The sequence below is a fragment of the Streptomyces sp. NPDC002870 genome (assembly GCF_042888505.1).
Taxonomy (GTDB): Bacteria; Actinomycetota; Actinomycetes; order Streptomycetales; family Streptomycetaceae; genus Streptomyces.
The window spans coordinates 1-54,834 of record NZ_JBIAPW010000021.1 but is presented as its reverse complement, the minus strand read 5'-3'; the positions used below and the strand labels follow the sequence as shown (position 1 = coordinate 54,834).

Here is a 54,834-nt window from a genome sequence, read left to right as displayed (position 1 = left end):
TGCTCTACGAGATCGCCAATGAGCCCAGCGGCGTGAGCTGGTCGAAGATCAAGAGCTACGCAGAGCAGCTCATCCCGGTCATCCGGCAGAACGACCCGGACACCCCCGTCCTCGTCGGCACCCGCGCCTGGTCCTCCCTCGGTGTCTCCGAGGGCTCGGACGAGACCGAGATCGTGAACAGCCCGGTCAACGCGTCCAACATCATGTACACGTTCCACTTCTACGCGGCGTCGCACGGCTCCGAGTACCTGGCCACCCTCTCCCGTGCCGCCGACAGACTCCCCATGTTCGTCACCGAGTTCGGCACCCAGACCGCATCCGGCGACGGCGGCAACAACTTCAGCAGAGCCCAGCAGTACATCGATCTGATGGCGAGCAAGAAGATCAGCTGGTCCAACTGGAACTACTCCGACGACAGTCGTTCCGGCGCCGTCTTCAAGGGCGGCACCTGCGACAACAACGGTCCCTGGACCGGCACCGGGCCGCTCAAGCCCGCCGGCGTCTGGGTCCGTGACCGCACCAGGACCCCGGACGACTTCCCGACGAGCTGACCCCGCTCCGAACGTCCCCCGCCCGCCCATGTGATCCCATGGGCGGGCGGGGGCGTACAGAACGGAGCATCAGTGACCAGCTATCGCCAGCCGGGAATCCTTCTCACCGACCGGCGCTTCACCGTCCCGCTCGACCATGCCGACCCGGCGGGGGAGCAGCTCGAGCTGTACGGCCGCGAGGTCGTCGCGAGCGGGCGGTCCGGCGCGGATCTGCCCTGGCTGGTCTATCTGGAGGGCGGCCCCGGCTTCGGCGCCCGACGCTTCGTCGGCAAGCAGGCATGGCTCAGTCGGGCGGTGCAGGAGTACCGGGTACTGCTCCTCGACCAGCGCGGCACCGGCCGCTCCACACCCCAGAACCGGCAGACCCTGCCACTGCGCGGCGGACCACAGGCCCAGGCCGAGTACCTCGCCCACTTCCGCGCCGACAGCATCGTGCGCGACTGCGAAACCATCAGACGGCTGGTCACCGGCGGCGCTCCCTGGACCGTCCTCGGCCAGAGCTTCGGCGGATTCTGCGCCACGCACTATCTCTCCACGGCCCCCGAAGGGCTGCGCACGGTGATCGTCACCGGCGGTCTGCCCGCCCTGGACACCCCTGCCGACGACGTCTACCGGGCCGCGTACCCGCGTATCCAGCGCAAGGTCGAGGCGCACTACGACCGCTATCCGCAAGATGTACGACGGGCTCGCCGCATCGCCGAGCACCTCGCCGAGTACCGGCCCGTGCTGCCCGGCGGCTACACCCTCACGCCCGAGGCATTCCAGTCCCTCGGGATCCTGCTCGGCGGCGGTGACGGCAGCCACCAGCTGCACTATCTGCTCGAAGACGCCTTCGTCCGTACGGGACATGGCCACGAACTCTCCGACGCCTTCCAGCAGGGCGTGCTCGCCGTCCTTTCGCACGCCGCGCATCCTCTGTACGCCGTGCTGCACGAGGCGATCTATGCCCAGGACACACAGCCGACCGCCTGGGCCGCCGAGCGGGTGCGCGCCCGATTCCCGCAGTTCGACGCGGCGAAGACGCTGGCCGGGGACGGGCCGCTGCTGTTCACGGGGGAGAGCGTCCACCCGTGGCACTTCGAGGTGGACCCCGCGCTGCGACCGCTGCGCGAGACCGCCGAAGTGCTGGCCGCCCGCACCGACTGGACCCCGCTGTACGACCCCGCCCGGCTCGCCGCCAACGAGGTTCCGGTCGCCGCGGCCGTGTACCACGACGACATGTACGTCGACACGGAGCACTCGCTGCGCACCGCCCGCACCATCCGCGGACTGCGCACCTGGGTCACCGACGAGTACGAGCACGACGGGGTGCGGGCGAGCGGTCCCCGCGTGTTCGACCGGCTGCTCGCCCTCGCCCGCGGGGATGCCTGACCGGGCCGTCGGCCGCGCGACGCCGGACGCCCTCCACGTCGTACCCGCCGGACGTCCTCCACGTCGTACATCTGTGTCCGCCTCCGACACTCTGTGCCCTCCTCGGACGGCGGCTCCGGACCGGCGGGATTGACAAACCGCATTGCTGGTTCCGCAAATGGTTCCATGGACGACGACGCACGGCTGGACGCCGTACTCGATGAGGTGGGGCCGCGGCTCCGCAGGATCAGGCGGGAGCGCGGTGCCACGCTCGGCGCGCTCTCGGAGGTGACCGGGATCTCCGTGAGCACGCTGTCCCGGCTGGAGTCGGGGCGGCGCAGGCCGAGCCTGGAGCTGCTGCTGCCCATTGCCCGGGCCCACCAGGTGCCGCTCGACGAGCTGGTGGGCGCGCCGCCGGTCGGTGATCCGCGGGTGCGGTCGAAGCCGATTGTCCGGCACGGCAGGACGTTGCTGCCGCTCACCCGTCAGCCGGGCGGCCTCCAGGCGTACAAGGTGGTGCAGCAGCCCGGCAGTGCCGAGCCGGAGCCGCGCACGCACGAGGGGTACGAGTGGCTGTACGTCCTGTCCGGCCGCCTGCGGTTGCTGCTCGGCGACCATGATGTGGTGCTCGGCGCAGGCGAGGCGGCGGAGTTCGACACTCGCGTGCCGCACTGGTTCGGCCCGGCGGACGAAGGGCCGGTGGAGTTCTTGAGCCTGTTCGGCCCGCAGGGCGAGCGCATGCATGTGCGGGCCAGGCCGAAGCGCGGCTGACGAGGGTCTTCCCGAGGAGGCAAGCGACCGCTTAGTATGCATCGGAGCGTGGTACTGCCTACGGTTTGTGGAGGCTCCGAAATGCAGGCATGGCGAGTGCACCGGAACGGCGAGCCGAGCGAGGTGATGCGGCTCGAAGAGGTGGAGCGGCCCACGCCGGGCGAGGGGCAGTTGCTGCTGAGGGTCCGGGCCGCGAACATCAACTTCCCCGATGCGCTGCTCTGCCGCGGCCAGTACCAGGTCCGGCCGCCGCTGCCGTTCACGCCGGGCGTGGAGATCTGCGGCGAGACCGAGGACGGCCGCCGCGTGATCGCCAACCCGGCGCTGCCGAACGGCGGACTCGCCGACTATGTCGTCGCCGACGCCGCGGCCGTGCTGCCCGCGCCCGATGCCCTCGACGACGCAGAGGCGGCCGCCCTGCACATCGGCTACCAGACGGGCTGGTTCGGTCTGCACCGCCGCGCCCGCCTCCAGCGGGGCGAGACCCTGCTGGTGCACGCGGCCGCGGGCGGCGTCGGCAGTGCGGCCGTCCAGCTCGGCAAGGCGGCCGGCGCGCGGGTCATCGGTGTCGTCGGCGGGGCCGACAAGGCACGCGTCGCGCGGGAGCTGGGCTGCGACGTCGTCGTCGACCGCCGCGAGGACGACATCGTCGCCGCGGTCAAGGAGGCCACCGGCGGCCGTGGCGCGGACGTCGTCTACGACCCGGTCGGCGGCGACGCGTACGCCAAGTCCGTGAAGTGCATCGCCTTCGAGGGCCGGATCGTGATCGTCGGCTTCGCCAGCGGCGCGATCCCCACCCCGGGTCTCAACCACGCCCTGGTGAAGAACTACTCGATCGTCGGCCTCCACTGGGGCCTCTACAACCAGATGGACCCGGCCGCCATCCGCGGCTGCCACGAGGAGCTGACCAAGCTCGCGGCCGAGGGCGTGGTCAAGCCGCTGATCAGCGGGCGCGTCGCCATGAAGGACGCCGCCGACGCCGTCCAGCGGGTCGCCGACGGCACGACCACCGGCCGCCTGGTCGTCATCCCGGAAGGTGAGAGCCGATGACGGACGCCGCCGAACTGCGCAGCCGTACAAAGGAGTTGCTCGCCGCGCACCCTCCGGCGAGCACGGACCGCACGGACTTCCTGAAGGCACGCTTCGACGCGGGCCTCGCCTGGGTGCACTACCCGAAGGGGCTGGGCGGACTCGACGCCCCGCGCGCCCTGCAGGCCGTAGTGGACGCCGAGCTGACGGCCGCGGGCGCGCCCGACAACGATCCGCGCCGAATCGGCATCGGCCTCGGCATGGCCGCGCCGACCATCCTCAAGTACGGCTCCGAAGAGCTGAAGCGGCGCTTCCTGCGGCCTCTTTGGGTCGGCGAGGAGGTGTGGTGCCAGCTGTTCAGCGAGCCCGGCGCGGGGTCCGACCTGGCCGCGCTCGGCACCCGCGCGGTACGGGACGATGGGGGCAACTCCCGCTCGGGGGAAGCCGGGAGTGGGGGAGACTGGGTGATCAACGGGCAGAAGGTGTGGACGTCCAGCGCCCATGTGGCCCGCTGGGCGATCCTCATCGCGCGCACCGACCCCGATCTGCCCAAACACCGTGGCATCACATACTTCATCTGCGACATGACCGACCCCGGCGTCGAGGTGCGGCCGCTGCGCCAGATCACGGGTGAGGCGGAGTTCAACGAGGTCTTCCTCACGGATGTGCGGATTCCCGACGCGCACCGGCTCGGCGAGGTCGGCGAGGGCTGGAAGGTCGCCCAGACCACCCTGATGAACGAGCGCGTCTCGATCGGCGGCAGCCGCATCCCGCGCGAGGGCGGCATGATCGGCCCGATCGCGCAGACCTGGCGCGAACGCCCCGAGCTGCGCACGCACGATGTCCACCAGCGGCTGCTGACCCTGTGGGTGGAGGCCGAGGTCGCCCGGCTGGCCGGTGAACGGCTGCGCCAGCAGCTCGCCGCCGGACAGCCGGGCCCAGAGGGCAGCGGAATGAAGCTCGCCTTCGCCCGCCTCAACCAGGAGATCAGCGGTCTGGAGGTGGAACTCCTCGGCGAAGAGGGCCTGTTGTACGACGACTGGACCATGCGGCGCCCCGAACTCGTCGACTTCACCGGGCGCGGCGCCGGCTACCGCTATCTGCGTTCCAAGGGCAACTCCATCGAGGGCGGCACCAGCGAGGTGCTGCTGAACATCGTCGCGGAACGAGTACTCGGGCTGCCCTCCGAGCCGCGCAACGACAAGGACGTCGCCTGGAAGGACCTGACCCGATGAACCCGCAGCCCGATCTGCTGTACTCCGAGGCCGAGGACGATCTGCGCGCCGCCGTACGCTCCCTGCTCACCGACCGTGGCGACACCGCGTCGGCGCTGGTGCGCGCAGAGGCGGGCGCGCCGTACGACCCCGAGCTGTGGAAGGGACTCGCCGCTGACATAGGCGCGGCAGGTCTGCTCGTACCGGACAAGCTCGGCGGACAGGGCGCCTCGCACCGAGAGGCCGCGGTGGTCCTGGAGGAGTTGGGCCGTGGCGTCACGCCCGCGCCGTACCTCACCAGCGCGGTGATCGCGACCGAGACGCTGCTCGCCCTCGACACCGAAACCGCGGAGGTCGCCGAACTGCTGACCGCCCTCGCGACCGGCCGCAAGGCCGCTGTGCTCGCCGTGCCGCTGTCGGCTTCTCCGCACGGGCCGCTTCCCGTCGACGCATCCAGGGTCACCGGGGTCGCGGACGCAGCCGTGGCAGATGTGCTGCTCGTGCTGAAGTCCGACGGGCTGTACGCGGTCGAGAAGGCGGCCGCCACCGTCGAGGCGCAGATCCCGCTCGACCTGACCCGTCCGCTCGCCGCCGTCACCGTCGGCGACACCGCGCAGGCAACCCGCCTTGCGGACGCGGCAGCCGCCGAGCAGGCCGTACGCCGCGGACTGCTGGCCGGGGCCGGGCTGCTCGCCTCAGAACAGCTGGGACTCGCCGAGTGGTGTCTGGAGGAGACGGTCCGTCACACCCGCGAGCGGCACCAGTTCAACCGGCCGATTGGATCCTTCCAGGCGCTCAAGCACCGTATGGCGCAGGTGTGGCTCGAGGTCGTCTCGGCCCGTGCCGCGGCCCGCAACGCCGCCGACGCGCTTGCCACCGGCAGCCCGGAGGCCGCTGTGGCGGTGGCCGTCGCGCAGGCGTACAGCTCCCGGGTCGCCGTGCACGCCGCGGAGGAGTGCGTTCAGCTGCACGCCGGCATCGGCATGACCTGGGAGCACCCCGCGCATCTGTACCTCAAGCGTGCCAAGGCCGACGAGGTCGCCCTCGGCACGCCGGGGCGCCACAAGGAGGCACTGGCGGAACTGGTCGGTCTCCAGGCTCCGTAGGAGGCCGGAGACAGTCCCGTCCTTTCTGGCCGCCGCACCGACCACCGGCGCGGCGGCCTGATCGTGCCCGGGCCGGGGCACGGCGGGGGGGTAGGGACGCGAGGTACTCGGCTGTCGCCTGTACCCGCGTCCCGGCTCGATGTGCGCCCGCACGACGCGCCCGTACGACGCGCCCGTACGACGCACCCGCACGACGCGCCCGCACTGGTCCCCGCGCGGCGGACCCCAGTCCCGGCCCGATGCACGCCCCTCGGCGGACCCGAGTCCCCGGGCGAAGCGCGTATCGCGTCCCCTTGGCGCCCCCGGACCCATGAACCGGCGCAGCCACCGCACCGCCCTCTGACGCCCCGGTGACAGATGGCCGAACTCTTCCCCAGGCGCCGCCCCTTGGCGGCCCCGGCACGCATACTCCACCGTGTCCTGTCCCACGCGTCCCGCCCGGAGTCATGATGCCGCTCACCACCCGACGCAGAGCCGTCACCATCCTCGCCACCGCCCTCGCAGGAACCGTCGCCGCACCCGCGTACGCGCACGCGGCCGAGAGCAGGGGACACGGCCCCCTCCGCCGGGCCCACGCCCACAACGACTATCTCCACCAACGGCCCCTCCACGACGCCCTGTCGCACGGCTTCACCAGCGTCGAGGCCGACATTTTCCTGGTCGGCGGGGACCTGCTCGTCGCCCACGAGCCCGCCGGCCTCGACCCGACCCGCACGCTGCGCTCGCTCTATCTCGACCCGCTGCTCGCGCGCGTGAAGGCCAACCACGGCTCCGTGTACCGCGGTTACCACCGTCCCGTTCAGCTGCTGATCGACATCAAGACGGACGGCGTCGCCGCCTATCTCGAACTCGACCGTCAGCTACGGCACTACCGGCGGATGCTGAGCAGCTACTCCTACGGCCACGTCCGCCTCGGCGCCGTGACCCCCGTCATCTCCGGCGACCGCGCGGCCCGCGTGCCCATGGAGGCCCAGCGTGTCCGGTACGCCTTCTACGACGGCCGGCTCGACGACCTCGGCACCGCCGCCCCCGCCCCCGCCTCCTTCATCCCGCTGATCTCCAGCAACTGGACGCAGAGCTTCAGTTGGCGCGGTGTCGGCCAATTCCCCACCGCCGAGCGGGAGAAGCTGCACGCGATCGTCGCCACCGCCCACGACCGCGGCCAGCGCGTCCGCTTCTGGGCAACCCCGGACGTCGCCGGGCCGGAACGCGACGCTCTGTGGACCGAGCTGCTCGCCGCCCGCGTCGACCACATCAATACGGACGACCTGGCCGGCCTGGAGCGCTTCCTCCGCGCCCGCGGCCAGTAGACGGAGCCCGCCGCGGCGCCCCTTCGCGGCGACCATCGCCGCCGCCGAGGGGCCGCCGCCTCGGTCCCGCCACACATCACCCGTACGGCGGACACGCCAGTCGGCCGTACGGGCCCTCCGCTGCGCCAGACTGACCGCCGAATGCCGCAATTCCGCGCGGCGGAGGAGGTTGGCGATGGCCATTTCGATCTCGATGGTGCTGCTTCTGCTGGTGCTCGCAGTGATCTTTCTGCGCAACGGCGGACTCAAGCTCTCCCACGCGATTGTCTGCGCCCTGCTCGGCTTCTTCCTCGCGGGCACGAGCATGGCGCCGACCATCCAGGACGGCATCGCGGCCACCGCCAACGTGGTCGGAAGCCTCAGGCCGTGACGTCCGCAGGCAGCTCGAAGCAGCTGCCGCGGACGTCGTCCACCTGCACCACATGCCTGCCGACGCGACGGCTGAGGCTCAGCCCTCGACCACATGCGACCGGATCAGGAACCGCACTCCCTCCGGCGCTTCCAGCGAGAAGCCGCTGCCCCGGCCCTCGACGACATCGACCACGAGCCGGGTGTGGCTCCACACCTCGTACTGACTTCTGGAGATCCAGAACGGGACCGGCTCCTCGACGCCCTCCACTCGGAGGGTCTCCAGGAGGACGTCGGACGCGCCCGTACGGAATTCCCCGTCCGGGTAGCACATGGGCGCGCTGCCGTCGCAGCAGCCGCCCGACTGGTGGAACATCAGCGGACCGTGGGCCGCCCGCAGCCGCCGCAAGAGACCGGCGGCCGCGAGGGTCAGCTCCACGCGCGATGACTGTGTCATCCGTCCAGCAGAGCACCGGCGAGGTTGCAATGCCGTTGCGGCCCCTTGGCGGAGTGTTTCTCCTCCGGGATGGCGACTGCGCGCGATCGGTGTTCGTTCGACTCGCGGACGGTGCTGCTCCGCTACGAGCGCCCCCAGGAATGATTGCCTGGCTCCAGGGCGTTGAGCCTGCTACGGGAAAATCTTCGACGATGGGATGGATGGCATGCCGCTTGAGGGTGAGTACGAGCCGAGCCCGGAGAAGTGGGTGCGCGACCAGGTAGAGCTGTACGAGAAGTCCGGCGGCACCAAAGGCACGACGATGCGGGGCATGCCCGTCGTCGTGCTGACCACCCGCGGCGCCAAGAGCGGCAAGATCCGCAAGTCCCCGCTGATGCGCGTGGAACACGAGGGCACGTACGCGGTCGTCGCCTCGCTCGGCGGTGCTCCGAAGCACCCGGTCTGGTACTACAACGTCGTCGCCGACCCACGGGTGGAACTTCAGGACGGCCCGGTCCGCAAGGACATGAGGGCCCGTGAGGTGACGGGGGACGAGAAGGCCCTGTGGTGGGAGCGCGCGGTCGCGGCCTACCCCGACTACGCGGAATACCAGAAGAAGACGGACCGCCGGCTCCCGGTCTTCGTCCTGGAGCCGGCGGCTCAGGAGCACTGAGCCGGAGTACCGAGGTGGAGCCGTTCATGACCACAGCGCGGGATTTGATGATCGTTGCCCTGGACATGGCGTCCAGTCGACCTGTGGAGCGAGGCGATCTGTCGCTCGCGCTCGCGGGAGCCGAGATGATCGACCTCCTGGATGCCCAGGACATCAGACTGGACGGCGATCACATCGTGCCGAGCATCAGGCGCGCCATAGCTGACCGCCTGTTGGATGAGGCCGCGGCGTCGCTTGCCAGAGAAGCACCGTACGAGTCGGTGGGTGACTGGCTGTGGCGCAGAGGCCGCGGCCTGTCAGCGGCCTATCTGGCTGCCTTCGAGGCGGAAGGGCATCTCACGCGGCAACGACGCCGCCGCTGGATGCTCTTCCATACCAGCCGGACGGAGCTGGTCGACTCGCCCGCCCGCCGCCTGGCGGCCGACCGCTGGACATCGAACGAGCCAGTCCTCGCTTCCCTGGCGGCGGCCCTCGGGATCCGCAACGATCAGACCGGGGATTCCCCGGGCGTAGCCGAAGACGCGACGGCGACAGTGCTCGCCGCAGTCAATGACGCGTTGCAGGAGTTGGCGGTCGAACGGCAACGACGCGCCATCGAAGAGGCAGCCGCGGACAACATTCGGCGAGGCGAGTGACAGGCGTCGGGTGAAAGCCGGAGGCACTCCTGTGCCGAAGTGTGTCGGGTACCGCCCACCTGTCCTCGAGGGTGCGGACGTGGGGTGGTCTCGCAGGCCAGGGCTGTGCTGATCTCGGCCCGGTGGATCTCTCCACCTCGTCAGCGCACCTCGACAAGGCGGGCGAACGCCACGACGTTCCCGTCGTAGCCGGTCTTCTTCGTATAGCCGCCGCCGCAGGTGATCAGGCGCAACTCCGGTGCCGGGGTGTCCTGGTAGACGCGGGCGGCCGGGAATTTCTTCTTGGCGAAGATCTCGATGCCGTACACCGTGAACACTGCCGTACGGCCGTCCTCGCGCAGGATCTCGACGCGACTGCCCCGCTCCAGCGCGCCGAGTGCGTAGAAGACGGCCGGGCCCGCCTTGTTGTCGACATGGCCGACGATGACGGACGTGCCCCGTTCGCCGGGGCCGGCCGCGCCGTTGTACCAGCCGGCGAGATTGCTCTTCTCCAGCGGCGGCGCGTCGATCCCGCCGTCTTCGTCGAGGCCGACCGCGGTGACCGGGGCGTGGAGCCGGACGGACGGAATGACGATCCGCCGGGGCGGGGAGTGGGGGAGCGCATGGGGCACGGCCGGCAGCGGGGCGGCCTCGCTGTGGCGAGCGGGGACGGCGGAGCCGGGCTGGGGCGGCCCGCCGACCGGCTCGGTGGATCCGTTGCGCAGGAGGAACACCCCGAGCAGCAGGACAGAGGCGACCGTGAACCAGGAGCCGCGGTCCTTGAACGTGTCCATGGGCGCTCTTCCTCAGTCCCGTTCTGTGTCTCAGGTGGCGCTCCGCCGGCCAAGACCTCGGGGCCCGGGGCGGCGGAGCCGCTGTGTCGGCGTCAGACGCCTTCTGAGGACCTGCGGCGCAGCAGAAGGACGCCGCCGCCGAGCACACCACCCGCGACGAGTGCCGAGCCGACCGCGATCTGCGCGGGGCTCAGATCGGCGAAACTGCCGCCTGCGCCGGCGTCGACGCCCGCGCCGGGCTTCGTGGTGCCCTGCCCGGTGTGGGAGTCTTCCTTCCCGGTGTGCGAGTCGCCGCTCTCGTCCTTGGCCGCGGTGTGCGAGTCGCCGCTTTCGTCTTTGGTACCGGTGTGCGAGTCGCCGGTCTCGGCCTCGCCCTCGGTGAGCACGTCACCGGTCTCGATCCCCGTGGGCAGATCGCCGGTTTCGGACTTGGTCCCGGGTGCCGTCCCGACGAGCGCGTCAAGGGCATCAGCCTCCGTCCCGGTGGGCGAGTCCCCGGCCGCGGCCTCGGTCCCGGCCTCGGTCCCGGGCCCGGTCCCGCTGAGCGAGCCGGAGTCGTTGCTGATGGCCAGGGCCGTGGTGACCTTCTCGCCGTTGCAGTCGAAAGTGACCTCGTCCTCGGCGCCCGGCTTGGCCTCCGCGTCAATCCTCGCCGTGCCGGGCCGGCCTTCATCGAGCGTGACGGTCTCGAAGACTCCCGAGGACACGGTCACGGTCGAGTCGTCGCACTCGGTGGCATTCAGAATCACGGTGCCGCCGGGCGCAACGGTCGAGGGGCTGACGGTGAATCCGGCAGGGGTGATGTCGCCCTCGTCGGCGGCCAGGGCCACCGGGGCGCCGATAGTCAGCGCGGTGGTGCCGATCAGGGCGAGGGAGGCGACACGTATCGCACGCATGGTCAGTTCTCCGTGTTCCCGAGGGCCATTGCGGATGACTTCCGCGCTGGAGAAGAAATGCCCCTCGTTGGGAAAGACGCTAGGAGGCCGACGGGGTCGGCGCATGCGGCGAGGACGGCGCGGCCCCGGCGAGTCACCCCCCGTCCGTCGCAGTGGCCGCGACGGTCGTGCCAGGTCACGCGGTACGGCCGGGAGCCCCGGCCGATCCGCGGCGTACGCGAGTCCGATCGAGTGACGGCGCCACCCCGGTGGCTCCGCGGGAGCGAGCCACCGGGTCCGGTCGCCGCCCCCAGGCCCTAACGGAGCGTCACGGAGGACGTGAGGTGATCCTCGGTGCAGTGAACGTCCCAAGCGGGGAAGGGGTCGTGCCACGGTCCCGTCTCGTCCGCACCGGCGAGGCAGCTGTCGAGCGCGCCGCGCAGCGCCTCTGCGCGCAGTCCGGTGCCGATGAAGACCAGCTCCTGGCTCTGACCGCTCTCCGCCGCGTGCATGCCCGACGGTTCGAAGCGGGCGACGGCACCGGCCTGCGACCACAGACCGGTGACGAGCTCGCGCCCGGCCAGCGAGAAGAAGCCCTTCGAGCGCAGGACCTCGCCGTACGCGCCGCTGTCCAGCCCCTCGGTGACGAACTCCCACAGCCGCCCGGGGTGGAAGGGCCGGTCGGCACGGAAGACGGTGCTGGAGATGCCGTACTCCTCGGTCTCCGGCACATGGTCGCCGTTGAGCTCCATGACCCACCCCGGGGCCTGCTGGGCGCGCTCCAGATCGAAGCGGCCGGTGCCGAGGATGTCGGCGGTATCGACCCGGCCGTGCTGCGCGGGCACGATACGGGCGACCGGGTTGAGCCGAGTGAGCGCCGCCCGCAGCCGGGCCGCCTGCTCCTCGCCGACCAGGTCGAGCTTGTTGACCACGATGACGTCGGCGAACTCGATCTGGTCCATGAGCAGATCGCTGACGGTGCGTTCGTCGTCCTCGTACTGGTCGAGCCCGCGCTCGGCGAGCCCGTCACCGCCCGTCAGTTCGGGCAGGAAGTTCGCGGCGTCGACAACCGTGACCATCGTGTCGAGGCGGGCCAGATCGCCGAGGGTCGCGCCGTCGTCCCGCGGAAAGGCGAAGGTGGCGGCGACGGGCATCGGCTCGGAGATGCCGCTGGACTCGATGAGGAGGTAGTCGAACCGGCCTTCGCGCGCCAGCCGGTCGACCTCCTCCAGCAGATCGTCGCGCAGGGTGCAGCAGATGCACCCGTTGGTCATCTCGACCAGCCGCTCCTCGGTGCGCGACAGGGCGGCGGCGCCTCCGCGCACGAGCGCGGCGTCGATGTTGATCTCGCTCATGTCATTGACGATCACGGCGACCCGCAGGCCCTCGCGATTGCCGAGGACATGGTTGAGCAGAGTCGTCTTGCCGGCGCCGAGGAATCCGGAGAGGACGGTCACCGGCAGCCGGCGGTCCGCCGCGCTCGTCGGGGCAGTCATGTCCGTCAGCCCTCCGGGCGCAGCAGACCGCGCTCGTACGCCTTCACGAGCCGCTGCGGCACCTGGTACGGGACGCCGTCGATGGTGACGGTCACCAGCTGGGGCGTGGTGGCCTTCCACTGGGCGCGGCGGTGGCGGGTGTTGCTGCGGGACATCTTGCGCTTGGGTACGGCCATGGGACCGGGAACCTCCTGGGTGGGACGTGCCCGTGACGCTACATGAAAATGGTTCCCGTTAACAATTGTGCTCGGTCGGCGTCCGTCGGGCCCCGGGCCGGGCTCACACCTTCCGGTAGTCGTACGCCTCCGAGGCTGCCGCCTGCACCGCGTCCAGATCGCCGCCCGCCGAAGCGGTCACCACGGCAGCCACCGCCCCCTCCACGAAGGGTGCGTCCACCAGCCGTGCCCCGTCCGGGAGTTCGTCGCCCTCGGCCAGCAGTGCCTTCACCGTCAGCACGGCGCTGCCCAGATCGACCAGGACGGCCACCCCCGCGCCCCCGTCGACCGAAGCCGCGGCTGCCGCGATCAGCTCCGAGCTGGTCCCGAGGCCGCCGTCCGCAGTGCCGCCCGCCGGTGCGACGGGCGCGGTCGTGCCGCCGCCCGCGAGCCCTATGGCGAGCTCGGCGACGGTCTCGGCCACCTCCGCGCTGTGCGAGACCAGCACGATCCCGACCGGCTTGTCGGTGCTCATTCCGCCTCCTCCGCCAGCGCCGCGATCAGCAGGGCGGAGGAGGTCGCCCCCGGATCCTGGTGCCCGATGCTGCGCTCGCCCAGATAGCTTGCCCTGCCCTTGCGCGCCTGCATCGGCACGGTCGCCAGCGCGCCCTGCTCTGCCGCCTCACGTGCGGCCGCGAACGACGCGGTGGAGTCGCCGAGCGCCTCGACCGCCGGATCGAGTGCGTCCAGCATCGTCTTGTCCCCAGCCTTGGCCCCGCCGAGCTGCGCCACCGCGGCGACGCCCGCGCGCAGCGCATCGGCCAGCTGCCCGGGCGTCACCTCGACGCCGTCACCGAGCGACTTTCCCGTACGCCGCAGCAGCGTCCCGTACAGCGGACCGGAGGCACCGCCCACGGTGGAGATCAACTGCCGTCCCGCCAGGGTCAGTACGGCCCCGGGCGTCTGAGGGGCCTCCTTCTCCAAGGCCGCCGTCACGGCCGCGAAACCGCGCTGGAGATTGTTGCCGTGGTCGGCGTCGCCGATCGCCGAGTCCAGCTCGGTGAGGCGGTCCGCCTCACGGTTCACAGCAGCCGCGGAGGCCGTCATCCAGCGGCGGAAGAAGTCGGCGTCGAGCACATGAACTCCCTGTGGTGAGCGGGTGGTCGGCGAGGCGGCGGGGCCGGGCGCAGATCCTGGACGGTCAGCGGCCCCAGCGGAGCGCGGGGGTCCGCACCGGCGCGTCCCACAACCGCAGCAGCTCCTCGTCGACCTGACAGAGAGTCACCGAGCAGCCTGCCATGTCGAGCGAGGTCACATAGTTGCCGACGAGCGTACGGGCGACCGGCACCTGGCGCTCGTCGAGCACGCGCTGCACCTCGGCGTTGAAGCCGTACAGCTCCAGCAGCGGCGTCGCCCCCATGCCGTTGACGAGTGCGATCACCGGGCCCGACGGCTCCAGATCCTCCAGTACGGCGTGCACGGAGAAGTCCGCGATCTCCCGCGACGTCATCATGGGGCGCCGCTCACGACCGGGTTCACCGTGGATGCCAATGCCCAACTCCAGCTCACCCGACGGGAGATCGAAGGTCGGACTGCCCTTCGCGGGCGTGGTGCTGGCGCTCAGCGCGACACCGAAGGTCCGGGAGCTCTCGTTCACCTGTCGGCCGATCGCCTCGACCCGCTCCAGCGGCGCACCCTCTTCGGCGGCCGCACCTGCGATCTTCTCGACGAACAGGGTCGCGCCGGTGCCGCGCCGGCCCGCCGTATAGAGGCTGTCGGTCACCGCGACGTCGTCGTTGACGAGCACTTTGGCGAGACGGACTCCCTCGTCCTCGGCGAGCTCGGCCGCCATGTCGAAGTTGAGGACGTCGCCCGTGTAGTTCTTGACGATGAACAGCACCCCCTCGCCGCTGTCGACAGCGGCGGCCGCCCGCGCCATCTGGTCCGGCACCGGGCTCGTGAAGACCTCTCCCGGGCACGCCGCGGAGAGCATCCCGGGCCCGACGAAGCCGCCGTGCAGCGGCTCGTGCCCGGAGCCGCCCCCGGAGACGAGCCCGACCTTGCCGGCGACGGGTGCGTCCCGCCGTACGATCACCCGGTTCTCCACATCGACGGCCAACTCGGGGTGTGCGGCGGCCATACCGCGCAGGGCGTCGGCGACGACGGTCTCCGGCACGTTGATGAGCATCCTCATGGGTACCTCCTGGTGAGCGCGGCCGCGTTTGTGTGGATCGCGGACCGTCGTATCGACGCCTTCAATGTCCGCCTCCTCCGGGTAGAGGTCGACGGTGGTCGACAGGCCGGGCCTCTCCGCCCGCCTTCTATAAAGAGGGTAGATCGCTCGGACCTTGTTGGCGGGGCAGCGGCGCCCGCTCCTTCCGCGGCATCGCTCCGAACAGCTGTGACACTTCCGTGAGTCCTGACGCAGTGATCTATGGGGGACGTCGGCACAGGCGTGCCGTGTCAGCACGATGAAGAGGAACGAGTGGGCAAGCGTGGGGGCGACCGCCGGGCACAGACGTTCGACGGAGAGCTGGGTGAGGCGGTCGAGCGGGCGCAGGGCGGGGACGAGGAGGCCTTTGCCGCCGCCTACCGGTGGGTGCATCCCCCGCTCCTCGGCTATTTGCGCGGTCTGGTCGGGGACGACGCCGAGGACGTGGCGTCCGAGGCATGGCTCGAGATCGCCCGTGATCTGGGGCGGTTCCGCGGAGATGGAGCGGGGTTCCGTGCGTGGACCGCGAGCATCGCGCGCAACCGTGCCATCGACCATCTGCGCCGGCTGAAGAGCCGTCCTCGGGCCACGCTCTTCGAGAGCGAACTGGCCGAGCTGCCGGCCAAGCAGGACACGGCCGGCGAGGCAATCGAATCCATCTCCACCGAGCAAGCCCTCGCCTTGATCGCGAAGCTGCCCCAGCAGCAGGCGGAAGCGGTGCTCCTGCAGACGGTCATCGGACTCGACGGGGCGTCGGCCGCGCGGGTGCTGGGCAAACGGCCCGGAGCGGTACGCTCCGCCACGCACCGCGGGCTGAAGCGGCTGGAGAAACACCTCGCTGCGCTTCAGCCCATGCGTGTGACAGATTCGGACTCTCGTGCGCTGGGAGAGGCGAGATGACCGAAACCCCACCCCGAGGTGCCATGAAGCCCGAGCAGCAGACGCAGACGCCGACGCTCGAGGACCTGCTGGCTGCCGCCGCGCGTCCCCTGCCCTCTTCGGCAGAGGCCGAGGCCCGGGCCCTGGCCGCGTTCCGGGCCGCGCGTGACGAGGGCGCGTCAGCCGCGCCCACGAAACCCGAGGACGACTGGCGCTCGAAGAATCCCGCCGTTGGGCGTCGGGGGATCAGGGTGGGAATCGGGGCTCTCGTGGCGGGAGTCATGCTGGGCGGGGTAGCCATGGCAGCGGGTGCGATCCCGACGCCGTTCGCAGAGCCGCCGCTCAAGCCGGCGCCGACGCCGAGTGCCACGTCACGCCAGGCGGTGACTCCGGGGGAGCCGGAGCACCCGTCGACGACCGGACCCGGGGCTCGCACCCCCGGTGAGCGGCCGCCGGCGGCGAAGGACGATGTGGCGCACTGCCGCGCGTACGAGTCGAAGGAGGGGCGGGGCGGGGCCCTGGACGGCACCGCCTGGCAGCGGTTCGAGGACGCGGCGGGCGGCCCGGACGCGGTGGCGGCGTACTGTGCCCGGCTGTTGAGCGAGCAGCCTGTCAAGGCGTCGCCGCAGGCACGCCCGCCCAAGGACGAGGGCGGCAGGCAGGACGCGCCGCCCGCGGAGCAGCAGGGCGGATCGGGCAGTGGGGCCGCTCAGACGAAGAAACCGCCGGGCAAGCAGTAGGCGGTGCCCCTCACTGCCCGTAGCTCATGAACCAGTGTGCGTCGAAGTACGCGGCGGTCGAGCACGGCTGCCGCGGGTCGGTGAGCATGCGGAAGATGAACTCCGCGGTCGAGCCGTCGAACCGGATCCAGTCGCTGTAGTCGTCCTTCGGCACCAGGATGGGCCAGCGGTCGGGGTCAGCCCCCTCCGTCAGCCAGTAGAACGAGTCCTCCCGCTCGCTTCCCGCCCACTGCAGGAGCCCGCCCGGGGCAGGGAACAACCGGTGCGGCGCCCACATGCTGTTGCCGTCCTCGCCGTCCCACGAGGCCATCGACAGCGCATGCTCGACGATGTCGAGGCTCCCGGGCGGACCATTGGGGAGGAACATGTCGAGGTAGCCGTCGAAGGCGCCGCACCCGAAGATCTGAACCAGTTGCTTGTAGTCGCTGGGCAGACCGGTACCCAGCCAGGCCTCGGCCGTGTCCCAGCCGACCGTGTGCGTCAGTTCCCCGTCCTGGCCCGTGACGAAGACGACGCGGTCGACCCAGGTGGCGTCCTCCGCAAGCTCCTCCAGTGCCGGGGCGGCCCGATGCGCGACGAGAACCACAGGCCGTACGCCGTTGCCGACGGCAACGATGCCGCAGCCGATCCAGTAGGTGCCGTACGCCCATGCGTACATCTCCTTCACGTCCTCCCCGAAGGGGGCGAGGAGCGGCAGTCCGGTTCTCTCGGTGAGCGTCGGAGCGCGGTGCCCGCGCCTGACGAGCGGGCGCGGCCGGCCGTACCGCTCGCTCACCGCGTCGAGAAGGCGGGGCAGACGTGGCCGGCCGGAAGCGTTCAGGCACACATGGTCCGCCGCATGACCGGGCTCACCGCACGCCAGCTTCCGCGGATCCCGATGGGTCAAGTGGGCTACTGCCGCCAGCAGTTCTCGTTCATTCATCGTGGGCCGCCCCATCCAGTCCTTGAGCGCGCTGTCCCTCGCGCCGTCCTTGAGCGCGAGATGCCGGCCGGCCGCGCGGACCGGGCCCCCGGGGGGCCTGGGCCACGCAGCCGGCCGGCATCGGTCGGTTACGGCGTCAGCACCTGGCCGATGCGGACGCCCGCGGGTGCGCCCAGCGCCGCGGTGCCGAAGTACACACCGGACGAAGGGATCACGCCGGACGTGCTGCTGTTGTCGATCTGAAGGATCGTGCCGTTGTTCGCGTCCTCGCCGTCCGCGCCGATGGCCAGGTCCGCCCGCGTGTAGCCGGACAGATCGGTCAGCGATACGGATGAGCCGAGGCGGTCGCCCGCTTCGGCGTCACCGGGTATCCCGGTGGTGTCCTGCGTATAGGCGAACGAGCCGGTGCCGGTCTGGCCCGCGGCCGAGCCGCGCAGCAGGATCACCATGCCCGAGTCCGCGCGACTGGCCCCGTTGCGCGTGATGTCCTCGCCCGGCACGCCGGTCAGGATGTCCGCGTACCCGTCGAGGTTGAGATCCCCTACGGAGACGGCGGCACCCATGTCGTCACCGGTCTCGCCCGCCTCCGGGACACTGGCGGAGTCCTGGTGGAGGGTGATCCGGCCGGTGGAGGTCAGGCCCGTGGCCGAGCCGAGGACCACCGTCACCGCACCGCCCTTGGCCGTCGTGCCGGACTCGGTGGCCGAGGGCTGTCCGACGGCGAGGTCCGTGTATCCGTCGCCGTTGACGTCGCCGGCCGCGAGGGCACGGCCGCCCCGTGCGTCGAGGATCCCGACCCGCTGCAGGCCGGACGCGGAGCCCTTCAGCCACAGCAGCCGCGAAATCCCGCCCGGGTCGCGGAAGTTGACCGCGACGTCGGCGTAGCCGTCCTTGTTGAAGTCGCCGGCGGCGGCAGAGGCGTAGGCGACGGCCCCTGTGTACGCGGCGGTGTTCAGCAGGCCCGACTTGGCGGCGCCGGTCGCGGAGTCGTACGCCCACCAGCGGCCCGGCACTCCCGGGGCGACGGAGAAGACGTCGGCCTTGCCGTCGGCGTTGAAGTCGGCTGCGGCGACCGTGGTGCCCAGCTTCTCGCCGTTGGTACGGACGGCGGCATCGGTCCAGTACGCCTTGCCGCTGGTGAGTGCGGGGCCGTACAGGACGCTGACGGAGCCGGTGTCGACCTGCGACGCCAGCTCGTTCTCGCCCGGGACGCCGACGACCAGGTCGGCGTAGCCGTCGCCGTTGACATCTGCGTACGCGGAGGAGGCGCCGAAGGCGTCACCGCTCTCGGAGCGTCCGGGAACGCCCGCGCTCTCCTGGTTGAGCGTGCGCTTCCCGGCGCTGGTCGGGCCGTTGACGGTGCCGGGCAGGACCGTGACCGAGCCGTCGCCGCTCGCGACCCGCGGCAGACCGGCGACCAGATCGGTGATGCCGTCCCGGTTGAAGTCGGTGGTCGGGATCGCGGAGTTGCGGCCGGGGCCCGCCGCGAAGTCACGGATCGAGGAGAGCTTGGCGTACAGGTTCTTGCCGGGGCATGCGGTGGCGAAGCCGTCGCGGTGACCGGAGACGGTGTTCAGCGTGGCCTGCTGGCCCTCGGTGTACTTCCCGGTGTTGCCCTGGGCGGTCAGCGTCACCGTGCCCTTGGGGTTGCCGCCGTACTGGCCGAGCTTCCAGGCGGCGACGCGGGCTGCCGACTGAAGCGCGGCGGGGGTCGGCCTCCCGGCCGGCTTGCTCGTCGCGGCGTCGCCCTCGAAGTCACCGAGCAGCGCGATGCCGGTGGAGTAGCTGTTGAAGCCGTAGGTGTGCGCGCCCTTGACCGGCAGATCGGTCCCGCCGCCGCGGCCCTCGAAGATCTGGCCGCACTTGTCGACCAGGAAGTTGTAGCCGAGGTCGTTCCAGCCCTCGGTCTTGACGTGGTACGTCATGATGCCGCGGACCAGGGCGGCCGACTCGGCGCAGCTGTAGTTGTTCGAGCCGACGGTGTGGTGGATGAAGACTGCCTGCACCTTGTCGATGTACTCGGCGGGGTCGTCGACCATCGACTCGTCGGCGCCCCACTGGGCGCGGTTGACCATCGGCGGCTGCTTCACCGTCGAGGGCGGCGCGGTCGGCTTGGTGGGCGTCGGGACCGGCGTCTCGGTCGGCGTCGCCGTGGGGCCGGCCGTCTCGGTCGGGGTCGCCGAGTCGGTCGGAGTCACGGTGTCGGTCGGCGAAGCCGGGTCCGTCGGGGTGACCGGATCAGTCGGCGAGGCGGACGGGGTCTCCTCCTCCGCGAACGCCGCGTTGTCGATGAGCGGCGCGGCCGGGTTCTTGGCCTCGGCCCTGCTGACGCCCGGGTCGACCATGTGCAGCTTCAGGTTCTTGGGCAGCGCCTTGCCCGAGTCGACGCGTACCTGCACGGCGGTGGACGGCCCGACCCACAATGGCTCTGACGCTCCGCGGTCGCCGCCCTCGGCGCCCTCGGGCCGGTGTGCCTCCAGGTCCAGCGCCTGCCAGTCGGACCACTTGCCCGTCTCGGCGCTGCGCGTACGCACCTGGGCCGTGCCCTCGACCTCGGCGGCCGAGCTGTCCCAGCCGATGCCGACGAGGGAGAACGGCTCGGTGTCGGTGTTCGGCAGCTCCCTCTTCGTGGCTCCGCCCTTGGCGAGCTCGAGCGTGCGCAGCTTGGCCGCCCGCTCCTCCTGGTGCGGCTTCTTGGGAGAATCGGACGGGTTGGCGGTGGCTATGGTGACCACCCCCGCCCCGCCGAGGACGACAGCGCCCACGGTCAGCCAGACTCGGCGCTTCATGCTCAGTGGTCTGTACGCATGCGACGTACGCGGGCTCAAGTGCCCCACCTCTCCGAAAAGTTCACTTGCGGCACGCCCGTCACGTGGGCGGCCTGCGCTACCCAGCGCACCCCGCCGCCAAAACATCACGGGTCGTAGCAGGATGTGATGTGGATCACGCTCCGTGGTGTTTTACTGCCTACTGTCGCTCGCCGAGACCGGCCAGGGGACTGTCGTCAGGTGGCGTCGTGGAAGACCAGGCCAAGGGTGTGCCGGTGGCCCGAGCGGACCGCGCTGACGCCGTGCCGGACGGGAGAGGCGGACCAGCCGCGCCTGGAGCGCACCGGGCGGTCCCGGGTGGTGAGCTGTTCCACGAGCAGGAAATCGCCGCCGGTGTAGTCGACGCCCGCCTCGTCGAGGCCGATGACGACAGGGAGCGGGCTGCCCGTGTTGCGCCGCTGGGCCGGCCGAACGGCCACGGCATACAACGACGCATTCCGGGCACCCATCCCTCAAGAGGGCCATCGCGCTCCCCCACCGCCAGGGGGACCGGACGCGGAACGAGAGGTGGTGCGTCGTGGTTGGACGTGCCGACGCCGCCAAGCGGCGCCTCATGGTCGCAGTCCGGCAGATGCCGGCTCAGGGTGCTTTTGTGCTGACACTCGCGGGTGAGCTCGACCATGACTCGGTCGAGGCGCTGCGCGAAGCTCTTGCCGAAGGCTTGGCGTCAGGGGCGGGCCGGATTCTGGCCGACTGTTCGGACCTGCGGTTCTGCGACTCGACCGGGCTCAATGCTCTGCTGCACGGTCGACTCGTCGGACGCGAGGCGAGCGTTCGACTGGAACTTGTCGCTCTGCAACCGCCGGTTGCCCGCATGTTCGACATCACCGGCGCGGGCGCCGTCTTCCGTATGCACGCGAGTCTCGACGAGGCTCTGGCGGACAGTTCACAGAGGTGACAGAGGTAGAGGAGGAGGTCGTGAGTGTCGTCCTCCCGGCGCGGGGGCAGACCCGCCGGCTCGCCCTGTACGGCACCGAGGGTGTCGTAGGGCGCTGCCGAGACTTCAGCCGGGACGCCCTGACCGACTGGGAATGGATTCCCGCCGCGGACGAGGACGGCCAGGCGGTCGTCGAGGATGTGCTTCTGCTGGTGTCCGAGGTCGTCACGAACGCCTGCCTGCACGCCCACGGGCCCCGGGAACTCACGCTGCACTGCTCACCGGACCGGCTGAGGATCGAGGTCACCGATGACAGCCCGGTTCACCCGCGGCCGCGCCCGTTCGCCGTCGGTGTGCCCGGCGGTCATGGTCTGGTGGTCCTGGAGCGGCTCTCCCGGAGCTGGGGATCCGTGCCTCGGGGAACCGGGAAGACAGTGTGGGTGGAGGTGGCGGCGCCACCGCGCTAGCAGGGTGAGCGGCAGCGGAGCGCTCTCCCCGCTGCCGTCTCGAGTTGCCGTCCGACCGTCGCCCGAACCGTCGTCGGAACGGTCGTCAACCGCCGTCGCCGCGGTCCTCGTCACCGTCGTCCAGCAGCAGGGCCTCGCGAAGCAGCGTAAGGACGCGGGCCAGCAGCCGCGAGACATGCATCTGCGAGATGCCCAGCCGCTCACCGATCTCACGCTGCGTCAGGTCCTCTACGAACCGCAGGGACAGAATCAGCCGGTCCCGCTCGGAAAGGGTGGCGACCACCGGCTTCAGTGCCGCGACGCATTCGACCGTGTCGAAGGCGCCCTCGTCCTGGCCGAGGCACCGCTGCGCCGGGCCCGGGGCCTTGTCGTCGTCGAGCGGCGCGTCCAGCGAATGGGCGGTGTAGCCGTTCGCCGCCTGCCGGCCCTCCCGCACCTCCGCCTCGTCGACGCCGAGGTGGACGGCGAGCTCGGCATCCGTCGGCGGGTGCCCCAGCCGCTGCTCGAGTGTGTCCGACGCCCTGGCGATGCCGATGCGCAGCTCCTGCAGCCGTCGCGGCACCCGCACAGCCCAGCTGGCGTCCCGGAAGAATCGCTTGATCTCGCCCTCGATGGTCGGGAGCGCGAAGGAGGCGAACTCGACCTCGCGCTCGACATCGAAGCGGTTGATGGCCTTGATCAGGCCGATCGTCCCGACCTGGAGGATGTCCTCCATCGACTCGCTGCGGTGCGAGAACCGGGTCGCGGCGAACTTGACGAGGCTGAGGTTGAGCTCGACCAGGGTGTTGCGCACATACGCGTACTCCGGTGTGCCCTCCTCCAGTGATACGAGCCGTTGGAACAGCGATACGGAGAGTGCCCGCGCGTCCATGGTGCCGATCGTCCGTGGGTCCGGGATCTCCGGAAGGCCGAGAAGCGCCGGCGGGCGTGGTGCGGGCGCGGCGGAGACGGCGGAGTCGCGGGTACGCGAGAGGCTGGACATGAGGCTCCTTCGACGCTGCTTGGGGATCGTCGTACGAGCACCTGCCGAATATTTACCCGAATGGCACGTTTTGATGCCTTTCACCCCCCCGTGGTGAGCAGTCGGTTCCGGGGTGTCCGTAACACCTCCACGTGCGAGAGTGGACGTGTCGTCGGTCGTAGCAGGGCGAGGTCAGCGATGGATTCTGCGCACACCTCCGGTGAACGGCTCGGCCGCCCATCGGCGGAATTGAGCGAAGAAGGGCTCCGGAAACTGCTCGCGGGGCTCACCGCAGTACGCGACGGCGACTTCTCCCACCGGCTGCCGGCCGACGAGGCGGAGCTCCTCGGCGAGATCGCGGCTGTCTACAACGGCATGGTCGACCAGTTGTCCCTGGTCACATCCCAGGTCACGAGGGTCGCCAGCGAAGTCGGCGGCGAAGGGCGGCTCGGCGGCCACGCGCGCGTCCCCGAGGTCAGCGGCATATGGCTGGAGCTCACCACCGGCGTCAACACGATGGCTGACAACCTCACCTCGCAGGTCCGGTCGATATCCCAGGTCGCGTCCGCGGTCGCGCGGGGCGACCTCGACCAGAAGATCCGCGTCGACGCCCGCGGGGAGATCCTGGAGCTGAAGGAGACCATCAACACGATGGTGGAGCGGCTGTCCACCATGGCGGAGGAGGTCACCCGCGTCGCCCGCGAGGTCGGCACAGAGGGAAACCTCGGCGGTCAGGCGAGGGTACGGGGCGTCTCGGGTACCTGGAAGGACCTGACCGACAACGTCAACTCCATGGCGAACAACCTGACCAATCAGGTACGCAACATCGCCCAGGTCACCACGGCCGTCGCGGAGGGGGATCTGACCCGCAAGATCGATGTCGACGCGCGCGGCGAGATTCTCACGCTGAAGACCACCATCAACACCATGGTCGACCAGCTGTCGTCGTTCGCCGCCGAGGTCACCAGGGTGGCCCGCGAGGTCGGCAGCGAGGGACGGCTGGGCGGCCAGGCCGAGGTGGAGGGCGTCTCCGGCACCTGGAAGCGGCTCACCGAGAACGTGAACGAGCTGGCCGGAAACCTCACCCGGCAGGTGCGTGCTATCGCCCAGGTCACCAGCGCCGTCGCCGAGGGTGACCTGACCCGCTCCATCACGGTGGAGGCGCCGGGCGAGGTCGGCGACCTCAAGGACAACATCAACGCCATGGTCGAGTCGCTGCGCGAGACCACCCGCGCCAATGAGGAGCAGGACTGGCTCAAGACCAATCTGGCCCGCCTCTCCTCCTTGATGCAGGACAGCCGCAGCCTCTCCGCGGTCGCTGAGCTGATCATGGACGAGGTGCCCCGGCTGGTCTCCGCGCCCTACGCCGCTTTCTTCCTGGCGCAGGAGACGCCCGACGGGCGCGACATCGAGCTCGTCATGATGGCTTCGTACGGCGGGCCCGACGGACCGGACGAGCCCCGGCGCCGCTTCCGGCTCGGCCAGTCGCTGGTCGGTCAGGCGGCGCGCAGCAGGCGCACGCTCACCGTCGACGGTCTGCCGCCCGGATACGCGACGATGTCCTCCGGTATCGGCTCGGCCGAGCCCACGACCCTGATCGTGCTGCCGATCGTCGTCGAAGGCCAGGTGCTCGGCGTGATGGAGCTCGCGGCGCTACGGCCCTTCACGGGCATCCACCGGGACTTCCTCGACCGGTTCAGCGAAACGGTCGGCGTCATCGTCAAATCGCTGATCGCCAGCGCCCGTACGGACGAGCTGCTGGAGCAGTCCCAGCGTCTGACGAGCGAACTGAGCGCCCGATCCCTGGAACTCCAGTCGCGTCAGGAGGAGTTGCAGCGTTCCAACGCCGAACTGGAGGAGAAGGCGGCGCTGTTGGTGGAGCGCAACCGGGACATCGAAGGCAAGAACCTGGAGATCGAGGCGGCCCGCCAGGAGCTTGAGGCCCGCGCACTCCAGCTCTCGCGTACGTCGATGTACAAGTCGGAGTTCCTGGCCAACATGAGCCACGAGCTGCGCACACCGCTGAACAGCCTGCTGATCCTCGCCCAGCTCCTCGCCCAGAACGCGGAGGGCAACCTGACGGAGAAGCAGGTCGACTACGCCGAAGTCATCCACTCCGCGGGTTCCGACCTGCTTCAGCTGATCAATGAGATCCTCGACCTGTCGAAGGTCGAGGCGGGCAGGATGGACGTCCATACGGAACCCGTCAACCTGTCCCGGCTGCTGGACTACGTCGAGATCACCTTCCGGCCCCTGGCGAGCGAACGCGATCTGCAGTTCCAGGTGGTGAGGGCGCCCAATATGCCGGAAGCCGTCGTCACCGACGAGGCGCGGCTGCGGCAGGTGCTGCGCAATCTGCTCTCCAACGCCATGAAGTTCACCGAGCACGGACAGGTCGAGCTGCGCGTCGAGTACGCCGCCGACGATGAGCTGACGGCCCCCCTGCGCGGCCGCCCCGCACTCGCGTTCAGGGTCTCCGACACCGGAATCGGCATCGCCGAACAGCACTTGGAGACGATTTTCGGAGCGTTCCAGCAGGGCGACGTGGCCACAGGACGGCGCTACGGCGGTACGGGACTGGGGCTCTCCATCAGCCGTGAGGTGGCCAAGCTCCTCGGCGGCGAGATAGGGGTGAGGAGCAGCATGGGTGAGGGGAGCAGCTTCACGCTCTACCTGCCGGTCCGCGGCGCCGGGCACCCGAAGGAGCAGGCGGCGAGCGCCAGTGGGCGGCCGCATGAGGACGGCCCCCGTCCGCAGGCGCCGACGCTGACCGGGCGCGTGGCGCTGATCGTGGACGACGACGAGCGGAACGTCTTCGCGCTCACCGCGATCCTGGAGCGCGAGGGCATGCGCGTCCTGCGCGCGGACGACGGAGCAGCCGGCATCGAGCTCCTCGCCGCGCGGGGCGACGTGGAGCTGGTCCTCATGGACGTGATGATGCCCGGCATGGACGGGCTCTCCGCCACCGCCGCGATCAGGGAGATGCCACGCTTCGCCGAGGTCCCGATCATCGCGGTGACCGCCAAGGCGATGCCCGGCGACCGGGCCAGGACGCTGGCCGTCGGCGCCAACGACTACCTCACCAAGCCCGTCGACGCGGACGAGCTGATCGCCAGAATCCACAAGTGGCTGGGCGACTGACACTCACGCCGCACCGGGCCTTGAGGACGCACGCTGCCTTCCGGACACACGGGAGCCTTCGTGACGCAGGGGGCCGTCAGGACACGCGCAGGACGACCAGGCTGGTGTCGTCGTCCGTATCGCCGGTGACGGCACTCAGCAGTTGGTCCGCCTGCTCGTCGACGCCGCCGGGGGCCATTCGCTCGGCAGCGCGCCGCAGTACGGCCAGGCTCTCGTCCAGCCCCGCGTGCCGGCGCTCGACGAGCCCGTCGGTGTAGAGCAGCAGAGTGTCCCCGGGAAGCAGCCGTGTCGTGGTCTGCGAGTAGATGGCGTGCGGCAGGGCTCCCAGCAGGATGTTGCGCGGGGCGTCGAGCAGTTGGGCGCGCCCGTCGCGCAGCAGCAGCGGCGGCAGGTGGCCCGCGCTCGCCCAGCGCAGGGTCCGGTCCGCCGGTTCGTAGATGCCGCACACCGCGGTAGCGGTCGGACTGCCGTCCGTGTGCAGCGCGAGGTCGTTCAGCCATTCCATGAGCCGGCCGGGGGAGTTGCCCGTGAAGGCCAGGCCGTGCAGCGCATTGCGCAGCGAGACCATGCCGGTGGCGGACTCGATGCCATGGCCGGCGATGTCGCCCACCGCCAGCAGGATCCGGCCGTCGGGCAGCGGCAGGACGTCGTACCAGTCGCCGCCGACGCGGTACTCCTGGGCGGCCGGCCGGTAGCGGGCCGCGACCTGGAGTCCGGGCAGCCCCTCCAGCGTGGGTCCCTCCGGGACAATCGCGCGCTGAAGCTGAAGTACCACCTGGTGCCGGAGCGCGGCCTGCGCCTGGGCGACGGTCAGCTGGTCGAAAGCCGCGGTGAGCGCGAGCTCGGTGCGGTGCTGCGCGGAGACGTCCTGGTAGATGCCCGTGATGCCGGTGAGGACACCACCCGTCAGCAACGGCTCGGCGGCGATGCGCACATGACGCAGCCCGCCGTCGTCCCGGACCGTCCGCACGACGGTCTGCGCGCCCACCCGGCGCTCGGTCAGCGCGACGAGCAGGTCATCGAAAGCGCCTGCCTCCTCGGGATGGAGTCTCGGTCCCAGCAGCCGCAACGGGATCGGCGCGCTGCCCGGCGGCAGCCCGAAGATCGTGTACGTCTCGTCCGTCCAGCGGGACTCGCCGCGGATCAGATCGTCCTCGAAGGACCCCAGATTCTCGAGGTGATCGAGGACCCTCACCACAGCCAGGCCGGGATCCGTTGCCCCGTGCCAGAGCACAACGCTGCGGTCCGGCCCGACCGGCAGTACGCGTACATCGAGCAGCGGGTCAGGGCCGCCGGGACGCAGCTCCGCGGGAATTCGCGCCGCACGCTGCGGGGCCGCGCCCGACCGCGCGCTGTGCACCAGACGTACGAGATCGGCGTGGGCGGCCGGGAACACCTGAGCCAGTGGACGCCCCACCGGTCCGTGAACTCCCCCGGAGGACTGCAGCGCCGCCGGGTTGAGGTGCTCGACGCGGAGCGCGGACGTGCCGGGCTCGGCGCGCAGAGTCATGGCCGGACGGGTCAGCAGGTCGAGTAGCGGGCCGAGCAGTGGCGGCTCGCCGGCGGCCTCCTGTGGACCCACGTCGAGCATCCGGGCGGCCGTGTCCATCAGGCCCGTGAGCGTAGGGCGCACAGGGTCGTCGAGGTCGGCGGGCCCTGGCCAGACGATCAGGGCAAGACCGGTGACCGATCCATGGTTCCAGAGCGGCAGGACGGCTCTGGCGGCGTCCGGGGCGGGCCCCGGAAGCCGCTCGTCCGGCGGCGGCCCCGCAGGGAGCCAGTCGGGCGAGCCCTGTGCCAGGACGCGGTGCAGCGTCCCCCTGGTCTCCGGGGGGATCCACCGCCAGTGCGAGGCCTCCAGCGCGGAGACGCCCGCGTGCCCGGCCAGCTGCAGGCAGTCGGTCGTCGTACGGCGCCACAGGAACAGGGCCGCCGCGCCGAACGGCCGCAGGCCGCTGTCCAGCAGTGCCTCGGCGACCTCGTCGATCGTGTCGAAGGACTCCGCCGTGATCTCCGCCCTGCGCCTGCGCCGTATGTCCGCGGGTGATTCCGTTTCGTCCGGCGCGTGGGCCACCACGGCGCCGGATGCGGCGTTCACGATGTCGGCCGCGAGGTCCTCGGGGCCGATCCCGGTGGAGTCGGCGAGCCGGGCCAGGTGCTCCGCAGCGTCGGGAGGCGGCGTGGAGAGCTGGGCCACCAGGATGCCGACGGCCAGATCCAGCAGATGGCGGCGGGCGAGATCGCCTCGCAGGGACGCGACCTCGGCGGTCAGTTCAGCGACCGCGGCACAGAGGCCATCCGTCCCGGCCGGGGGCTCGGGGAGCGGCGCCTGTTCGGGCATGATCATGACTGCTCCAGCTCGGGGAGGCCGTGCAATCGCGAACCGGATTCTACCCTCGCATACCGGGCGCGGCAGGGTGGTCCCGGCGCAGCGCTGCCGGTGGCTTCCCGGTCGCCGGGGCTGTGGACGCCGGGCCGGTCGGAGGTCGGGGCCGTCCGACGTCAGAGCTGTTCGGTTGCCAGGCTCGTCAGACGTAAGGACGGTCGCGCGACTGTGTCCAGGCGAGCAAGTCCGTTGCACCCCAGGCGTTGATCACCCGCTCGGGGGGCACCTCACATGCCTCCGCCCGGGCGCACCCGAAGATCTGCCAGTCGAGCTGTCCCGGCGCGTGGGCGTCCGTATCGATGGCGAAGAACACCCCGGCCGCCACCGCGAGGCGAAGCAGCCGCAGCGGGGGATCCAGCCGCTCGGGGCGGCTGTTGATCTCCACCGCCGTGCCGTGAGCGGCGCAGGCCGCGAAGACCGCTTCCGCGTCGAACTGCGACTCGGGCCGCCCCTTGCCGGTGACCAGCCGCCCCGTGCAGTGGCCCAGCACATCGGCCAGCGGATTCCGTACGGCCTTGACCAGGCGCCGCGTCATGTCGGCTGATTTCATTCGCAGTTCGGAGTGGACAGAGGCGACCACCAGATCGAGCTGGTCGAGCAACTCCGGTTCCTGGTCGAGCGAACCGTCGGTCAGAATGTCGCACTCGATGCCGGTCAGCAGCCGGAACGGAGCCCACTGCCGGTTCAGCTCCGCCACGACGTCCAGCTGCTCGCGCAGCCGCTCGGCGGACAGGCCGCGTGCGACGGTGAGCCGGGGCGAGTGGTCGGTGAGCACCGCCCACTCGTGCCCCAGCGCGGCCGCTGCAAGCCCCATTGCCTCGATGGAGCTGCCGCCGTCCGACCAGTCGGAATGCAGATGACAGTCACCGCGCAGCAGCTGACGCAGTTGCGTTCCGCCCTCCGTCGGCACGGGGGGTGCCTCGCCTTCCAGCCGCTGAAGGTACTGCGGCACATCGCCGGCCAGCGCCTCCCGCACGACCTGCGCCGTCTTCGGGCCGATGCCCTTGACCGCCTCCAGCGAGCCCGCCGCCGCACGCCGGGCGATCTCGTCGTCGTCCATCTGAGCAAGGGCCGCGGCCGCGCTGCGGAAGGCACGCGCCCGATAGCTCTCCGCACCGGCACGCTCCAGCAAGAACGCGATCCGTTCCAGAGCAGCGACGGGGCGCATCTCATCCCTCCGCACCGTTGGCGGCAGTCCCTTCCACTGTCCCCTGCCGGGCGCCCATCGGCACGCCGAGCCATGAGTTGGGGTTTGGAACGGCTCAATCGTGTTACTCGCAGGGGCGAGGTGACATGCCCAATTCATCGGAGAACACAGAGAAGAAGAACCAGAGCGCGGCGGAGAAGCTGAGCCTTCTGGAGGTGGCGCGCCGAGCGCGCACACAGCTGGCGGAGCTCACCGGGATGGAGACCGACGCGGTCTCCTCGGTCACGAAGACCGACGACGGCTGGTCGCTGGAGATCGAAGTGCTGGAACTGAGCCGGATCCCCGACACGACGAGCCTGCTTGCGAGTTACGAGGTGACTCTCGACTCCCGGGCCGAGCTGACCGGTTACCGCAGGATCCGGCGCTACGTACGGGGCAGGGCGGACCCAGGCGGCCCGTCCCGCCCGTGACCACACGACAAGGAGGCAGCCAACGATGACCGTTGTACCGGCACAGCAGGCCGGAGGATCAGGCGGCAGCAGCAGTCTTTACGACGTCCTGGAACTCGTCCTCGACCGAGGCCTCGTGATTGACGCCTTTGTGCGCGTCTCGCTCGTAGGCATCGAGATACTCAAGATCGACATTCGGATCGTGGTGGCCAGCGTCGACACCTACCTGCGGTTCGCCGAGGCGTGCAACCGCCTCGACCTGGAAGCGGGCCCCCGCAAGAACCCCGGACTGCCCGATCTGGTGGGGGAGATCACCGAGTCAGGCGCCCGTGGCAAGTCCAAGGGCGCGCTGTCCGGCGCGGCACAGACCATCTCGGACGTGTTCTCGAAGGACCACGACGAGGAGGAGACCGAATCCAAGCCGCGCAGCAGGCGCACCACGTCCCGCAGCAGGAAGGAGGAGTCGGAGTGAGTACGTACGTCTACGGCATCGCCAGGAGCACGCACCCGAGTCCTCCGCAACAGCTGGGCGGCGTCGGCGATCCGCCGCAGCCTGTGCGCGCTCTGCGGCAGGGCCGGCTCATGGCCCTCGTCAGCGATGCGCCCGAAAATCTGCGGCCCAAACGGCGCGACCTGCTCGCGCATCAGCAGGTCCTCCGGGCGGCGGGGGCGCAGGGCACCGTCCTTCCGCTGCGCTTCGGAGGCCTTTCGCCCGACGACGAGACCCTGGCAGCCGTCCTCGCCGAGCGCGAGGACCACTATCTGGAGCGGCTTCGGGCCCTCGACGGCAAGTCCGAATACAACGTGAAGGCCTCCCACGACGAGCAGTCCGTCCTGCGACTGGTGCTCGCGGACGACCCAGAGCTGCGGGCCATGGCCGAGGCGGGCCGGTCCGGCGGTGACGGGGGTGCGTACGAGGGGAAGCTGCAGCTCGGCGAGCGGATCGCAAACGCCGTGCGGCTGCGCGAGGCACAGGACGCCGATCTGCTGAGGGAGACGCTCAAAGGCCCGGCCGAGGCGGTCAGCGCCGGTCCGCAGAGCACCGGCTGGCTGACGAACCTCTCCTTCCTCGTGGACGGCGAACACATCGCGGAGTTCGTGGCCGCCGTCGAATCCGTACGGGAGGAACAGCCGCACCTCGTACTGACGGTGACCGGGCCCCTTCCGCCGTACAGCTTCGTGGAGTGACTCATGGGCCTGCTGGGAGAGTTGCTGCTCCTGCCCACAGCCCCTGTGCGCGGCGCCGCGTGGGTGCTGCGCCAGGTGGTTGAGGAGGCGGAGCGGCAGTACTACGACCCCTCGGTCGTCCAGGCCGAACTCGCGCGTCTCGCCGAGCGGTTGGAGGCGGGGAAGATCGACGACGAAGAGTTCGACCGCCGCGAGGACGAACTCCTCGACCGGCTGGAGACCATCCAGAACAGAAGGCAGACACAATGAACAACCGGCAACTCGAAGGGGGCGCCGGCGGCCTGCCCACTGCGTACCGCTCCTCGGACGGTGCGAATCTCGCCGACATCCTTGAGCGCGTGCTCGACAAGGGGATTGTCATCGCCGGCGACATTCGCATCAATCTCCTGGACATCGAACTCCTGACGATCAAACTCCGCCTCGTCGTCGCTTCCGTGGACAAGGCCAAGGAGATGGGAATCGACTGGTGGGAGGACGATCCCGCCCTCTCCTGCGGCGCGCGCCGCAGTGAACTGGCCGAGGAGAACGAGCGATTGCAGCGCCGCATCGCCGAACTGGAATCGGGCCCCGGGGCCAGGAGCGAACGCAGGGATCCCGCATGAACCAATTGCGCTACGTCTACGCAGTCACCCGCCACTTCGACGGGGCGCTGCCAGAGGACGTCCGCGGCATCGCCGGTGAGCCACCGCGCCTGCTGTCCCACGGCGACCTCGTCGCAGTCGTCTCCTCGGTGTCCGCCGACGACTTCGACGAGATCCCGCTCCGCGCCCGGCTCGAAGACCTCGACTGGCTGACCGGGACCGCCCGCGCCCACCAGGCCGTGGTCGCGGCTCTGATCTCGGTCACCTGCCCGCTGCCGCTCCGGCTCGCCACCGTCTGCCGGGACGACAGCGGGGTGCGCCGACTGCTCGACGCGGGGCACGACCGTTTCGTACGCACCCTGGAGCGGCTCGACGGGCGCGTCGAATGGGGCGTGAAGGTGTACGCGGAGACACCCGCGCGCGAGACGGACAGCCCGGCGGACCCCGCGCCCACCGGCCGCGAATATCTGCGCCGGCGCCTGAATCAGCGCCGCTCCCGCGAAGGAACCTGGGAGCTGGCCGACGCGGTGTCGCGGCGCCTGCACGAGGAACTCTCCCAGCGGGCCGAAGCCGGAATGCTGCACCGGCCGCAGCAGGCCCAACTCTCCGACGCCCCCGGCCACAACGTCCTCAACGCCGCCTATCTCGTCCCCCGCGAGGACAGCACAGCCTTTGTCGAGTGCCTGGACCGGCTCCGTCCCGACCGGCCGGGCCTGCGGGTCGAACTGACCGGCCCCTGGGCCCCGTACTCCTTCGCGGGCGAGGAGGACGACCGATGACGGTCACCGGCCCGACACCTCTTGCACAGCGCGAGCTCGCGCTGGTCGATCTGCTCGACCGGCTGCTCGCCGGCGGCGTGGTGATCACGGGGAACCTCACCCTGCGGATAGCGGACGTCGATCTCGTACGGATCGACCTCAACGCCCTGATCAGCTCCGTCAGCGCCCGGGTCCCGTCCCTGTGGGAGGAGTCCCCGTGAGCGCCCCGCGCAGGCTGGACCTGGACCCCGACACCGTCGAACGCGACCTCGCCAAGCTTGTCCTGACCGTGGTGGAACTGCTTCGCCAGCTCATGGAGCGCCAGGCGCTGCGCCGGGTCGACGAGGGGGACCTGAGCGAGGACCAGGAGGAGCGGATCGGACTGACCCTGATGCTGCTCGAAGACCGCATGGACGTCCTGCGGGACACATTCGGGCTGGAGCCGGGGGACCTCAACATCGATCTCGGGCCGCTCGGACCGCTGCTCCCCAGGGCGGAGTAGAGGCTCTTGTCGCTGAACGTAATCATACGGATGGCGGACGTGACCGCCGCGGATCAGAATGAGTCCCGGCCCGACTGCCTTCTGGTGGTCTCACTCCGGGAGGGCACTGATGTTGATGCCTGACGCAGCTGTGATCGCAAGGGTGATGGCCCGCTACCGGGCCCAGGAACACCTCGTTCTGGCCGCCCCGCACGACCCGATCGCCCGAAGGCGCTTCGAGGACACCGCCTATACGTTGTGTGTGCTGATGGGCGAGCGTACGGCCCGTGAAGCGATGCTTGCGGCGGAACGCTACCTCGGTCGCGTACGGCCGACCCCGCAGCGCGCGGAGGGCCCCACCGGCGCCTTCAGGCGGCGCTGACCCGGGCGCGCTCGTCAGCCAGGCAGGTCTGCCCTGCTGACGAGCGGGAAGGACCAACGGGTGCGTGATGTGCGTGATTCGGTAAGAGCGTGGCCGGCCCGCCTGCGCAGGGAGCCCGCTGTCGGCCAGACGGTGCGTTCCACCCTGGCCGCGACCATCTCCTACGTCGTCGCCCTGCAGCTGAGCAGCGAACCGGCGCCCCTCACCGCTCCTCTGACCGCACTGCTCGTCGTCCAGGTCACCCTCTATTCCACGCTCACCACAGGCATCCGGCGGGTGAACTCCGTCGTCGCCGGTGTGCTGCTCGCCATCGGCTTCAGCGCGCTCGTCGGACTCACCTGGTGGAGCCTCGGCCTGATCATCCTGGCTTCGCTGATCGTGGGCCGGATCGTCCGCGTGAGCGAGTTCGTTCCGGAGGTCGCGATCAGCGCCATGCTGGTCCTCGGAGTGACCCAGGTGGGGGGCGCCGCCTGGGACCGGGTCCTGGAGACGCTGATCGGCGCCGTGGTCGGCCTGTTGTTCAACGTCCTGTTCGTGCCCCCTGTATGGGTCGGCACGGCCGGCGAGTCCATCCAGGACCTGGCCCGGCGCATGCGCCGACTGGTGCTGGGCATCGGCGAGCAACTGCGCAGCCCCACCCCGGTGGCGCGTGCCGCCGCCCACCTGCATGAAGCGCGTCGTCTCGACAACGACATCGCCGACGTGGACGCGGCCCTCCGGCAGGCGGAGGACAGCCTCCGGCTCAACCCCCGGGTCAAGGAGGGACTGCTGCACCGCGTCGTCCTGCGCACCGGGCTCGACACCCTCGAGATCTGCGCTGTCGTCCTGCGCGTACTGGCCAGGACATTCACCGACCTCGCCAAGGAACGCGAAGAGGAAGCCCTGTTCCCGCAGGAGGTGGCAGTCGCCCTCGAGGAACTGCTCGCCCATGTGGCGGACACCCTCGTCAGCTTCGCGGTCCTGGTCACCACGCAGGTGAGCGAGAGCGCCGAGGCAGCGGAAACCCGGCTGGCCGGGGAACTCGCCGCGGCGGCCATGAAACGCGAGGAGGTGGCGCAGCTGCTGCTCCAGGACATTCAGCGGAACCCTCGCCAGTGGCAACTGCAAGGCGCGCTGCTCACCGAGATCGACCGGATTCTGGACGAGCTGGATACGGAACACCGCTCCCGGCGCCTGATGGAGGAGCTGGACCGTGTCACCCGTGAGCACCATGAACGGTATCCCCGGCTGGCAGCGATCCGTGAATGGGTACTCGAGAAGCGCCGTCGCAGGGCCGCCCGTTGAGTCCGCCTACGTAGGCGGGTCCAGTCGGGGGAGTTCCTTTTCGAGGCCCTTCCCCATGTTGCGTACGACGGCTTCCGCAACCTCCGCCAGCTTGCGGTTGCTGCGCTGTGAGAGACGGCGGAGCATCCCGAAGGCCTCAGCGGCGCCGCATCCCATGACATGCATCAGAATGCCGCTCGCCTGGTCGATGACCGGGCGTGAGCGCAGCGCGCTCTCCAATTGGTCCACCTCGGCGAGAGCTGCTCGGTAGTAGTGGTCGCGCACCAGCCCCTCCGCGAAGTGTTCGCCGAGGATGTACACGGGCTGGTGGGAGACCTCGGTGAACGCGCCGGGCTGGAAGCTGTACAGGCTGAGCGTCACCTCGAGTTCGGTCCGGCTGAACGGCATCGTCACGCTGGACCGAATGCCGGAGTCGAGGGCGACGGCGCGATAGTCGGGCCAGCGGTCCTCGGTCAGCAGGTCCTGAGCGCTCACCGGCTCGCCGGCGTCCAGTGCGCTCGGCGTGGGCCCCTCGCCCGACGCCAGCTCCACCGAGAGCAGTGCCGTCAGATCGGGATGGGTGGCCGTCGAGCGACGGTCGGAGCTGCCCTTCGCTACGGTGGCAACGGCCCCGCAGCACGCGTTCGCGCAGTGCATCGCCTGCTCGGTGAATTTCGACAGCTCACGGGCGGTTGAGGCGGGGTCGGCTGTGAATTCCGGTGCGGGCGGCATGGCGTAGTTCCTCCTTCCGGGATGCGGCTGCCCGTCCAGTTTGCCGGGAAACCCCGCGCGGGCTACGCGGCGTCCTGCATGACCTGTTCTCGCAGGTGGTCGCAGCAGCGGCTGATCAGCCGCGACACGTGCATCTGCGAGATGCCGAGGTTCTCGGCGATGCTGCTCTGCGTCATGTCGCGGAAGAACCGCAGGTAGAGGATCTCCTGTTCGCGTTCGGGCAGTCGGCTCAGCCCCGGCTTGACCGCTTCCCGGTCGACGACCACGTCGAGCGCCGGATCGGCGGTGCCGAGCGTGTCGCGCAGCGAATAGCCGTCGTCCGAGCCGGGCAGTTCGGCGTCGAGGGAGAGGGCGGTGAAGCTGTCGAGCGCGTCGAGCCCCGCGCGCACCTCCTCCTCCGTCATGCCGGCGTGCTCCGCGATCTCGGCGTTGGTGGGGGCGCGGCCGGGGATCGTCTGGGAGAGGTCCTGGCGGGCGAACCGCACCCGGTTTCGCAGGTCCTGGACCCGGCGCGGCACATGGAGGGTCCACATATGGTCCCGGAAGTGGCGCTTGACCTCGCCCACCACGGTCGGCACGGCGTAGCTCTCGAAGGCGTTGCCGCGGGCGGGGTCGTAGCCGTCGACGGCCTTGACCAGGCCCAGGGCCGCGACCTGCTTGAGGTCTTCGATGTTCTCTCCCCGGTTGCGGAAGCGGCCCGCGAGCCGGTCCGCCATGGGCAGCCAGGCGCAGACTATTTCCTGACGGACCTGGTCACGCTCGGGCCCGTCGGGCAGAGCCGCCATCCTGCGGAAGGCGCTCGCGGTGTCGGGGGCATCGGAGTGCGGGTGCTTGGAGTGTGCGTTGGTGCGCATGATTCTCGGAGCTCCCTGAGAGGTCTCTGTTGCCGGTGTGGGGCTTGCTCTCACCGTGGGAGACCGAGCGGGCAGGGCACGCCCGGAGCCTTCGCTCCCACGGGCGTGCCTCCTGTCCGAAGCACACGACGCATGTGCCCGCCTCCATGGCACGGAAACGTGCGCGGTCGCACTGGCTCGAAATGCCTCGCTCAGCCCGTGTCACCGGTGGCAGATCGGGTACCTGGACCAGTCCCCAGCCTCTAGGAGGGAAACATGCAGCGAGGCAGCGACCGTCTCAGCGCCCGCAGGGACGACGAGAGGAAGCATGAACTGCAGGGCCTGCTCCGGTCGGGGCACCCCACTCGGGTAGAGGAGTGGCACGACCCCGAGCCCGCGGCGGACGACGACCCGGAGATCGCATCGGGTCCGGTGCCCTCGCTCGGCTCACTCGGGCCCGAGGAAGCGCTGCGGGGCGAACTGGCCCGGCACCTGGGCCGTACGGCCTTTCCCGCCACGCCCCGGGAACTGGTGGAGGCGCTGAAGCGGCATCACGCCCCCGACCGACTCGTCGAGCTGGTCGGCGAGCTTCCGGCCCAAGGGACGTACCGGACCGCTCATGAGATCGTCAGCGCTCTGGCCAGGCAGCGATAGCCGTCCGACGGCGGTGGTTGAAAGGAGGAAGGCCATGGGCAGCGCGAAAGAAACCCTCAAGGCCAAGGCCAGGCAGCTCAAGGGGAAGATGACGGAAGCCAATGGCATAGCCCTGGACAATGACCGGATGCGGGCCGAGGGCCGCAGCGAGCAGATGAGGGGCAAGGCTCAGGAGAGGGCCGCCAAGCAGGCGAGGAAGTCGTCCGGCCACTGACGGCCCGCTGACCGGCAATGACGGCCCGCTGACGGCCCGATAACGGCTCAGTGGAGGCGAGCCACTCCGGCCAGCGGAGACGTGACTACGCCCTGGAAGTGACGGTGAACATCGCGCCCTCGGCGTCGCGCAGCGTCGCCTCCGAGCCGTGGTCCGTGGAGCGACGGGCCAGGACCTGGCCGCCCTTGTGCCGCGTCGCCTGGACCGTTGCTTCCACGTCGGCCACGGGGAAATAGACGTGCCAGCGGGGCCGGATCATGGGGTCCGGAGCGGCTTCCGCCGCGCCGGAGCTCAGACGTGCGACCACGTGCCCCTCGTGGCGCAGCACGACCTCGTCCTCCTCGTAGTCCACCTGGCAGCAGCCTGTCTTGTCGGACGCCCACTCGAAGACTTCTCCGTAGAAGATCGCGGCGTCGAAGGCGTTCCGGGTCCGCAGGTGCACCCACGCGGGCGCGTTCTTGCGCCAGGTCAGCCAGTCGGGGATGAGCTCTCCCTCCCAGATGCCGAAGACGGCGCCGTCCCGGTCCGCCGCCAGCGCGCCGCGGCCCACGGACAGGCTGAGCGGCCCCACCGCGACGGTGGCGCTGCGCTCCCGAATACGCGCTGCTGTCTCATCCGCATTGGCGACCGCGAAGTACGGAGTCCAGCCGCCCGGGGCCTGCAGGGCGGCGTCGAGCACGCCGATTCCGGCGACCGGTGCGCCGTCGGACAGGGCGAGACTGAACTCGGTGCCCTCGCTGCCAAGTCTTGCTCGCCTGAACCGCCACCCGAGGACCGCGCCGTAGAAATCCTGCGCGTCCTTCATGTTGCGTGCCAACAGGGTGATCCAGCAGGGGGCGCCGAACACGTCATGGCTTGATGTCACAGCTGTTGCCGCCGCTGATTTCTTGTCCATCTCACTCAGTGTCCCGATCGAAGGAGAGCATCACGGGGCAGAAACGCCCGACGCGCTCTGACTCACCCCCAGCGCCATCCTCCCCCTGGGCAGCCATGCCCGCGAGCCATGCGGATCCCGGTGTCACACGGGTCGTCGCATCGCCAGGGCGATGTGGTGGGAGATGACGTCGATGACGCGGGCCTCCGCCATGGAGAAGGCGAGTCTCGTTCCCGTCCGGAAGAGCGTCAGTACGCCGAGTACGGGATCGCTGTCCTGTGGGCCCCGCAGCGGCACGCAGAGCAGGGACGTCACCTCTGCCTGGAGGAGAACCGATGCGCCGGTGCCGTCGCGGCCGAAGCATTCCAGGTCGTCCGGCCGTACCTGGAGTGCCGGCGATCCGCTGCGGGCGCTCTCCACCACAAGGGGGCAGGCCGCCGGGTCCTGGTCCGTGATCGTCTTCAGCAGCGCCTCGGCCCCGGCTCCCGCGGGGCCGAGCACCGTCGTGCGTCTGAGCGGGGCGTCCGCGAACAGGTCGGCGATCACCCAGTCCGCGAACCGGCCGTCCAGCACCGAGGCGGCTGTGGCGAGAGTGCCCTCCGGGTCCGCGACCTGGCCGCTCAGCAGAGCCGTTGTCATGCTGTCGAGGAGGTCCATCAGCTCCGCATGCCTGGTCGCCTCGGCCAGGTCGGGCAGCGCCGGGCGCGCTCCGGCCGCCGATCGGAGCTTCCGCCCGGTACGGAGGGCGTCGCTCTGGAACACCACCAGGACGACCGGCTGCGGTTCGTTCGGCGTACGAAGAGCGGCGAGGGTGGCCAGCAGGGGCTCGCTGGGCCGCTGCTGCAGGTGCACCCGCAGGCTGCGGTCGCCCTCTCCGCGTGCCACCGCAGCCGCTTGCGTGCGCAGGGCCGCCCGGTCGCCCGGTCGCAGCAGGCCCGCCAGCGGCCGGCCTGCCGCATGGCCCGCGCGGACACCGGTCAGTTCTGTCGCCGCCGCGTTCATACGCCTCACCACCGTGTCACCTCCGGTGAGGGCCACGGGCACGGGCAGCAGCTGGAACACGGCCTTGAGCAGCTGCTCCTCTGCCCGGTCGGGAGAGGCTCTGCCGGTGCCCTGCGTTGCCAGCCGCTCGTACCTCGGCCAGAGATTCTCGGCGACATGCTGCAGTTCGAAGAGGGCCGCATCCAGAAGGGTCTGCTGCTCCTGCAAGGGCAGACCACGCGCGGCCCTCAGCTCCCCCACGCGTCTGACGAAATCCGCAAGGTCTTCACCGAACTCATCCGTCTGCGTCATAAGTGAAAGCTAACCGACGGGCGGCGCACCCGGTGGACCGGGCCGAAAGCATGCGGCGTAGGAGGTCAGGTCCTGTCTCCGCCGCTGCCGAAGGCTCCACCGCTCTCGTCATTGTGTGACGGCCGCTTCTCGCCGGAGGGCCTGGAACCGATGTTTCCGTAGCCATGGAACTCGTGCGGGCTCAGACGCTCGCCCTCCGCCCCGAAATCGTCGGGCTCGCGGGTCTCGTCAACGTGTGGGCGGTGCTTGGGGCGCCGAGGCTGTTCCTCCACACTCGGCGGCTGGGCGCGCTTCCTGCGGCTGTCCCACCAGACCAGCCAGATCAACGCCACGACCAGCCCGATCCCGACGACGTACAGGGTTGTCCACATCTCGTCCTCCTCGGTAGGTCCTCGTCGATCTGCGCACTCATCGCGTACCCCCCTCGCCGCGATTAGTCATTTCCGTTCATCCAGGTGATCCCGCCCGGGCACGCGTTGGCGCCCGCCCAGGCCTTCGCCGCCGGGTTGCCGCCCACCTGGGCGTCCGGTTGATTTCCGCCATGAAGGGCACTCGTCTCGTTCGCACGGACAGGAGGAGGACCCCATGACTGGCCAAGAGCCGAAAGACCAGAAAGACCAGAAAGACCACACGAATAGCGACGCCCCGGTGCCGCGGGACACGCCCGATCAGCAGCAGCCGCAGGACGGCGACGACGCGCTCGACGCACCCCGCCCCGAGGAGTTCGAGGACTCCGGCGAGCAGACGAACGAGCCCGACCAGAGCATCCCCGACGTGGACGAGACGGGGGCCGGCCGCCGCGGTGCGCCCCGCAGCGGCGGCGTACGCCCCGATCAGCCGATCCCGGACGAACCCTCCGGCTGAAGTCCGGTCGCACACCGACGATCACCGGGGGAGTCTTGTGGTGACACCCCTGCGAGACCCAAGACCGCAGATCTGCTGGAGGAGCGAATGGGTGTGTTCGAACCGATCCGCCATTGGCCTGTCTACCGGCAGCTCACCGGCTCCGACCCGCTGGGCCGAGGCCGGGCCGTCACGTCGGCCCGCACGGAGCGGCTCCGTCCGCGCACCGCGACCGCCGACCGGGTCGTGCGGTCCGTCTGCCCCTACTGCGCCGTCGGCTGCGGCCAGCAGGTGTACGTCAAGGACGATCGCGTCGTACAGATCGAGGGCGACCCGGACTCGCCCGTCAGCCGGGGACGGCTGTGCCCAAAAGGCTCCGCCACGCTCCAGCTCACCACCGGCTCCGCCCGCCGTCACCAGGTGCTGTACCGGGCTCCGTACGCAACCGACTGGATCCGGCTCGACCTGGAGACGGCCATGGACATGGTCGCCGACCGGGTCGTCGAGACCAGGCGGCGCACGTGGGAGTGGGAGTACGACGGGCTGCGCACCGCGCGCACGCTCGGGATCGCGAGCCTCGGCGGCGCCACCCTCGACAACGAGGAGAACTACCTGATCAAGAAGTTGCTGACCGGCCTCGGCGTGATCCAGGTCGAGAACCAGGCCCGGGTCTGCCACAGCTCGACCGTCACCGGCCTCGGCACATCGTTCGGCCGAGGCGGCGCGACCACCTTCATGCAGGACCTCCAGCACTCCGACTGCATCGTCATCCAGGGCTCCAACTACGCCGAGGCGCATCCGGTCGGCTTCCAGTGGGTCATGGAGGCCAAGGCGCGCGGGGCACGCATCATCCATGTCGACCCCCGCTACACGCGCACCAGCGCCCTCGCCGACCTGCACGTGCCGATCCGGGCGGGCAGCGACATCGCCTTCCTCGGCGGGATCATCAACCATGTCCTCACCGAGGAGAAGGACTTCCGGGAGTACGTGTCCGCGTACACCAACGCCGCCACGCTGGTCGGCGAGGACTTCCGCGACACCGAGGACATCGACGGTGTCTTCTCCGGGCTGGACGAGGACAGACACCACTACGACCCGCTGAGCTGGCAGTACGAAGGAACCGAAGTCCAGGCGCCCGCCGACGAGGTCGACGAGCGGTACGAGCACCGCGTGCAGGATCCGGGCGCCCACGACCGGCTGCACGCCGCCGGCGCAGCCGAGACACACGGCTCGGGCGGTGCGCGGGCGGACCACCGGGCCCCCCGCGACGAAACCCTCCAGCACCCACGCTGCGTGTACCAGATCCTCAAACGCCACTACGCCCGCTACACCCCGGAGTTGGTGGAGCAGACCTGCGGCGTCCCCCGCGACACCTTCCTCGACGTCTGCGAAGCCCTCACCTCCAATTCCGGCCGCGAACGCACCAGCGCCTTCGTCTACGCGGTGGGCTGGACCCAGCACACGGTGGGATCGCAGTACATCCGGGCCGCGAGCGTGCTCCAGCTCCTCCTCGGCAACATCGGCCGCCCCGGCGGAGGCATCCAGGCGCTGCGTGGCCACGCCTCCATCCAGGGCTCCAGCGACATCCCCACCCTCTTCAACCTGCTGCCCGGCTATCTGCCGATGCCGCACGCGCACGCCCACGAGGACCTGGCCGCCTACGTCGAGGCGAGCCGCACCGACAAAGGCTTCTGGGGCAACATGCGGGCCTACAGCGTCAGCCTCCTCAAGGCCTATTTCGGCGACGCGGCCACCGAGGAGAACGACTACTGCTTCGAGCACCTGCCGCGGCTGACCGGATCCCACAGCACGTACGAGACCGTCATGGCCCAGCTCGACGGAGTGTGCAAGGGCTACTTCCTGATGGGCGAGAACCCGGCCGTCGGCTCGGCCAACACCCGGCTCCAGCGCCTCGGTATGGCGCAGTTGGAGTGGCTGGTCGTACGGGACTTCTCGCTGATCGAGTCCGCGACATGGTGGAAGGACGGGCCGGAGACCGAGACCGGCGAGATGCGCGCCGAGGACATCGGCACCGAGGTGTTCTTCTTCCCGGCCGCCTCGCACACCGAGAAGTCCGGCTCGTTCACCAACACCAATCGCTGGCTCCAGTGGCACCACGCCGCCGTCGAGCCCGAGGGCGACGCGCGCAGCGACCTGTGGTTCACGTACCACCTGGGCCGTCGCATCAAGACGAAACTGGCCGCCTCCACCGACCAGATGGACCGGCCCGTACAGGACCTGACCTGGGACTATCCGGTGGAGGGCCCACTCGGCGAACCCATCGCGGCAGCAGTCCTGGCCGAGATCAACGGGCACGGGCCCGACGGCGCGCCGCTTTCGGCGTACACCGAACTCAAGGACGACGGCTCCACCAAGTGCGGCTGCTGGATCTACTGCGGTGTGTACGCGGACGGCGTCAACCAGGCCGCCCGACGCAAGCCGCACACCGAACAGGACTGGATCGCCGCCGAGTGGGCCTGGTCCTGGCCCGCAAATCGCCGCATCCTCTACAACCGGGCGTCCGCGGCCCCGGACGGCACACCATGGAGCGCGCGCAAGGCGCTCGTCTGGTGGGACGAGGCCGACGCGCGGTGGACCGGGCACGACATCCCCGACTTCGTACCGGACCGCGCCCCCGGCCACGTACCGACTGAGGACGCCAGAGGGCCGGACGCGCTGCGCGGCGACGACCCGTTCATCATGCAGGCCGACGGCAAGGGCTGGCTGTACGCACCCGCCGGCCTCGAGGACGGCCCGCTGCCCACGCACTACGAGCCGCAGGACTCGCCCTTCACCAACGCCCTGTACCCGTCGGTCTCCCGTTCCCCGGTACGGCAGTTGCACCCGAGGGAGGGCAACCGCTACCACCCCAGCGGGGACGAGCCCGGTGCCGACGTCTATCCGTACGTCGTCACCACCTACCGGCTGACCGAGCACTTCACCGCGGGCGGCATGAGCCGCTGGTCGCCGTACCTCTCCGAACTGCAGCCGGAGTTCTTCTGCGAACTGTCCCCGCAACTCGCCGCCGAGCGGGGTCTGGAGCACGGCGGCTGGGCCACGATCATCACCGCCCGCAACGCCGTCGAAGCGCGCGTGCTGGTGACCGAGCGGATCAAACCCCTGACCGTGCACGGCCGTACGGTCCACCAGATCGGTCTGCCCTTCCACTGGGGACCCAACGGAGTGGCCACCGGCGACGCGGCCAACGAACTCGTCGCCATCGCCCTGGACCCCAACGCCCACATCCAGGAGGACAAGGCGCTCACCGCCGACATCCGCCCCGGACGGCGGCCGCGCGGACCGGATCTGCCGAAGCTCGTCGCCGAATACCGCCGCATGGCGGGCATCACAGAGACGACCGGAACGGAGGCCGGGAAGTGACCGCCGACCAGGAGCGCATGGGTTTCTTCACGGACACCTCCGTCTGCATCGGGTGCAAGGCGTGCGAGGTCGCGTGCAAGGAGTGGAACGCCATCCCGGAGGACGGGCTGTCGCTGTCCGGGATGTCGTACGACAACACCGGGGGGCTCGGGGCGTCGACCTGGCGGCACGTGGCGTTCATCGAGCAGCCGGCGCCCGGGGGGCGCACCGAACTCCCGCTCGTCGACGGCGGCAGCGACCGGGCCGGACTCCCGCTCGCCGACGGCGAGTTCCGCTGGCTGATGTCCTCGGACGTCTGCAAACACTGCACGCACGCCGCCTGCCTGGACGTGTGCCCGACCGGTTCGCTCTTCCGGACCGAGTTCGGCACGGTCGTCGTCCAGGAGGACATCTGCAACGGCTGCGGCTACTGCGTTCCGGCGTGCCCCTACGGCGTGATCGAGCAACGGCCCGCAGACGGCCGCGCCTTCAAATGCACCATGTGCTACGACCGTCTCGGCGCCGGCCAGGAGCCGGCGTGCGCCAAGGCATGCCCGACCGAGTCGATCCAGTTCGGCCCCCTGGACGAACTGCGCGAACGGGCCGCGCTTCGGGTCGACCAGCTGCATGCGAGCGGAGTGAGCGACGCACGGCTGTACGGGCACGATCCGCAGGACGGCGTCGGAGGCGACGGCGCGTTCTTCCTGCTGCTGGACGAGCCGGAGGTCTACGGACTGCCTCCGGACCCGGTGGTCACCACGCGCGACCTCCCCACGATGTGGAAGCACGCGGGCGCCGCGGCGCTCGCCCTGGCGGGCAGCTTCGCGCTGTCGTTCGCGCTCCCCGCGATGACCGGACGGAAGGTACGCCGATGAAGCGCCGCGGCGAGCAACTGATGGTGCCACGGGCCGAGTTCGACTCGTACTACGGAAGGCCCGTCATCAAGGCGCCTGCCTGGGCAGCGCGTGACATCGCCGGATACTTCTTCCTCGGCGGGCTCGCCGGGGCCGGATCGGTCCTGGCCGCGGGCGCGCACCTGACGGGCCGCACGTGCACCGCGACCGCGATGAAGGTCTCTTCGCTGGCCGCCGTCTCCCTGTCCGCGGCCGCACTCGTCAACGACCTCGGCAAGCCCGGCCGATTCGCCCACATGCTGCGTGTCTTCAAGCCGACCTCACCCATGAGCGTCGGCTCCTGGCTGCTGACGGTGTACGGACCCGCTGCCGGGGCGGCTGCCACGAGCGCGGTCACCGGACGGCTGCCGCGGATCGGAGCCACGGCCACGGCCGGCGCGGCGGTGCTGGGACCGGCGCTCGCCGCCTACACCGCAGTGCTCGCGGCCGACACCGCCGTACCGGCCTGGCACGGCGCGCACCGCGAACTGCCGTACGTCTTTGCCGCGTCGGCGACCGCGGCAGCCTCCGGGATGGCTCTGGTGCTGGGCCCCCGGCACGAGACGGCGCCGGCCCGCTGCGCGGCCGCACTGGCCGCAGCGGCCGAGGCGACGGCCGCCGACGCCGCCCAGCGGCGGCTCGGCATGGTCGCAGAAACCTGGCGCGAGGGACGCGCGGGCACACTGCTGCGCTCCGCCAGGCTGCTCACCGCGGCAGGCGCGGTGGGCGCCGTGCTCCTGGGACATCGCAGCCGGCCGGCCGCCGTCGCGAGCGGCCTCGCGCTCCTCGCGGGCTCGGCCTGCACACGTTTCGGGGTCTTCGCCGCAGGCATCGCCTCCGCCGAGGACCCCCGGTACACCGTCGGCCCCCAGCGGGCGGCCCTTGAACAGCGTTCGGAGAGGCAGGAACCACGGTGAACAGCACACAGGAGCCCACGACGCCGGTCGTGGTGACGCTCAGCGGTTGCTCGAAGGAGGACGCAGACACCGTCTTTCGCGTACTGGGGCAGTCATTCGCCTCGGACCGGGCTGACGATGACGCCCCGCAGTACACGCCCCACCCTCATCTGAGCGTATGGACCGCGACCTTCGACGTGGCGCCCTCGCACGCTCCGGACAAGCCTGCGCCCGATCCGGACAAGCCCGCGCGGCTCACCGCCGCCCTCCAGGTCGGAATCCAGGGCGGCTACTGGGCGGTGGACCGGACGAGGGACGCGCTCGCCGCCGCGTTCGAGGTGACCGAGGAGGGCATGGCCGCCGGCGACCAGGAGAAGGACGTTCAGCTGCGGCTTGAGAGCGGAGGCCGCTAGCGGTAGCCCGGCCGGACCCCGCTCCGCGTTGCGGGACCCTGCGTACCGCGCGAATGTCGAAGGACCGAGTTCGAGGAGGACAGCCGCATGCCCATCGCCACCGTGAATCCGGCAACCGGTGAGACGCTCAAGACTTTCGATCCGCTGGGAGCTGAGGAGATCGACCGGCGACTCGCGCTCGCGGCGACCGCCTTCGCCCGCCACCGCACCACGGATTTCGCCCGGCGGGCGGACCTGCTGGGCCGCGCCGCACAGCTGCTGGACGAGGACCAGCAGGACATCGCCAGGACCATGACCACCGAGATGGGAAAGCCGATCGCCGCCGCCCGCGCGGAGGCGGCGAAGTGCGCCAAGGCGATGCGCTGGTACGCGGGACACGCCGAGAGCCTCCTCGCCGACGAGCACCCTTCGGACGCCGATCTGAAGGACTCCGGTGCCTCCCGGGCGACCGTCCGCTACCGCCCGCTCGGCGTCGTCCTCGCCGTGATGCCGTGGAACTTCCCGCTCTGGCAGGTCGTACGCTTCGCCGCCCCCGCGCTGATGGCCGGCAACGTCGGTCTGCTCAAGCACGCATCGAACGTGCCGCAGACCGCCCTCTATCTGGAGGGGCTCTTCCGGCGCGCCGGGTTCGAAGAGGGCTGCTTCCAGACGCTGCTCGTGGGATCGGGCGCGGTCGAGAACATCCTGCGTGACCGCAGGGTTGCCGCCGCGACCCTGACCGGCAGCGAGCCGGCCGGCCGGTCCGTCGCCGCCATCGCGGCGGACGAGGTGAAGAAGACCGTACTGGAGCTCGGCGGGAGCGATCCCTTCGTCGTGATGCCGTCCGCCGACATGGAACGGGCGGCCAGGACGGCGGTGACCGCCCGGGTGCAGAACAACGGCCAGTCCTGCATCGCCGCCAAGCGGTTCATCGTCCACACCGACGTCTACGACGACTTCTGCGAGCGCTTCACCGCCGCGATGGAGCAGCTGACCGTCGGCGACCCGATGCAGGAGTCCACCGACGTCGGACCGCTCGCCAGCGAACAGGGCCGCGCGGACATCGAGGAGCTCGTGGACGACGCCCTGAGCCGCGGCGCGACGGCACGGTGCGGAGGCAGGCGCCCCGAGCAGCCGACCCAGGGCTGGTACTACGAGCCCACCGTCCTCGTCGACGTCACCTCCGACATGCGGATCCACCATGAGGAGGCCTTCGGCCCGGTCGCCACCGTCTACCGGGCGTCCGACGTGGACGAGGCCGTCTCCCTGGCCAACGACACGCCCTTCGGGCTCAGTTCCAATGTGTGGACGCGCGACGACGAGGAGACCGAGCGGTTCGCCCGCGACATCGAGGCGGGCGGGGTCTACTTCAACGGAATGACGGCCTCCCATCCCGCGCTGCCCTTCGGCGGCGTCAAGCGCTCCGGTTACGGCAGGGAGCTGTCCGGCCACGGCATCCGCGAATTCTGCAACGTGACCACGGTGTGGCACGGCGCCGATCCCGGCGACAAGAGCTGAGCCAGACGAAAGGAGAGGGGTCATGCTCACGAACAGCAAGGCATTCAGCGGCTTCGCGGTCAACGATCTGCAGGAAGCGAAGGAGTTCTACGGCCAGACGCTCGGCCTGCGGGTCACGGAAGAGAGCGACGCGACCGGCGGCATGCTGACGCTGCATCTCGAGGGCGGCACCGAGATCCTCGTCTACCCCAAGCCGAACCACGTCGCGGCTTCCTTCACCGTGCTCAACTTCCCGGTCCCGGACATCGACGAGGCCGTGACCGAACTGGCCGGACGCGGGGTGACTTTCGAGCGGTACGCCGGTTTCGACCAGGACGAGAAGGGCGTCTTCCGTGCGGGGGGCCCGCCCATCGCCTGGTTCACGGACCCGTCGGGCAATACCCTCTCCGTCCTCCAGCTGACCTGAAGCCCGGCGGCCGGGCGGCAGACGCCCCCCGGCCGCCCGGTCACCCGGCGGGCGCGTCCGACGGCGTCGCGCACCGCAGCTGGTCACCGTGGACGGGCGCCCCCTCCACGCTGCTTCTGTCGTGGACGACCTTGACGACCGCGGTGGCCTCTGACCCGACCGCGACGTCGAAGACCTGGCCGTGCCCGGCCACGGCATGCAGCCTGGCGCCGGGCAGCGCGGCTGCGATCGTGGCCGCGTGGCGGGCCCAGACCGGGTCGTAGGTGATGGTGGTCGGGCCGTCGGGGCGTGGCTGGTCGGGCATGCGCGGGACGTACTCCACGACGAAGCCGTTCGCCCGCAGCGCGCTCGCGACCTCCTGATCCGTGACCCGAAGACTGAGCCCGGCCGGTGGAATCTCGACCGGGACGTCCATGCTGGGCCGGATCCGGGAGTCGCCGACGATCGGCCGGTCCGCGCGCAGGGCGGCCCACAGAGCGGCGGAACGGTCCTTGTCCCAGAGCAGCGTGGAGCCCCACTGCGGTACGCGGTGATCGAAATCCGAGATGGGCACGGTCGCGAACTCCGTACGATCCGCTTCCAGCCGACGCAGTTGAGAGCCCAGCCTCATCAGGTCCGCGAGGCTCGTGTCCGGGTCCGTGCGTACGGAGGCGCGCAGCTTGAGGGCCGTGCGGGCCGCGGCTGCCGGGCCGGCGAAGGCTCCCTCAGATCTCAGCCGGGACAGCATCTCGATGAGCAGACGCTGTTGACGGCGTACCCGGCCCAGGTCACCGGGTGGCGAGAGGTGCCGGGCGCGGACGTAACGCAGGGCGCGGTTACCGTTCAGCTCGTGCGTCCCCGCAGTCAGGTTCAGCCCGGAACCCAGGTCCTGCAGGGGCTTGTCCGTACATACCTTCGCTCCGCCGAGGCGGTCCACGGTGTCCGCGAAGCCGGTGAAGTCCGTCTCCAGATAGTGATCGATACGCAGTCCGGTCGCTTTCTCCACCGTGCGTACCGCGAGATCCCCGCCGCCGTGCGCAAAGGCACCGTTGATCTTTCCGAGGTGCCGTGGATGTGCGTGATCGGCGAACTCCGCATAGGAATCCCGGGGAATGGAGACCACAGTCATGCGGCGACCGTCCTCTGCGATATGCACGACCATCATCACGTCCGTGCAATTACATCCTTTGCCACCGACGTGCAGGCGGTTCTTTTCCTCGGCGGACAGGCCCGTACGACTGTCGATTCCGACGACGAGGACATTGGTGCCGTTGGTCTCGCCTGCGACAGGTGAGCGGGAAGCGGACCTGTCGGCCGCCCAGAGGGATCCGCCCGAGGCGAGCGAGGCGATGAGAACAGCCGTGACAGTGAAACTGCGCACAGAGCACTCCTCCGATGTCGGATTTCAACTGTCCGACGGAATCACGGAATGAGTGCCCGGGCGCGTATTTGGGGGCGAATCCCCGACCAGGTGTCGGTCGATCGGCGGCCTTCGGGCGCCATTCGGAGCAGGGCGCGGGGCCGCCCGCGGCAGTGCGGGCGGCCGCTTGGGACGGCAGCCGGTCAGTCGCTCAGCCGGTGATGATCGCCGGGTCGCTCACACCCGGCTGACCGTTCTCGACATGCCCGGCGAACCGGCGCAGGAAGGTGCTGTCGGTGTCGGACACCACGCTCAGGTCGTACCAGCGCTTGCTGCCGCGCAGATCCACCGTGTGTACGACGCGTCCGCCCGCGCGCACCGTGAACGTCTGCTTCTGTCCGCCGTACGCATTCGTCAGCGTGAGGTGGCAGTCGGCGCTGCCCGCATTCGTCATGGTCAGCTCGACGCGGCCGCTCCACGTGATGTGGCGGGCTGTCACCTCGGGACCCGCGGTCGTGCCCGGGCCCTTGAAGGTGCGCAGGAAGCCGTTCGGGCCGTACACCGACAGGTCGTACACGCCCTTGGAGTAGGCCGTGTTCCAGGTGTCGGAGAGGTTCTTGCCTGCCGCGGCGGTGTACGTCCAGGGCCCGTCCGTACGGTTCGCCGACGTGACCAGGAAGTGCGCTCCCGCTCGCGCGCCACCGCTGAAGGTGAGCGTGAAGCGCCCGGTCGAGGGCGTAGCGGCGCCGTCCACCAGCGGTGCGTACCGCAGCGGGCGGGCCGGCCGCGAACCCCTCTCCTGCTTGGGCAGCACGGGGTTGGCGGGCGGCTTCGGCACATAGCCGGGGTGCCGCTCGTTGTCCGGCGGCTCGTACCCGTCGGTGTCCGGGAGCGCGGCCGGCGTGGTGTTCTTGAGGCTGAAGTCGAAGGCGGATGTCAGGTCGCCGCAGATGGCGCGCCGCCACGGCGAGATGTTCGGCTCGCCCACGCCGAAGCGGTTCTCCATGAACCGGACTATCGAGGTGTGGTCGAAGACCTCCGAACAGACGAAGCCGCCGGTGCTCCAGGGGGAGACGACGAGCATGGGCACGCGCTGCCCCAGACCGTACGTACCGGCGGCGTAGCTGCCGTTGCCGCCGAAGTAGTCGAGCGCGGTGTCCACGGTGGACAGGCCCTGGGCGGCGGAGGACGGCGGATACGGCGGAACGATGTGGTCGAAGTAGCCGTCGTTCTCGTCGTAGGTGATGAAGAGCGCGGTCTTGCTCCACACCTCCGGGTTGGACGTGAGCGCGTCCAGCGCCTGGGAGATGTACCAGGCACCGTAGTTCGCGGGGAAGTTGGGGTGCTCGGAGAAGGCCTCGGGGGCGGCGATGTAGGAGATCTGCGGCAGCTTCCCCGCCTTCACATCGGCCTTGAGGATGTCGAAGAAGCCGTCGCCGGCCTTCGCGTTGGTGCCGGTGCGTGCCTTGTCGTAGAGCGGATCGCCCGGCTTGGCGTTGCGGTACTTGTCGAAGTAGAGCAGCGAGTTGTCGCCGTAGTTGCCGCGGTACGCGTCCTCGATCCAGCCCCAGTGCCCTGCCGCGTCCAGACCGTCGCCGATGTCCTGGTAGATCTTCCAGGAGATTCCCGCCTGCTCAAGACGCTCGGGGTAGGTCGTCCAGTCGTAGCCCACCTCCTCGTTGCCGAGCACGGGCCCGCCGCCCTTGCCGTCGTTGCCCGTGTGGCCCGACCACATGTAGTAGCGGTTGGGGTCGGTCGCTCCGATGAAGGAGCAGTGGTAGGCGTCGCACACGGTGAACGCGTCGGCCAGCGCGTAGTGGAACGGAATGTCCTCGCGGGTCAGGTATGCCATCGTCCCCGCGGTCTTGGCGGGAATCCACTGGTCGTACTTGCCCTGATTGAAGGCCTTGTGGCCGCCGGCCCAGTCGTGGTTGAGGCCCTCGATGAACTGCATGCCGAGGTCCTCGGCGTCCGGGTGGTAGGGAAGCACGTCCTTGCCGCGGTCCGGCTGGTGCCAGACCGACTTCCCGCTGTCCAGAGTCACCGGGCGCGGGTCGCCGAAACCGCGTACGCCCTTCAGCGCGCCGAAGTAGTGGTCGAAGGAGCGGTTCTCCTGCATCAGCACGACGATGTGCTCGACGTCCTTGATGGTGCCGGAGCGGCGACTGGCGGGGATGGCGGCGGCACGGTCGATGCTGCTCGACAGCGCCGCGAATCCCGCCGTCGCGCCTGCGATCTGAAGGAATCGGCGCCGATTGAGTTCAGACATGAGTGTGGAGTCCTCTTGGTTGTGAGGAAACAGGAGTGAGCGGAGTGTCCAAGAGCAGCGAGTGGAAGGGAAGGGGCGGTGACGCCGGTGTGACAGGGCGAGGTACTCGCCGAGAACACCCTGGAGGGGCCGTGTGACCGCCCGGTCGCGGACGAGTCCCCGCCGCCCGCAGGCAGACCGCCGCGCAGGCAGACCGCCGCGCAGGCAGACCGCCGCGCAGGCAAGGCGGCCCCGCAGGCATGGCTGGTCCGGGCAGGGGTACCCGGACGCAGTCACTGTTCACTAGGGCACGGAAGGTGAGAGGTATGGGCCTGGGAGGATGCATCATCCTGATCGCGGTCGGGGCGATCCTTACATTCGCCACGGACTGGCAGGTGAAGGGCGCCAACCTCGACGTAATCGGCCTGATCCTGATGGCCGTGGGCATTATCGGCGTCGCCACCTTCACCAGCATCGCCAAGCGTCGACGTGTGGTCATGCCGCCGTCGGCCCCGCTGCTCGAAGACGAGCGGGACCGCCGCCGCTACGAGTGAGCTTCGGCGCGGCCGGCACCCGGGTTTGGCCTGGTGGCGCAGGGGCACCCGGGAGCCCGTCCGCCGATCCACACCCTCGTCCGCACCGGAGGCGATCGTGAGTCGTTCGCGTGTCGTTGTCGTCGGAGCCGGATTCGCCGGTTTCCATGCCGCCCGTACGCTCTCCCGGACAGTCCGGGACGAAGCCGAGGTCGTGCTGCTCAACCCCACCGACTACTTCCTGTATCTGCCACTGCTGCCCCAGGTCGCGGCGGGCATCCTGGAACCCCGCCGGGTGACGGTCTCGCTCCCCGACACCCTGCCGCGCGTACGCCTGGTGCTCGGCGAGGCCGGGACGGTCGATCTGGACGAACGGCGTGTGCACTACACCGACCCCGAGGGCGCTCCCGGCGTGCTGGCGTACGACCGCCTCGTCCTCGCCGTCGGCAGCGTCAACAAACTGCTTCCCGTACCCGGCATCGCCGAGCACGCGCACGGCTTCCGAGGGATCCCCGAAGCGCTCTATCTGCGTGACCACATCACCCGCCAGATCGAACTGGCAGCCACCGGCGCTCCCGCCGAAGCCAGTGCCGCCCGCCGCACCTTCGTGGTCGTCGGCGCGGGCTACACCGGCACCGAAGTCGCCGCCCAGGGCCAGCTGTTCACCGATGCCCTGGCCCGCAAGCAGCGAGCCTGGGGCAAGGGGTCGCGCCCCCGCCCGCGCTGGGTGCTGCTGGACATCGCCGACCGCGTCCTGCCCGAGCTCGACCCCAGGCTGTCATCGACGGCCGACCGGGTGCTGCGCCGGCGCGGCGTCGACGTGCGGACCGGGACCTCGGTCAAGGAGGCCACCCGCGACGGGGCCCTGCTGGACGACGGAGAGTTCATCGAGACCAGGACGATCATCTGGTGCGTGGGCGTACGTCCCGACCCGCTGGTCTCCGAAGTCGGACTGGCCCTCGAGCGCGGCCGGCTCCTCGTCGACCCCAAGCTGACCGTGCCAGGTCACCCCGAGGTCTTCGCCTGCGGTGACGCGGCCGCCGTGCCCGACCTGACCCGGCCGGGGGAGTACACCCCGATGACCGCGCAGCACGCCTCGCGACAGGGCAAGGCGGCCGGTCTCAACGTCGCCGCCTCCCTCGGCCACGGCGAGCAGCGCAGCTACGAACACCACGACATGGGCTTCGCCGTCGACCTCGGCGGCGTGCAGGCCGCCGCGAACCCCATGGGAGTACCGCTGTCCGGGCCGCTCGCCGGGGCCGTGACCCGCGGCTACCACCTGGCCGCCATGCCGGGAAACCGGGTGCGCGTCGCCGCCGACTGGCTGCTGGACGCCGTGCTGCCGCGCCAGTCCGTCCAGTTGGGTCTCGTCCGCTCATGGTCCGTCCCGCTCGACACAGCCTCGCCCGAACTGGCCCGGGTGCCGGGCGGGCCCGACAAGGAGAGTTGACATGCGAAACGAGCAACTGGCACAACTGGGACAGCAGTTGCGAGTGGACGCGATTCGCGCCGCCGACGCGGCAGGCTCCGGGCATCCGACGTCCTCCATGTCGGCCGCGGACCTGGCCGCCGTGCTTCTGGCCAACCATTTGCGCTACGACTTCGACCGGCCCGACCATCCGGGTAACGACCGGCTGATCTTCTCCAAGGGGCATGCCTCGCCGCTGCTGTACGCCTTTTATCGAATGGCCGGCGCCATCGACGACGAGGAGCTCCTCACCTTCCGCTCCCTCGACAGCCGCCTCGAAGGGCACCCGACTCCGCGGCTGCCGTGGGTGGACGTGGCCACGGGATCACTCGGCCAGGGGCTGCCGGTCGGTGTGGGCATGGCGCTGGCGGGCAAGCGACTCGACCAGATCCCCTACCGGGTGTGGGTGCTGGCGGGCGACAGTGAGATGGCAGAGGGCTCGGTCTGGGAGGCCGTCGAGCACGCGGCATACGAGCATCTCGACAATCTGACCTTGATCATCGATGTCAACCGGCTCGGCCAGCGCGGGCCCACCCGCCATGGGTGGGACCTGGAGGCGTACGCTCGCCGGCTGAGCGCCTTCGGCTGGCACACCATCGAGATCGACGGGCATGACGTCGGCGCCGTGGACGCCGCGCTCGCGGAGGCCGGCTCCACGATCGGGCAGCCCAGCGCGATCATCGCCCGCACCCGCAAGGGGCGCGGCGTCGCCGAGGTCGAGGACCGGGAAGGCATGCACGGCAAGCCACTGCCCGACGCGGACGCGGCCATCGAGGAGCTGGGCGGGCCGCGGTTCATCCGGGTCGATGTCCACAAGCCCCCCGCTGCACGGGTATTGCACACCAATCTCGGCGGGCCGCTCTCCCTGCCGACGTTCGACGTCGGCGACTCGGTCGCCACCCGTACCGCGTACGGGAAGGCCCTCGCCGCGCTCGGCTCGGCGCGGGGCGACGTCGTCGCCCTCGACGGGGAGGTCGGCGACTCGACACGCACCGAGTACTTCGCCAAGGCCCACCCGAGCCGCCACTTCGAGTGCTACATCGCCGAACAGGAACTGGTCGCGGCAGCAGTGGGGATGCAGGCACGCGGCTACGTCCCCTACGCGTCGTCCTTCGCGGCGTTCCTGACGCGCGCCCACGACTTCATACGGATGGCAGCCGTCAGCCGCGCCGCCATCAAGCTCGTCGGCTCGCACGCGGGCGTCGCGATCGGCCAGGACGGCCCCTCGCAGATGGGGCTCGAGGATCTGGCGATGTTCCGGGCGGTGCACGGCAGCACCGTGCTCTATCCGTGCGACGCGAACCAGACGGCCCGGCTGGTCGCGGCCATGGCCGAGCTGCCGGGCGTGAGCTATCTGCGCACCAGCAGGGGCGACATGCCGGTCGTCTATGGTCCGGACGAGGAGTTCCCGGTGGGCGGCTCCAAGGTGCTGCGGTCCTCTGACCGGGACCGGGTGACGGTCGTCGCCGCGGGAGTGACCGTCCATGAGGCGCTACGGGCCGCCGAACTGCTCGGGCAGGAGGGCATCGACGTGCGCATCGTCGACCTCTACTCGGTCAAGCCGGTGGACGCGGTGACGCTCCAGGAGGCGGCGGATGCGACGGGGTGCCTGCTGACGGTGGAGGACCACCGTCCGGAGGGCGGCATCGGGGACGCAGTGGCGGAGGCTTTCACGGACGGCCGCCCGATGCCCCGTCTGGTGCGGCTGGGCGTGCGGAACATGCCGGGGTCGGCGACGCCGGAGGAGCAGCTGCACATGGCCGGGATCGACGCCGAGTCGATCGCGGCGGGAGTGCGGCTGCTGGTGGAACAAGCAGTGGTGCGCTGAGCGAGCCAACGCTGAGCGAGCCGGCACAGTCGGGGGGGGGGGGGGGGGGGGGGGGGGGGGGGGGGGGGGGGGGGGGGGGGGGGGGGGGGGGGGGGGGGGGGGGGGGGGGGGGGGGGGGGGCGGGGG

The 54,834-nt window shown here is 70.3% G+C and carries 57 protein-coding genes and 1 pseudogene (1 of these 58 only partly in view); 37 read left to right on the top strand and 21 right to left on the bottom strand.

The window, feature by feature from the left end; genetic code table 11:
* The 8 genes from ACFYWY_RS24160 to ACFYWY_RS24125 form a co-directional block, all read left to right on the top strand.
* Window positions 1–551, top strand: partial view of a cellulase family glycosylhydrolase gene (locus tag ACFYWY_RS24160; protein ID WP_389190089.1) — the 3' portion only. The gene continues 934 nt to the left of window position 1, outside the view; 551 of the gene's 1,485 nt are visible here — the last part of the coding sequence; the start codon falls outside the window, past its left edge; the stop codon is at window positions 549–551.
* 72 nt (window positions 552–623) lie between these two features.
* The gene (locus tag ACFYWY_RS24155; protein ID WP_389190088.1) at window positions 624–1,922 is read left to right on the top strand and encodes an alpha/beta fold hydrolase; all 1,299 of its coding nucleotides are present in this window, start codon (window positions 624–626) and stop codon (window positions 1,920–1,922) included.
* 165 nt (window positions 1,923–2,087) lie between these two features.
* On the top strand, window positions 2,088–2,672 hold the full coding sequence (locus ACFYWY_RS24150) for a helix-turn-helix domain-containing protein (RefSeq protein ID WP_389190087.1): 585 nt from the start codon (window positions 2,088–2,090) through the stop codon (window positions 2,670–2,672).
* Window positions 2,673–2,753: 81 nt separating this feature from the next.
* Window positions 2,754–3,722 (top strand): NADPH:quinone oxidoreductase family protein, encoded by a 969-nt coding sequence (locus ACFYWY_RS24145; RefSeq protein ID WP_389190086.1) that lies wholly within the window; start codon window positions 2,754–2,756, stop codon window positions 3,720–3,722.
* Window positions 3,719–4,936 (top strand): acyl-CoA dehydrogenase family protein, encoded by a 1,218-nt coding sequence (locus ACFYWY_RS24140; RefSeq protein WP_389190085.1) that lies wholly within the window; start codon window positions 3,719–3,721, stop codon window positions 4,934–4,936. The genes ACFYWY_RS24145 and ACFYWY_RS24140 overlap by 4 nt, the downstream gene beginning before the upstream one ends.
* On the top strand, window positions 4,933–6,021 hold the full coding sequence (locus tag ACFYWY_RS24135; RefSeq protein WP_389190084.1) for an acyl-CoA dehydrogenase family protein: 1,089 nt from the start codon (window positions 4,933–4,935) through the stop codon (window positions 6,019–6,021). The genes ACFYWY_RS24140 and ACFYWY_RS24135 overlap by 4 nt, the downstream gene beginning before the upstream one ends.
* Before the next feature lie 449 nt (window positions 6,022–6,470).
* A complete protein-coding gene (locus ACFYWY_RS24130; protein ID WP_389190154.1) occupies window positions 6,471–7,331 on the top strand; it encodes a phosphatidylinositol-specific phospholipase C/glycerophosphodiester phosphodiesterase family protein in 861 nt (286 codons plus the stop codon).
* A 175-nt stretch (window positions 7,332–7,506) separates the two neighbouring features.
* Entirely contained in the window at window positions 7,507–7,701 is a 195-nt protein-coding gene (locus tag ACFYWY_RS24125) for a hypothetical protein (RefSeq protein ID WP_215089395.1), read from the top strand.
* A 78-nt stretch (window positions 7,702–7,779) separates the two neighbouring features.
* Here ACFYWY_RS24125 and ACFYWY_RS24120 read toward each other — a convergent pair whose 3' ends face one another.
* The gene (locus ACFYWY_RS24120; protein ID WP_389190083.1) at window positions 7,780–8,136 is read right to left on the bottom strand and encodes a DUF779 domain-containing protein; all 357 of its coding nucleotides are present in this window, start codon (window positions 8,134–8,136) and stop codon (window positions 7,780–7,782) included.
* A gap of 205 nt (window positions 8,137–8,341) precedes the next feature.
* Between ACFYWY_RS24120 and ACFYWY_RS24115 the strand changes: the two genes are divergently transcribed.
* Together ACFYWY_RS24115 and ACFYWY_RS24110 are read left to right on the top strand one after the other, a co-directional pair.
* On the top strand, window positions 8,342–8,788 hold the full coding sequence (locus tag ACFYWY_RS24115) for a nitroreductase family deazaflavin-dependent oxidoreductase (protein ID WP_389190082.1): 447 nt from the start codon (window positions 8,342–8,344) through the stop codon (window positions 8,786–8,788).
* A gap of 26 nt (window positions 8,789–8,814) precedes the next feature.
* The gene (locus ACFYWY_RS24110; RefSeq protein ID WP_389190081.1) at window positions 8,815–9,423 is read left to right on the top strand and encodes a GPP34 family phosphoprotein; all 609 of its coding nucleotides are present in this window, start codon (window positions 8,815–8,817) and stop codon (window positions 9,421–9,423) included.
* Between the two features lie 140 nt (window positions 9,424–9,563).
* On the opposite strand, the gene ACFYWY_RS24105 is transcribed toward ACFYWY_RS24110, so the two are convergent.
* The 7 genes from ACFYWY_RS24105 to dhaK form a co-directional block, all read right to left on the bottom strand.
* Complete coding sequence (locus ACFYWY_RS24105) at window positions 9,564–10,196, bottom strand: class F sortase (protein ID WP_389190080.1); 633 nt, start codon at window positions 10,194–10,196, stop codon at window positions 9,564–9,566.
* Between the two features lie 92 nt (window positions 10,197–10,288).
* A complete protein-coding gene (locus ACFYWY_RS24100; RefSeq protein WP_389190079.1) occupies window positions 10,289–11,092 on the bottom strand; it encodes a hypothetical protein in 804 nt (267 codons plus the stop codon).
* A gap of 296 nt (window positions 11,093–11,388) precedes the next feature.
* A complete protein-coding gene (locus ACFYWY_RS24095) occupies window positions 11,389–12,567 on the bottom strand; it encodes a GTP-binding protein (RefSeq protein ID WP_389190078.1) in 1,179 nt (392 codons plus the stop codon).
* A gap of 5 nt (window positions 12,568–12,572) precedes the next feature.
* Window positions 12,573–12,743, bottom strand: coding sequence for a 50S ribosomal protein L32 (rpmF, locus tag ACFYWY_RS24090; protein WP_389190077.1), 171 nt, complete (start codon window positions 12,741–12,743; stop codon window positions 12,573–12,575).
* Window positions 12,744–12,846: 103 nt separating this feature from the next.
* On the bottom strand, window positions 12,847–13,257 hold the full coding sequence (locus ACFYWY_RS24085; protein ID WP_389190076.1) for a PTS-dependent dihydroxyacetone kinase phosphotransferase subunit DhaM: 411 nt from the start codon (window positions 13,255–13,257) through the stop codon (window positions 12,847–12,849).
* Window positions 13,254–13,859 (bottom strand): dihydroxyacetone kinase subunit DhaL, encoded by a 606-nt coding sequence (gene dhaL / locus ACFYWY_RS24080; protein WP_389190075.1) that lies wholly within the window; start codon window positions 13,857–13,859, stop codon window positions 13,254–13,256. Before dhaL ends, ACFYWY_RS24085 begins: the two co-directional genes overlap by 4 nt.
* A gap of 64 nt (window positions 13,860–13,923) precedes the next feature.
* Window positions 13,924–14,916: a dihydroxyacetone kinase subunit DhaK gene (dhaK, locus tag ACFYWY_RS24075; RefSeq protein WP_389190074.1), complete on the bottom strand. Its 993-nt coding sequence runs from the start codon at window positions 14,914–14,916 to the stop codon at window positions 13,924–13,926.
* 291 nt (window positions 14,917–15,207) lie between these two features.
* On the opposite strand from dhaK, the gene ACFYWY_RS24070 reads away from it, so the two are divergent.
* Together ACFYWY_RS24070 and ACFYWY_RS24065 are read left to right on the top strand one after the other, a co-directional pair.
* Complete coding sequence (locus ACFYWY_RS24070; RefSeq protein WP_389190073.1) at window positions 15,208–15,834, top strand: RNA polymerase sigma factor; 627 nt, start codon at window positions 15,208–15,210, stop codon at window positions 15,832–15,834.
* On the top strand, window positions 15,831–16,553 hold the full coding sequence (locus tag ACFYWY_RS24065; RefSeq protein WP_389190072.1) for a hypothetical protein: 723 nt from the start codon (window positions 15,831–15,833) through the stop codon (window positions 16,551–16,553). The genes ACFYWY_RS24070 and ACFYWY_RS24065 overlap by 4 nt, the downstream gene beginning before the upstream one ends.
* Before the next feature lie 10 nt (window positions 16,554–16,563).
* On the opposite strand, the gene ACFYWY_RS24060 is transcribed toward ACFYWY_RS24065, so the two are convergent.
* From ACFYWY_RS24060 to ACFYWY_RS24050, 3 genes and pseudogenes are all read right to left on the bottom strand, one after another.
* Window positions 16,564–17,475, bottom strand: a complete 912-nt coding sequence (locus ACFYWY_RS24060) for a hypothetical protein (RefSeq protein WP_389190071.1) — start codon at window positions 17,473–17,475, stop codon at window positions 16,564–16,566.
* A gap of 128 nt (window positions 17,476–17,603) precedes the next feature.
* Window positions 17,604–20,264 (bottom strand): FG-GAP-like repeat-containing protein, encoded by a 2,661-nt coding sequence (locus ACFYWY_RS24055; RefSeq protein ID WP_389190070.1) that lies wholly within the window; start codon window positions 20,262–20,264, stop codon window positions 17,604–17,606.
* Window positions 20,265–20,479: 215 nt separating this feature from the next.
* A pseudogene (locus tag ACFYWY_RS24050) lies at window positions 20,480–20,683 on the bottom strand (2OG-Fe(II) oxygenase); the annotation flags it as partial.
* A 137-nt stretch (window positions 20,684–20,820) separates the two neighbouring features.
* On the opposite strand from ACFYWY_RS24050, the gene ACFYWY_RS24045 reads away from it, so the two are divergent.
* Together ACFYWY_RS24045 and ACFYWY_RS24040 are read left to right on the top strand one after the other, a co-directional pair.
* Window positions 20,821–21,201, top strand: coding sequence for an STAS domain-containing protein (locus ACFYWY_RS24045; protein WP_389190069.1), 381 nt, complete (start codon window positions 20,821–20,823; stop codon window positions 21,199–21,201).
* A 20-nt stretch (window positions 21,202–21,221) separates the two neighbouring features.
* Window positions 21,222–21,647, top strand: coding sequence for an ATP-binding protein (locus tag ACFYWY_RS24040; RefSeq protein ID WP_389190068.1), 426 nt, complete (start codon window positions 21,222–21,224; stop codon window positions 21,645–21,647).
* A gap of 85 nt (window positions 21,648–21,732) precedes the next feature.
* Here the strand turns inward: ACFYWY_RS24040 and ACFYWY_RS24035 are convergent, their stop codons facing one another.
* Window positions 21,733–22,629, bottom strand: a complete 897-nt coding sequence (locus tag ACFYWY_RS24035) for a SigB/SigF/SigG family RNA polymerase sigma factor (RefSeq protein WP_389190067.1) — start codon at window positions 22,627–22,629, stop codon at window positions 21,733–21,735.
* 177 nt (window positions 22,630–22,806) lie between these two features.
* Between ACFYWY_RS24035 and ACFYWY_RS24030 the strand changes: the two genes are divergently transcribed.
* Window positions 22,807–25,749 carry a HAMP domain-containing protein gene (locus tag ACFYWY_RS24030; protein ID WP_389190066.1) on the top strand — a complete coding sequence of 981 codons (2,943 nt, stop codon included), beginning with the start codon at window positions 22,807–22,809 and terminating at the stop codon, window positions 25,747–25,749.
* 76 nt (window positions 25,750–25,825) lie between these two features.
* Here the strand turns inward: ACFYWY_RS24030 and ACFYWY_RS24025 are convergent, their stop codons facing one another.
* Window positions 25,826–28,096 (bottom strand): SpoIIE family protein phosphatase, encoded by a 2,271-nt coding sequence (locus tag ACFYWY_RS24025; protein WP_389190065.1) that lies wholly within the window; start codon window positions 28,094–28,096, stop codon window positions 25,826–25,828.
* Between the two features lie 181 nt (window positions 28,097–28,277).
* Entirely contained in the window at window positions 28,278–29,303 is a 1,026-nt protein-coding gene (locus ACFYWY_RS24020; protein ID WP_389190064.1) for a PHP domain-containing protein, read from the bottom strand.
* A 125-nt stretch (window positions 29,304–29,428) separates the two neighbouring features.
* On the opposite strand from ACFYWY_RS24020, the gene ACFYWY_RS24015 reads away from it, so the two are divergent.
* From ACFYWY_RS24015 to ACFYWY_RS23970, 10 genes are all read left to right on the top strand, one after another.
* Window positions 29,429–29,752, top strand: a complete 324-nt coding sequence (locus tag ACFYWY_RS24015; protein ID WP_389190063.1) for a gas vesicle protein — start codon at window positions 29,429–29,431, stop codon at window positions 29,750–29,752.
* A 25-nt stretch (window positions 29,753–29,777) separates the two neighbouring features.
* A complete protein-coding gene (locus tag ACFYWY_RS24010; RefSeq protein WP_389190062.1) occupies window positions 29,778–30,203 on the top strand; it encodes a gas vesicle structural protein GvpA in 426 nt (141 codons plus the stop codon).
* Entirely contained in the window at window positions 30,200–30,919 is a 720-nt protein-coding gene (locus ACFYWY_RS24005; RefSeq protein ID WP_389190061.1) for a GvpL/GvpF family gas vesicle protein, read from the top strand. Before ACFYWY_RS24010 ends, ACFYWY_RS24005 begins: the two co-directional genes overlap by 4 nt.
* Before the next feature lie 3 nt (window positions 30,920–30,922).
* Complete coding sequence (locus ACFYWY_RS24000; RefSeq protein ID WP_389190060.1) at window positions 30,923–31,168, top strand: gas vesicle protein GvpG; 246 nt, start codon at window positions 30,923–30,925, stop codon at window positions 31,166–31,168.
* Window positions 31,165–31,521: a gas vesicle protein gene (locus ACFYWY_RS23995; protein WP_389190059.1), complete on the top strand. Its 357-nt coding sequence runs from the start codon at window positions 31,165–31,167 to the stop codon at window positions 31,519–31,521. The genes ACFYWY_RS24000 and ACFYWY_RS23995 overlap by 4 nt, the downstream gene beginning before the upstream one ends.
* A complete protein-coding gene (locus ACFYWY_RS23990) occupies window positions 31,518–32,279 on the top strand; it encodes a GvpL/GvpF family gas vesicle protein (RefSeq protein ID WP_389190058.1) in 762 nt (253 codons plus the stop codon). The genes ACFYWY_RS23995 and ACFYWY_RS23990 overlap by 4 nt, the downstream gene beginning before the upstream one ends.
* On the top strand, window positions 32,276–32,479 hold the full coding sequence (locus tag ACFYWY_RS23985) for a gas vesicle protein (protein WP_389190057.1): 204 nt from the start codon (window positions 32,276–32,278) through the stop codon (window positions 32,477–32,479). Before ACFYWY_RS23990 ends, ACFYWY_RS23985 begins: the two co-directional genes overlap by 4 nt.
* Entirely contained in the window at window positions 32,476–32,760 is a 285-nt protein-coding gene (locus ACFYWY_RS23980; RefSeq protein ID WP_356221927.1) for a gas vesicle protein K, read from the top strand. The genes ACFYWY_RS23985 and ACFYWY_RS23980 overlap by 4 nt, the downstream gene beginning before the upstream one ends.
* 115 nt (window positions 32,761–32,875) lie before the next feature.
* A complete protein-coding gene (locus tag ACFYWY_RS23975) occupies window positions 32,876–33,121 on the top strand; it encodes a DUF5133 domain-containing protein (protein ID WP_389190056.1) in 246 nt (81 codons plus the stop codon).
* Between the two features lie 60 nt (window positions 33,122–33,181).
* Window positions 33,182–34,405, top strand: a complete 1,224-nt coding sequence (locus tag ACFYWY_RS23970) for an aromatic acid exporter family protein (RefSeq protein ID WP_389190055.1) — start codon at window positions 33,182–33,184, stop codon at window positions 34,403–34,405.
* A 6-nt stretch (window positions 34,406–34,411) separates the two neighbouring features.
* Here ACFYWY_RS23970 and ACFYWY_RS23965 read toward each other — a convergent pair whose 3' ends face one another.
* Together ACFYWY_RS23965 and ACFYWY_RS23960 are read right to left on the bottom strand one after the other, a co-directional pair.
* Window positions 34,412–35,116, bottom strand: coding sequence for an ANTAR domain-containing response regulator (locus ACFYWY_RS23965; protein WP_389190054.1), 705 nt, complete (start codon window positions 35,114–35,116; stop codon window positions 34,412–34,414).
* Between the two features lie 62 nt (window positions 35,117–35,178).
* Complete coding sequence (locus tag ACFYWY_RS23960) at window positions 35,179–35,970, bottom strand: RNA polymerase sigma factor SigF (RefSeq protein ID WP_389190053.1); 792 nt, start codon at window positions 35,968–35,970, stop codon at window positions 35,179–35,181.
* Window positions 35,971–36,225: 255 nt separating this feature from the next.
* On the opposite strand from ACFYWY_RS23960, the gene ACFYWY_RS23955 reads away from it, so the two are divergent.
* Both ACFYWY_RS23955 and ACFYWY_RS23950 read left to right on the top strand, forming a co-directional pair.
* Entirely contained in the window at window positions 36,226–36,603 is a 378-nt protein-coding gene (locus ACFYWY_RS23955; RefSeq protein ID WP_389190052.1) for a DUF2795 domain-containing protein, read from the top strand.
* A gap of 34 nt (window positions 36,604–36,637) precedes the next feature.
* Window positions 36,638–36,817, top strand: a complete 180-nt coding sequence (locus ACFYWY_RS23950; protein ID WP_389190051.1) for a CsbD family protein — start codon at window positions 36,638–36,640, stop codon at window positions 36,815–36,817.
* A gap of 85 nt (window positions 36,818–36,902) precedes the next feature.
* Here the strand turns inward: ACFYWY_RS23950 and ACFYWY_RS23945 are convergent, their stop codons facing one another.
* From ACFYWY_RS23945 to ACFYWY_RS23935, 3 genes are all read right to left on the bottom strand, one after another.
* Window positions 36,903–37,712 carry a VOC family protein gene (locus ACFYWY_RS23945; RefSeq protein WP_389190050.1) on the bottom strand — a complete coding sequence of 270 codons (810 nt, stop codon included), beginning with the start codon at window positions 37,710–37,712 and terminating at the stop codon, window positions 36,903–36,905.
* 123 nt (window positions 37,713–37,835) lie between these two features.
* On the bottom strand, window positions 37,836–38,984 hold the full coding sequence (locus ACFYWY_RS23940) for a PAS domain-containing protein (protein ID WP_389190049.1): 1,149 nt from the start codon (window positions 38,982–38,984) through the stop codon (window positions 37,836–37,838).
* Window positions 38,985–39,049: 65 nt separating this feature from the next.
* Window positions 39,050–39,355 (bottom strand): DUF6479 family protein, encoded by a 306-nt coding sequence (locus ACFYWY_RS23935; protein WP_389190048.1) that lies wholly within the window; start codon window positions 39,353–39,355, stop codon window positions 39,050–39,052.
* A gap of 214 nt (window positions 39,356–39,569) precedes the next feature.
* Here ACFYWY_RS23935 and ACFYWY_RS23930 point away from each other — a divergent pair, with 214 nt between their 5' ends.
* From ACFYWY_RS23930 to ACFYWY_RS23900, 7 genes are all read left to right on the top strand, one after another.
* Window positions 39,570–39,848: a hypothetical protein gene (locus tag ACFYWY_RS23930; RefSeq protein ID WP_389190047.1), complete on the top strand. Its 279-nt coding sequence runs from the start codon at window positions 39,570–39,572 to the stop codon at window positions 39,846–39,848.
* A gap of 87 nt (window positions 39,849–39,935) precedes the next feature.
* Complete coding sequence (gene fdh / locus ACFYWY_RS23925) at window positions 39,936–43,208, top strand: formate dehydrogenase (protein WP_389190046.1); 3,273 nt, start codon at window positions 39,936–39,938, stop codon at window positions 43,206–43,208.
* Window positions 43,209–43,225: 17 nt separating this feature from the next.
* Window positions 43,226–44,062: a 4Fe-4S dicluster domain-containing protein gene (locus ACFYWY_RS23920; protein ID WP_389190153.1), complete on the top strand. Its 837-nt coding sequence runs from the start codon at window positions 43,226–43,228 to the stop codon at window positions 44,060–44,062.
* The gene (nrfD, locus tag ACFYWY_RS23915; RefSeq protein WP_389190045.1) at window positions 44,059–44,997 is read left to right on the top strand and encodes an NrfD/PsrC family molybdoenzyme membrane anchor subunit; all 939 of its coding nucleotides are present in this window, start codon (window positions 44,059–44,061) and stop codon (window positions 44,995–44,997) included. Before ACFYWY_RS23920 ends, nrfD begins: the two co-directional genes overlap by 4 nt.
* The gene (locus ACFYWY_RS23910) at window positions 44,994–45,389 is read left to right on the top strand and encodes a hypothetical protein (protein ID WP_389190044.1); all 396 of its coding nucleotides are present in this window, start codon (window positions 44,994–44,996) and stop codon (window positions 45,387–45,389) included. The genes nrfD and ACFYWY_RS23910 overlap by 4 nt, the downstream gene beginning before the upstream one ends.
* A gap of 87 nt (window positions 45,390–45,476) precedes the next feature.
* On the top strand, window positions 45,477–46,886 hold the full coding sequence (locus tag ACFYWY_RS23905) for an NADP-dependent succinic semialdehyde dehydrogenase (RefSeq protein ID WP_389190043.1): 1,410 nt from the start codon (window positions 45,477–45,479) through the stop codon (window positions 46,884–46,886).
* A gap of 22 nt (window positions 46,887–46,908) precedes the next feature.
* Entirely contained in the window at window positions 46,909–47,292 is a 384-nt protein-coding gene (locus ACFYWY_RS23900) for a VOC family protein (protein ID WP_389190042.1), read from the top strand.
* A gap of 40 nt (window positions 47,293–47,332) precedes the next feature.
* Here the strand turns inward: ACFYWY_RS23900 and ACFYWY_RS23895 are convergent, their stop codons facing one another.
* A complete protein-coding gene (locus ACFYWY_RS23895) occupies window positions 47,333–48,652 on the bottom strand; it encodes an LCP family protein (RefSeq protein WP_389190041.1) in 1,320 nt (439 codons plus the stop codon).
* A gap of 190 nt (window positions 48,653–48,842) precedes the next feature.
* Window positions 48,843–50,900, bottom strand: a complete 2,058-nt coding sequence (locus ACFYWY_RS23890) for a phosphocholine-specific phospholipase C (protein WP_389190040.1) — start codon at window positions 50,898–50,900, stop codon at window positions 48,843–48,845.
* A 305-nt stretch (window positions 50,901–51,205) separates the two neighbouring features.
* On the opposite strand from ACFYWY_RS23890, the gene ACFYWY_RS23885 reads away from it, so the two are divergent.
* The 3 genes from ACFYWY_RS23885 to ACFYWY_RS23875 all read left to right on the top strand — a co-directional run bounded on the left by ACFYWY_RS23885 (window position 51,206) and on the right by ACFYWY_RS23875 (window position 54,708).
* Window positions 51,206–51,433 carry a DUF6458 family protein gene (locus ACFYWY_RS23885; RefSeq protein ID WP_389190039.1) on the top strand — a complete coding sequence of 76 codons (228 nt, stop codon included), beginning with the start codon at window positions 51,206–51,208 and terminating at the stop codon, window positions 51,431–51,433.
* A gap of 97 nt (window positions 51,434–51,530) precedes the next feature.
* Window positions 51,531–52,862, top strand: coding sequence for an NAD(P)/FAD-dependent oxidoreductase (locus ACFYWY_RS23880; protein ID WP_389190038.1), 1,332 nt, complete (start codon window positions 51,531–51,533; stop codon window positions 52,860–52,862).
* A 1-nt stretch (window position 52,863) separates the two neighbouring features.
* Window positions 52,864–54,708 carry a transketolase gene (locus ACFYWY_RS23875; RefSeq protein ID WP_389190037.1) on the top strand — a complete coding sequence of 615 codons (1,845 nt, stop codon included), beginning with the start codon at window positions 52,864–52,866 and terminating at the stop codon, window positions 54,706–54,708.
* Window positions 54,709–54,834: the final 126 nt, after the last annotated feature.

Coding starts and splice junctions, on each gene's coding strand:
- ACFYWY_RS24035 (WP_389190067.1), bottom strand. CDS start 22,629: ATGTCCAGCCTCTCGCGTACCCGCGACTCCGCCGTCTCCGCCGCGCCC.
- ACFYWY_RS24130 (WP_389190154.1), top strand. CDS start 6,471: ATGCCGCTCACCACCCGACGCAGAGCCGTCACCATCCTCGCCACCGCC.
- ACFYWY_RS23985 (WP_389190057.1), top strand. CDS start 32,276: ATGACGGTCACCGGCCCGACACCTCTTGCACAGCGCGAGCTCGCGCTG.
- ACFYWY_RS24095 (WP_389190078.1), bottom strand. CDS start 12,567: ATGACTGCCCCGACGAGCGCGGCGGACCGCCGGCTGCCGGTGACCGTC.
- ACFYWY_RS24150 (WP_389190087.1), top strand. CDS start 2,088: ATGGACGACGACGCACGGCTGGACGCCGTACTCGATGAGGTGGGGCCG.
- ACFYWY_RS23990 (WP_389190058.1), top strand. CDS start 31,518: ATGAACCAATTGCGCTACGTCTACGCAGTCACCCGCCACTTCGACGGG.
- ACFYWY_RS24085 (WP_389190076.1), bottom strand. CDS start 13,257: ATGAGCACCGACAAGCCGGTCGGGATCGTGCTGGTCTCGCACAGCGCG.
- ACFYWY_RS24060 (WP_389190071.1), bottom strand. CDS start 17,475: ATGAATGAACGAGAACTGCTGGCGGCAGTAGCCCACTTGACCCATCGG.
- ACFYWY_RS23905 (WP_389190043.1), top strand. CDS start 45,477: ATGCCCATCGCCACCGTGAATCCGGCAACCGGTGAGACGCTCAAGACT.
- ACFYWY_RS24030 (WP_389190066.1), top strand. CDS start 22,807: ATGGATTCTGCGCACACCTCCGGTGAACGGCTCGGCCGCCCATCGGCG.
- ACFYWY_RS23965 (WP_389190054.1), bottom strand. CDS start 35,116: ATGCCGCCCGCACCGGAATTCACAGCCGACCCCGCCTCAACCGCCCGT.
- ACFYWY_RS24055 (WP_389190070.1), bottom strand. CDS start 20,264: ATGAAGCGCCGAGTCTGGCTGACCGTGGGCGCTGTCGTCCTCGGCGGG.
- fdh (WP_389190046.1), top strand. CDS start 39,936: ATGGGTGTGTTCGAACCGATCCGCCATTGGCCTGTCTACCGGCAGCTC.
- ACFYWY_RS24140 (WP_389190085.1), top strand. CDS start 3,719: ATGACGGACGCCGCCGAACTGCGCAGCCGTACAAAGGAGTTGCTCGCC.
- ACFYWY_RS23940 (WP_389190049.1), bottom strand. CDS start 38,984: ATGACGCAGACGGATGAGTTCGGTGAAGACCTTGCGGATTTCGTCAGA.
- ACFYWY_RS23955 (WP_389190052.1), top strand. CDS start 36,226: ATGCAGCGAGGCAGCGACCGTCTCAGCGCCCGCAGGGACGACGAGAGG.
- ACFYWY_RS24115 (WP_389190082.1), top strand. CDS start 8,342: ATGCCGCTTGAGGGTGAGTACGAGCCGAGCCCGGAGAAGTGGGTGCGC.
- dhaK (WP_389190074.1), bottom strand. CDS start 14,916: ATGAGGATGCTCATCAACGTGCCGGAGACCGTCGTCGCCGACGCCCTG.
- ACFYWY_RS24110 (WP_389190081.1), top strand. CDS start 8,815: ATGACCACAGCGCGGGATTTGATGATCGTTGCCCTGGACATGGCGTCC.
- ACFYWY_RS24000 (WP_389190060.1), top strand. CDS start 30,923: ATGGGCCTGCTGGGAGAGTTGCTGCTCCTGCCCACAGCCCCTGTGCGC.
- ACFYWY_RS24125 (WP_215089395.1), top strand. CDS start 7,507: ATGGCCATTTCGATCTCGATGGTGCTGCTTCTGCTGGTGCTCGCAGTG.
- ACFYWY_RS24015 (WP_389190063.1), top strand. CDS start 29,429: ATGCCCAATTCATCGGAGAACACAGAGAAGAAGAACCAGAGCGCGGCG.
- ACFYWY_RS24020 (WP_389190064.1), bottom strand. CDS start 29,303: ATGCGCCCCGTCGCTGCTCTGGAACGGATCGCGTTCTTGCTGGAGCGT.
- ACFYWY_RS24065 (WP_389190072.1), top strand. CDS start 15,831: ATGACCGAAACCCCACCCCGAGGTGCCATGAAGCCCGAGCAGCAGACG.
- rpmF (WP_389190077.1), bottom strand. CDS start 12,743: ATGGCCGTACCCAAGCGCAAGATGTCCCGCAGCAACACCCGCCACCGC.
- ACFYWY_RS23900 (WP_389190042.1), top strand. CDS start 46,909: ATGCTCACGAACAGCAAGGCATTCAGCGGCTTCGCGGTCAACGATCTG.
- ACFYWY_RS23935 (WP_389190048.1), bottom strand. CDS start 39,355: ATGTGGACAACCCTGTACGTCGTCGGGATCGGGCTGGTCGTGGCGTTG.
- ACFYWY_RS24145 (WP_389190086.1), top strand. CDS start 2,754: ATGCAGGCATGGCGAGTGCACCGGAACGGCGAGCCGAGCGAGGTGATG.
- ACFYWY_RS23950 (WP_389190051.1), top strand. CDS start 36,638: ATGGGCAGCGCGAAAGAAACCCTCAAGGCCAAGGCCAGGCAGCTCAAG.
- ACFYWY_RS23930 (WP_389190047.1), top strand. CDS start 39,570: ATGACTGGCCAAGAGCCGAAAGACCAGAAAGACCAGAAAGACCACACG.
- ACFYWY_RS23920 (WP_389190153.1), top strand. CDS start 43,226: ATGGGTTTCTTCACGGACACCTCCGTCTGCATCGGGTGCAAGGCGTGC.
- ACFYWY_RS23875 (WP_389190037.1), top strand. CDS start 52,864: ATGCGAAACGAGCAACTGGCACAACTGGGACAGCAGTTGCGAGTGGAC.
- ACFYWY_RS23995 (WP_389190059.1), top strand. CDS start 31,165: ATGAACAACCGGCAACTCGAAGGGGGCGCCGGCGGCCTGCCCACTGCG.
- ACFYWY_RS24025 (WP_389190065.1), bottom strand. CDS start 28,096: ATGATCATGCCCGAACAGGCGCCGCTCCCCGAGCCCCCGGCCGGGACG.
- ACFYWY_RS24135 (WP_389190084.1), top strand. CDS start 4,933: ATGAACCCGCAGCCCGATCTGCTGTACTCCGAGGCCGAGGACGATCTG.
- ACFYWY_RS24120 (WP_389190083.1), bottom strand. CDS start 8,136: ATGACACAGTCATCGCGCGTGGAGCTGACCCTCGCGGCCGCCGGTCTC.
- ACFYWY_RS24105 (WP_389190080.1), bottom strand. CDS start 10,196: ATGGACACGTTCAAGGACCGCGGCTCCTGGTTCACGGTCGCCTCTGTC.
- ACFYWY_RS24100 (WP_389190079.1), bottom strand. CDS start 11,092: ATGCGTGCGATACGTGTCGCCTCCCTCGCCCTGATCGGCACCACCGCG.
- ACFYWY_RS23975 (WP_389190056.1), top strand. CDS start 32,876: ATGCCTGACGCAGCTGTGATCGCAAGGGTGATGGCCCGCTACCGGGCC.
- ACFYWY_RS23885 (WP_389190039.1), top strand. CDS start 51,206: ATGGGCCTGGGAGGATGCATCATCCTGATCGCGGTCGGGGCGATCCTT.
- ACFYWY_RS23960 (WP_389190053.1), bottom strand. CDS start 35,970: ATGCGCACCAACGCACACTCCAAGCACCCGCACTCCGATGCCCCCGAC.
- ACFYWY_RS24010 (WP_389190062.1), top strand. CDS start 29,778: ATGACCGTTGTACCGGCACAGCAGGCCGGAGGATCAGGCGGCAGCAGC.
- ACFYWY_RS23945 (WP_389190050.1), bottom strand. CDS start 37,712: ATGGACAAGAAATCAGCGGCGGCAACAGCTGTGACATCAAGCCATGAC.
- ACFYWY_RS23890 (WP_389190040.1), bottom strand. CDS start 50,900: ATGTCTGAACTCAATCGGCGCCGATTCCTTCAGATCGCAGGCGCGACG.
- nrfD (WP_389190045.1), top strand. CDS start 44,059: ATGAAGCGCCGCGGCGAGCAACTGATGGTGCCACGGGCCGAGTTCGAC.